This is a genomic window from Rhizohabitans arisaemae (genome assembly GCF_025996515.1).
Lineage (GTDB): Bacteria > Actinomycetota > Actinomycetes > Streptosporangiales > Streptosporangiaceae > Rhizohabitans > Rhizohabitans arisaemae.
In genome coordinates this window covers 173015-230685 of record NZ_BLRH01000009.1, presented here as the reverse complement: position 1 = coordinate 230685, position 57671 = coordinate 173015, and the positions used below count along the sequence as shown (strand labels likewise).

Here is a 57671-nt window from a genome sequence, read left to right as displayed (position 1 = left end):
CGATCTCCCTGGCCAAGTGCCGGATCACCTGGTCCGAACCCGCCTTGAGCACCTCGGTGGACATCGTCAGCGCGCCCTGATGATGGACGATCATCAACTCCAGGAAGAGCCGATCGAACGACGGCCCCCGGAGCCCGCGTAGCCGTTCCAGCTGCCCCGCCGTGGCCATCCCCGGCATGGGCGCACCGCCGTGGTGCCCCTGGGGGACGGTACGGCCTTGGGCGCGCAGCCACGTCGCCATCGTCGAGATCTCCGGCTTCTGCGCGGTGTCGATCCGTTCGGCGAGCGCCCGTACCTTGCCGTCGCCGACCCGGGTCCGGGCGAGTGCCGTCATGTCCAGCGCCTGCCGGTGGTGCGGAATCATCGCCTCGATGAATCGGACGTCGGCCGCGTTCGCCGTCGAACTCGGCGGGGCGTAGGTCTCGCCCGGCCGGGCGGTTCGAGCCGCTTCCCCGGGTCCGGCGGGCACGATGACCGGGGCATCCGTCCCGATCACCGTGGGCTGGGGCGAAGCGCCCGTGCACGCGGTGAGGCTTCCCGCGAGCAGGCCGCCCGAAAGCAGCGCTGCTATACCGACATAGCGCGATCTCATCCGCGAAAGCCCTGTCCCTCCGACATACTGGACCAAAATCTAGATCTCCAGACTAAGTGAGGACACGTGGCATCAGCGAGGCGTGCGATGGTTCCAGCACTCATCGGCATTCTTGCCATGGTGGTGTCCTCGTGCTCCACAGGAACACCAAGCCCCGCGGCGAGAAGTTCAAGTCCGGCTCCTCCACCGGCGGCCACGAGTGCCGATCCGGGAGCAGTACGGCAGAGTGACAATCTCAAGCTCGTCGCGAACGTGCCGCTGAAGGCCCCCTTCACGGACCCCAACTCGTGGAACTCCGACCTCGCCTTCCAAGGGAACCACGCGTTCGTCGGCAACTTCGGGGGCGTGACGATCTACGACATCGCCGATCCGAAGGCTCCGAAGATCGTCAGTCAGCTCGCCTGCCCCGCCGCGCAGAACGACGTCTCGGTGAGCGGCGACCTGATGTTCCTCTCGGTCGAGAGCCCACGCGAGAGCAGCTCCTGCGAAAGCAAGGAGTCCGGCCCCTCCGGAGGAAAGTCGTTCGCGGGGATCCGGATCTTCAACATCAAGGACAAGGCCAGCCCGCGTTTCGTCGGAGCGGTCTCCACGCCCTGCGGATCACACACGCACACCCTGGTTCCCGGGACCCCGGGAAAGAACGTCTATCTGTACATCTCCCCGATCGCCCTGTTGCCGGAATGCCGGGTGGGCGACGGCAGGTTCTCCGTCGTCGAGGTACCTCTGGACGACCCGGCCAAGGCCAAGGTGATCGGCGGGCCCGCGATCCCCGACAGCGAAAGCGGTGACGGGGGACCGGAAGACCAGAGCGGTTGTCATGACATCACCGTCTACCCGGAGAAGAAACTCGCAGCCGGTGCGTGCCTGGGTGACGGATTTCTGATGGACATCTCCGACCCGGCCCGTCCCAGGGTGCTGCAGCGGGTGACCGATGACGAGAACTTCTCGATCTGGCATTCGGCGACGTTCAACAACAAGGGCACCCGGGTGCTCTTCACCGACGAACTCGGCGGTGGTCTCGGTGCCCACTGCGACGCCGAGACCGGCCCCAAGCGCGGCGCGGACGCGGTGTACGACATCGTCGGCGAGGGAGACGCCCGCAAGCTGGTCCGGCGCGGCTACTTCAAAATCCCGCGCAACCAGGCCGCGGGGGAGAACTGCGTCGCCCACAACGGGTCGCTGATCCCGGTGCCCGGCAAGGACATCATGGTGCAGGGGTGGTACCAGGGCGGGATCTCCGTCGTCGACTTCACCGACCCGGACAAGCCCACCGAGATCGCCTACTTCGACCGTCCCCCGGTCAAGTTCGGCGGTTCATGGTCGGCCTACTATTACAACGGCTACATCTACTCCAGCGACATCACCCTCGGCCTGGACGTGCTCGACCTCACCGATCCCGTGGCGGCCCCCGCCAAGCAGGTGCGGCTCACCGAGCTCAACGCCCAGACCCAGTACTCCTACCCCGAGTAACGAGTAAGCCGTCACGGGTCGACGTCGGCCGTGGATCGCTCGGCGAACACCCGCATCGCCTTCGCGGTGACGGGCCCCGGACACGCCGGCAGTTCACGGCCGTCGACCCGGCGGATCGGCTGGATGTCACGGGTGGTGGAGGTCAGGAAGGCCTCCTCCGCCTCGCGCAGCGCCTCGATCGGCAGGTCGGCCTCCTCCCCGCCGCACCACTCCAGGACGAGATCCCTGGTCACCCCGGCCAGGCAACCGGAGGTGAGCGGCGGGGTGAACAGGCGGCCCTGCCGGACCACGAAGACGTTGCTCCCCGTGCCTTCACAGACCTCCCCCTTGAGGTTCGCCAGCACCGCTTCGCCGGCGCCGTGCTCCTTGGCGTAGGCGAGCGCGATCGCGTTCTCGCCGTACGACGTGCTCTTCACTCCGGCGAGGGCACCGCGTTCGTTACGGGCCCAGGGGGCGATCACCACGTCCCCTACCGGCGGCAGCGGAGGCTGCGGGGCCACGATGACGATCGTGGTGGTGCCCTCGTCGCCTCGGGCGGAGCCGAGTGGGCCGACGCCGCTCGTGTGGGTGATCCGGATTCGCCCGAGTTCCCAGGGCGACGCCGCGTCGAGGCAGGTACGGACTCCGTCCCGGATCTGGGCCAGGTCGGGGTCGGCCAGCCCCATCCGCCGAGCCGAGGTACGGAGGCGCTCCAGGTGACGGGTGAGCGCGAACGGGCGGCCGCCGACCGTTTTCACGGTCTCGAAGACGCCGTCCCCCACCAGCAGCCCGTGGTCGAAGACGGACACCACGGCCTGCCAGGCGTCGACGAGACGTCCGTTCACCCAGACCGGGGCGCCATCCGGATAGATCGACATCGAGAACTCCTCAGGTGGATGCGAGGGCGATGAGACGGGCGGCCTTGAGTTCGGTCTCCTGCCACTCCCGCCGAGGGTCCGAACCCCAGGTTATCCCCGCTCCGGTGCCGAAACACAGTTCCGCGTCCTCCATCCAGAAGGTGCGGATGCCGACGGCGAGGGCCGCACGCCGCCGATCGGCGTCCACCCAGCCCACCGCACCGCAGTACGGACCCCGGGTCCGGGGCTCCAGCGCGTTGATGATCTCCACCGCGGCGGCTTTGGGTGCTCCCGTCACCGAACCGGGCGGGAAGGTCGCGGCGAACAGCTCCGGCCAGGAGGTTCCCTCGGCGAGCCGGGCGCGCACGGTCGACACGAGATGGACCAGGCCCGGATGGCGCTCGACCGCGCAGAGCGCCGGCACGCTCACCCCGCCGACCTCGGCCACCCGGCCCAGATCGTTGCGGACGAGGTCGACGATCATCACGTTCTCGGCGTGGTCCTTGGGCAGGAGATCGGCCTCGGTCTCCCCGGTGCCCTTGATCGGCCCGGACTCGACGACCGATCCGTCCCGGCTGAGAAAGAGCTCCGGCGAGGCCGACACGACGGACAGACCGGGCAGTTGTACGGCTGCCGCGTACGGGGCCGGGTTCCCCCGGGCCAGCCGTACCGCGAGTCCGCGGAGATCCACCGGCCCGGGGAGCGGCGCGGAGAGCACCCGACACAGATTGGCCTGGTACACCTCGCCGCGCTCGATGTGGTCGCGTATACGCCGTACCCCGCGCTCATAGGCGTCCTGATCGAGCGAGGTCGTCCACGCGCCGGCGGCGGGACCCCGCCACGGGGCACCCTGGGGGAGCGGCGCACGCCGTACCTGATCGAAGCGGGCGCAGGTCACCTTTCCCTCGTAGGTCACCACGACCGCCCACCAGCCACGCGAGTCCAACGCGCCGAGATCCGTCGTCATGTCACGGAGCCCGGTGGCCAGCATCCCCGCGACATGGGCGTAGGACGTGTGCACGATCGTGTTCACCTCCTCGTGGCCCGGTCATGCCGATACGGTCGTCAGGTAATGGCATATGGGGCTATTGTCCACACGGCGCGATCGTGCTCGACGGCAGGTGCCCAAGCCCGGCCAACCACCCGGCCCGCATTGAACCGAGTTTGACCATCCGCAAGGATCGGCTAAAGTCTCTTCACGACGCCAAGGTGAAACAGCCGAAGCGGCACGCGGAAGTGGCTCAGTGGTAGAGCATCACCTTGCCAAGGTGAGGGTCGCGGGTTCGAATCCCGTCTTCCGCTCGAACACCCGGGCGATTGGCTCAGCGGGAGAGCGCTTCCCTGACACGGAAGAGGTCACTGGTTCGATCCCAGTATCGCCCACGAGGCGGGTTCGCCTACTCAAAAGCCCCCTTGCGGGGGCTTTTTTCGCGGTGGCCCGCTATTTTTTCCAGGGGGCGACCCCTGGAACCCCGTCTGTGGCGGCTTCGCCGCCACCTTTGGCGGGTTTGCTGGACGCCCTTGTGGGCGTTGACGCCTGCGTGAGGCCTGAAGGGATTTTGGGGGCGCCTCCTTGGGAGCTCCCGGCGGGGGCCTTTCGCGGTGGCCCGCTATTTTTTTCCGGGGAGCGACCCCGGGGCCTCCGGTGTGGTGGCTTCGCCGCCACCTTTGGGTGGTTTGCTGGACGCCCTTGTGGGCGTTGACGCCTGCGTGAGGCCTGAAGGGATTTTGGGGGCGCCTCCTTGGGAGCTTCCGGCGGGGGCTTTTCGCGGTGGCCTGCGATTTTTTCCGGGGGCGACCCCGGGCCCTCGGTGTGGTGGCTTCGCCGCCACCTTTGGGTGGGGCTGGACGCGCTTGCGGGCGTCGATGCTTGCGGTGAGCCTGGAGGTCGGGGTCGCCTAATTGGAAGCCCCCTTGCGGGGGCTTTTTTCGTGGGGGTTCGCTGAGTGATCTTCGGGGTCGGTGTGCCAGACATTCCACATCTGTGTCCGTGCCCTGGCGAGGGAGAGGCGCGGAATGCGGACGACGTGCGGGGCATGACAATGGCCAGGACGAAGCCCGCGACGACGGCGACAACCCGCCAGTCGAGGTTCTTCGTGGTGAAACGGAAGTCGATCATCAGTGCGTCAAGCCCGTTCGTGCGCAGCCAACGCCAACGCGACCGATTGCGGTATGCGGCGCCCGGCCAAGGAAACGCTCACCATCGGCGGTTGGCTGGCCAGGACTTGCGACGACTTGAGGTGGACGCACAGGACGAGATCAGCCGACAAGCAGCGGCTTGGTTTGCTCGCGACCACCCGCGGCCGGCCGCGAGCATCCAACCCAGACGTGCCCGCGGTCAGGCCGATGCCTGCCCGGCCTTCGCCTTCAGCGAGGTGGAGGATCCAGCTCGATGGTCTTGCCCGACAGCGTGATTGCGCCGTCCGGCGCCGACAGCTTGATCCCACCGGAGCCCGCCTTGATGGTGATCTGGTCGCTGGTGCTGTCGATGGTCACCGAGCAGTTCTTGCCCTTGTCAATTACCTCGATCTTTTCCTTGCCCGGGGTGTCGTCGAACCGGATCACGTGGCCGCTACGGGAGGTGATGGACCGCCAGTTGTTCTCGGCCGGCTTACCGTCGCCGGGCGGGGGCGGGTCCTGGTCATTCCATACGGCCCCGAGGACGAAAGGCTCCCGGCTGTCGCTCTGGAGAAAGCCGACCAGCACCTCGTCGCCCTTCTCAGGCCGAAACACCATTCCCCGGTGGTTCCCCGCCATCGGGGTGACCAGCCTGGCCCAGTCGCTGCGGGCGTCGCCCAGTTCCGGATAGCTGACCTTCACCCGGCCGAGGTGTTCCGGATCGTTCAGGTCGATCACGAGACCGACCAGCAGGCCGCGCTCGGCGGGAGATGACATCGGGTGTCTCCTGAATCCTCTCGGCGGCAGTCGAAAGAGGGGCGGTAGCCGGAGTCACGCAGCGAGTGCTGGGTGACCGTGACGAAGTGGGTGCCGTCGAACTGGCACAACAATCGTCTCACCGCAAGGCCGTGCGTGCCGTCAAAACTCAGCGATACCAGCTGCCTACTTAGCGCGGTGCCTCCTGGACTGAACGACAAACACCATCGCTACTCATCGACGTAGCCACTCATTGCGACCCGAGTAGGACGGGGACGTCTACTTAGACGCCCATTCGGGGGCCTTTTTCGTGGGGTTTTGCACCCGCGCGCAGGTCGTCGACAGCGCGTAGACTCCACATCAGAGGCGGTTGAGCGTTTCGCCCGTTCCGAGCCGTGGTGCCTACGCCACCCGGTGAAGAGGACAAGGTCCATCGGATCGGCGTTCCTGTTTTCATGACAAGTCTTCCCTCGGTGGACACGGTTCCCGGTGGGGTGCGTAGGACGCCGCCCGAGAGGATGAAGACCGTGGTCAAGGACTCCGCCCGCAAGAAGGCCATCAGAGAGCACAGGGCGCACACGGGCAAGAGCTACACCGATGCCGCCCGTGACCTGGACCGGCAAATCGACGCCAGGCAAACGCAGGTGGTCACCTTCGACTCATTCAGCGGCCAGGCGCGCCACGTAGTCGATCTGGCGCGCGAACACGTCCGATCTCGAAGGCACAGCGTGCTCGGCACCGAGCATCTGCTGCTGGGGCTCCTCGACGACGGGGCGGGCGGCCTGGCCTTCGAGATCCTGGACGATCTGGCCGGTGGCGTGGAGGCCGTCGAATCGGCCGTCACCACCGCCACGCCCAAGGGTGAGACCCGCGCATCGCAGGCGGTCGCCTTCAGCGATCACGCCGCGTTCGTCCTGGCCAAAGGCGCGCCGCGACAGGCGAACAAGACCGGACACGGTTACGTCGGATCCGAGCACATCCTGCTCGCCCTGCTCGCCGTGCACGACTGCCGCGCCTGCCGGATCCTCACCGGTCTAGGGATCTCCTACCACCCCATCAGAACCGAGATCGTCGATCGACTGAATGCCATGGGGGTGCTCAGCCGCTACCACAACCCTCATTGACATGTCAGACGGCCTTCGGGCAGGCCACCCTGCCCCAAGAAACGCCGTCGATGGCGGCGGCACGGGCCGACGGGCTCCGCTACCAGCGAATCCGGTCCAGGGCGCGGTGGGTAGACCTCCGGCGATTTCCTCTCAGGTGCCTGCGCCGTGTCGTCGGCTCGGCGTAGGCCCGGGCCAGTGGGCTGAGGAGCGTTCTCGCAGGTCGGAGCATGGCTGTTTCGGGAGGAATAGCGGAGAGACGGTCAAGGTTGCAGTCGCAACGAACAGGAGGGCGGGACGAGTTCGCGGCCGGATGTGCAGATGTCGCGGGCGGCTCCGACTCATCTGTGACGATCACCCGCGGACACCCTCGGTGAAGGAGAGCTGCGATGCCAAAGCTGCGAGTGGACAGCTTCACGATCTCCCTGGACGGCTATGCGGTCGGTCCGAACCAGCGCTTGGACGCGCCGTTCGGCGACGGGACCGAGGGGCTGCACGACTGGATGTTCGCCACCCGTACGGCGAGAGCGGGCCAGGGCTTGGACGGAGGCGAGGATGGGCTGGACGACGAACGCGTCGCCCGGCACGGGGAAGGGGCCGGCGCCACCATCATGGGGCGCAACATGTTCGGCCCGTTCCGCGGCCCGTGGGAGGACGAGTCGTGGAAGGGCTGGTGGGGTGACAATCCGCCGTACCACAACGACGTCTTCGTGCTGACCCACCACGAGCGGCCCACGTTTCACCTGGAGGGCGGCAACGTCTTCCATTTCGTCGACGCCACCCCCGGGGCCGTCCTGAAAGAGGCCTTCGCCGCCGCGGGCGGCAAGGACGTCCTGCTGGCCGGTGGGGCGGCGACGATCCGGCAGTTCCTCCGCGCCGGGCTCGTCGACGAGCTGAACCTCGTCATCGCGCCGATCCTGGTCGGGGGCGGGGAGCGGCTCTTCGAGGATCTGGACGACGCTCTGCAACGTTACGAGGTCACCGAGATGATCAGCTCCAAGACGGTCACCCACGTGCGCCTCGCCCGCCGTGCCGACCCCGCCCCGGACGCCTGAGCCGCCGGGGGCGACGTCAGGTGGTTGCAGCCGAACCGGACGGACCGCAACCGGCGAAGGTGAGGGGCGTACGGCCCTGTGTGCCAGGGGATGAGGCCGCAAACCCCGTCCCCTGGCCCTTGTCCGGGGAGGTGTTCCAGCCTGGACCGGTTCGGCGACACTCAGGTGGGCTGGCCTGTGGGCCGTACGACGACGGTGTTCACGTCGACGCCGGGGGGTTGGGCGAGGCCCCAGGCGATGGTGCCGGCGATGTCGTCGCCGCTCAGCGCCGGGCCGGCGGGGGGACCGTCCGGCCAGAACGGGGTGTCCACCCGGCCGGGGGCGATCAGCGTCACGCCGACGCCGTCGCCGGTGACGAGCATGCGGGTGTTCTCGGCGAGCGCGGTCACCGCCCACTTCGTCACCGAGTACATGTTGCCCGGCGAGTGGATGAACCCGGCGACGCTGCCGACCAGCACGATCCGGCCGCGGGTCTCGCGCAGTGCGGGCAGGGCGGCCTTGACCAGCAGGGCGGGGCCGAGCACATTGGTGAGGATCATGTCGCGCAGCCGGTCCGGATCGGTCTCGGTGAGCCGGTCGTGGGTGGCGAAGCCGGCACTGGCGACGACGTGGTCGAGCCTCCCGTACTCCTTGACCGTGGCCGTCACGGCGTCCAGGACGGCGTCGTAGTCGGTGGAGTCCCCGGGGAGGTGCAGCACCCCGGGTATCCGGGCGAGTCTGGCTTTGTCGCGGCCGGTGACGGCGACCGCCTGTCCGTCCGCGACGAGTCGCTTGGCGAGCGCGGCCCCGATACCGCTGGATCCCCCTGTGATCAACGTTGTCTTCACGGGCCACACGGTATGGACGTAGCCGCTCAAGGACCAATAAATCTATTTATGGCAGGTCGGACGAAAATCGATCGGTCATGACGCTACCGGATTTCCCGTTGCGGCGTTCTAGTCCCAGGTCGGTCCCTGCAGCAGCAGATGGTTGCGGACGGACTCCGCTTCCGGGTGCGCCGTGCCCGCTCGGGAGGCGAGGAACAGGGTGTTGAGCGGGGCCGGTTCGGGATCGAGCAACGCCAGCAGCCTGCCGTCGGCCAACTCGTCCGCGCACAGGTAGCGGGGCAGTACGGTGACGCCGGCGCCGGCGACGACGGCGGCCAGCACGCCGCGCAGGTCCGGGACGACCAGGGCCGGCCCGCGGGTCAGCCGGGTTTCGAACACCGTACGCCAGTAGCGGCGCAGAATCGGCAGGTTCTCGGCGTAGCCGACCAGCGGAGCCCGGTCCAGCTGGTCCCGAGTCCAGACCGGCGCGGCGACCAGGACGAACTCCTCATCGCACAGGGGATCCACGCGCAGGCCGCGCCGGCGTGGGCGGAGCGTGGTGACGGCGAGGTCAAGGGCGCCCCCGGCCAGCGCGGTCACCAGGTCGTCGGGTAGCCCCAGGGTGACCCGTAGCTGCAGGCCGTCGGCGACCAGGGCGGCGAGGGAGGGGAGGACCCGGGAGCAGATCAGCTCGGCCGGTCCGCCGAGGTGGACGGCGCGACCGAACGCCTCGGCCGGTCCGCCGAGGTCTCCCTCGACGAGTCCCTGCAGGGCGTCGAGCGGGTCGGCCACCCGCCGGGCCAGCTGGTCGGCCGCCGGGGTCGGAGCCATGCCGCGCGGCAGCCGCTCGAACAGCGGCCGCGCCAGCGCCTGTTCCAGCGCCTTGATCTGGGCGGTGACCGCGGGCTGGGAGAGCCCGAGGATCTCGGCGGCCCTGGTGACGGACCCGGCCCGGTAGACGATGAGGAAGGTGCGAAGCAGGTCGTAGGAGATGCCCATCAGATTTCTGATGATAGAGCGGAATTCGGTTCTCGGCGGCTGTCGGATCCGAGACGAGACGGCGTCACCCGGGGACACGCCGCGGGTGACGCCGTCTTCCGATCCACCGTTCCACAGGCAGCCGTATGGGTCGATTCTAAGATCTACGATGTAAAGGCGCGGTTAAGGGCAGTGCCCCACGGACGACGGGCCACGGCCTCGGCGAGGTGGGTCGCCGGCAGCTGCAAGGTGAGCCGTGCGCCGACCGTGAACCACCCTCGCGCACCCGGACTACGGGGGTCTCGAGCACACGGCAAAAGCAGGCGATCGCGCTCGTCGACCGACAGAACCCGGGAAGTCCGCCGCTTCGTCGACGTCATGGTGCGATCCTTCACCCGGAGCGCCAGCCGTTGCTTATGGCAACGGTCGACCGATACCGGTCAGCTGCTCGGCATGGCTCTCAACGCGCTCAATGGGTGGGGTCGATGACGCAGAAGCGATTGCCGTCGGGGTCGGCGAGCACCGTGAAGTCCGGGTTCTCCGGGTAGAGGTGCCAGTCGACGCGTTCGGCGCCCAGGGAGACGAGCCGTTCGACCTCGGCCGCCTGGTCGGCGGTGTCGCGGGCGTACAGGTCCAGGTGGACCCGTGGGACAGGCTGGACGGGGACCGTGCTGAGGTCGAGTGCCAGCGCGGGACCGGACCCCTCCGTCGGCACCAGAACGGTCCAGTCGTCCTTCGCCTCGCCGTCACGGGGGACGTAACGCAGGGCCCGACCCCAGAAGTCCGCCGCCCGCCGTACGTCGGAGACACCCAGCACGATAGTTCCGATGTGCAACATGCGGTGATTGTAGGGATTCCTGGAGCCGCTGGGCTCGGCATCGCGGGGGCATATCGCCGGACGACGGCACCGGCCGTCTCTCCAAGGGCTCACGGCTTAAGAGCGTCGGCTCCGGGCCGTCGAATGCGCACTCGCCGGAGGGCGCGGGGAAATGGCCTCAACGGTGCGAAGGTTCGGCGAATCCGGTGCTTCGCCCTGATCCTAGTGAGAGCCGGTGACGCTGCCAAGCGAGGCGATCACGGCGGCTCGAACGCCGCGGAGGCGGTGGACCGGGAGTTCCAGGAGGGTGACGTCGTCGGCCCAGGGCGCGACCTCGGTGATGATCGCACGGGCCTGTTTCTTCGTGAGCTCGGCGTTCGCTCGGATCAGCCCTTCGCGCCAGGTATTGGCGAGTTTGCCGTGCGCGTTGTCCAGGATTCCGCGCAGAAGGCGTCCCGCCCGGTCTTCGGGGGGCGCCAGCCGTACCGCATCGAGGACCGTGCCGCGGGCGGTGATCCGGTAGACGGGGGAGAGCAGCTCGGACAGCGCGGCCAGGTCGTCCGGGGACTCGGCCAGCGATACCCGGACGTGGCGGGCGCGGGCGGCCAGCAGGAGGCGGGGGATCGCGGCCTCAAGGCCGGCGGGTACGGCTATCGCGACGTGTTGGGGTGCGCTGGCGTACGGCTTGGCGAGCCAGGTGGACAGACGGGCCCTGGGAGTCTTGGGCGAAACGTCCTTCGGCCAGTCTCCGACCAGAACGCCAGGCTCGAAGCCGGGGCCGGCGGCCGCCGTGTCCGCCGCGCCGGAAGGCCGGTGGGACTCGACGGACTGGGGGCCCTGCGTGTAAATGGCCGTGCCGTAGTGGTCGACTCTGGCGGAGACGGCGGGGCGGGTCTTGGTGGTGGGACGCAAGAAGTAGAGGTCGGCGGCCGAGCCGATGGCCTCTGCTCCGAAATAGCGGTTGAAGTCGGGATAAATCGCTTCATAGGTGAGATTGAGGTCGTGCAGGGAATTCTGCACCTTCAGCGCCAGCATCGGGGTTCGCTCGCTCGCTCCGTAGGCCAGGATCACCCTGCCCTTCTCGGGGTCGCGTAGCCCTTCAACCGCCCGGGAAACGAACAGCCCGACCCCCTCGGGGGTGTAGGGAGGGTCGGTGAGGGCCAGGTCCGCCTGGTCGCGGGTGGACGGTGGGAGACCCAGCCGCAGGTCCGCCCAGCGGGTCCGCACGGTACAGCCCATCCGCTCCGCCTGCTCGTCGATGTAGGCCAGAATCCGCTCGTCGATGTCGACCACGGTGACGTCGGCCTCGGGGTGGATCAGCTTGACCGCCAGCGAGGTCAGGTCGTGGTCGCCCACGCACAGGAGCCGCGCGCCCCTCAGCCAGAACCTGGCGCCGAGCAGGAGCGCCCGGCGCACGACCGTCTCCGGAGTCGCGGCCACGTGGTCCAGGACGTGACGGCCACGCGGCGCCTGGGCGATCAGATTCGCCAGCTGTTCCACCACCTGGCGGTGGTGGGGGAGGAGATGTGAGACAGGGTCGGCCGGCCCGTGGGACCGCGGGCCCGGTACGGGCCCCCGGCCGAGAGGTACGGCGAGGTCGGGGTCGTCCGCGAGCAGGTCACGGCAGGAACGGATCTGGTCTGGAGTGAGCCGGAACCGCTCACCGGACCGCTCCGGCGCCACCTCCCGAAGCAGAGCCTCGATGCTCCGTCTGGAGGTGGCGGTCTCCCGGACCAGGTCGGCGAGGGTCCACCAGCCGCCGTCGCACAGCAAGGCCAGCGCCGTGCGGAACCGCCTGGTGTCCATCCCCGCGTCGGCCAGCAGCTGCCCCACGCCGTCTCGGTCCATGGGGGGAACCCTATCGCCAGGCCGCAGCCGCAGGGCACGTGTCACGGGATCGGGAAGAGGTCGCCAACCTTGATCGAGGGGTTGTCGACGGCACGCTGGAGGCCGGTGCGGAAATGCCGCAGCCATCCGCTGATCGTGGATCCGTCGAAGAGGTCCGCGTTGTAGAGCGCGCGGATGTAGAGCCCGTTGCCGGTCTCCCGCAACGTCACGTCGATGTCGGCACCGAAGGAGTAGACCTTCTCCTCGTCCTCGCCGTCCCCGCCGAAGTCCGTCGGCGCGTCACCCGGGACCTGGGTGCCCAGGGCCTCCGGGCGGAGCCGATGGGGGTCCACCTCCAGGTGGAAGAGGGTCCAGACATTGACCGGGTTACCCAGCAGGAACAGCAGCCGGGGCTGATGCTCGATCACCCGGAGCAGTGGTACCTCGTGGTGCTCGTACGCGGTCACCACGTTCTCCCGGACCCGGCGCAGCATGGCCGACACCGTCTCCGTCTCGTCGCAGCGGAGTCTCAGGAAGAGCAGGCGGTCGAAGTAGCCCATCAGGTTCCACGTCTCCGGGTGCGTTCTGCCGGAGAAGAGGGTCGGGATGCCGACGTCCGCCTGTCCGGTGAGCCTGGACAGCAGGCACAGGAACACCCCCGCCTGCACCATGAAGGGAGAAGCCCGGTGCCGCTCGGCCAGGATCTTGATGTCGCCGGCGAGCCGGGCCGGGACGAGCACCGTCGCACGGCGGGCTTCGCCGGTGGGGAGCCAGGGCCGGTGGCGGTCGGTGGGCAGGGCGAGCGTGGGCAGGTCGGCCAGTGTGGCGCTCCAATGCTCGACGCCGTCGCGCATCGCCGGGGTGCGAACCATCTCGCGCTCCCAGACGGCGAAGTCGACGTACTGGATCTCGGAGGCGGCGTGCGGCGACTTCTCCCCCGCGAGGAAGGCGGCGTACACCTCGCGCAGCTCCCGCCTGAGCAGCCGGGCCGACCAGTAGTCGAAGAACAGGTGGTGGGCGGTGACGGCGAGGTGGTGCAGGTCGTCGGCGACCGACACCAGCGTGAACCTGATCGCCGGCGCTTCGAATGCCGAAACGGAAGCGTGGAACGCGTCGCTCAGCAGCCCTTCGGCGGCTGTCGGCCGCTCCGCCGGGGGACGGCCGCGCAGGTCGTGGCAGGCGATCGGCACCTCGACTTCGGGGAGCACCACGAGACAAGGGTCATCCTCGTCGACCACCACGGCCGATCGCAACACCTCGTGCCGGGAAATCAGGTCCGCAAGTGCCAGCCGCAATGCGCCGACGTTGACGGGCTCAGTAAAAGTCTCGACCATGGACACGGTGAGTCGATTGGGCATTTCGGAGTGGCGCCATCGCTTACCGAGGAACCACAGCATCTGCTGTGCATAGGACATCGGCCATCGTTTGAGCTCCGGATATGCCTCCGAATAAGAAGAAGGCTCTGGTGTCGTCATTCCGTCGCCACGGGAGTTCGGTTCCGACATCTGGCCGAATGTAATTCAGCTTTGCTGTGATTTCCATCGTTTGTCAACGCCTACCGGTTGCGAGAAGTGCGTTTATAAGATGCCGGGCAACCAATGTCTAAGGAGACCTCAGTGGTGGTCCGACTTGCGGGTGACGTGCGATGACGGCCGTGCGAGATCAGGCTCTGGCCGCGCGGGGAGCCGGGGGATGGCTGGATCGTCTGGGCCGGCTGACGGTCAGACGGTCCAAACTGGTGCTGGCCCTGGCCGGCCTGGTGCTCGCCGTGTCGGGCGTCTTCGGCGTCACGGTCGGGGAGGAACTGGTCGGCGGAGGGATGGTCGATCCCGGGGCCGAGTCGACGCAGGCCAACTATCTGCTGGAGACCCGGTTCCCCGCGGGCAGGCCCAATCTCGTGCTGCTTGTCGACACCCCCGGCGGCGTGGACACCCCGGAGGCCGCGGAGGTCGGGAAGGCGGTGGTCGACGACCTGTCCGGCATCGAAGGCATGGCCGGGGCGATGTCGTATTGGTCCACCCAGGACCCCCGGCTGCGGAGCACCGACGGGAGGTCGGCACTCGTGCTCGGCGTCAGCGCGGTGGACCCTGCGGTCGTCGCCGACCGGGTGTCCGCGCTGAGCGGCAGGCTGGCCGCCTCGGATCCCGGCTTCGCCGTACGGGTGGGCGGAAAGGCCGAGGTGGACCGGGCGATCGACGAGCAGACCGGTGAGGATCTGACCCGTACCGAGCTCATCGTCCTGCCGATCACCTTTCTGCTCCTGCTACTGATCTTCGGCAGTGTCGTGTCGGCACTGCTGCCGGTGGTGGTGGGCGTGTTCTCCATCGTCACCACGCTGCTGGTGCTGCGTGTGATCACGATGTTCACGCCGGTGTCGGTGTTCTCGCTCAACCTGCTCACCGTGCTGGGGTTCGGCCTGGCCATCGACTACAGCCTGTTCGTCCTGCGCCGATACCGTGAAGAGCTGAGGGCCGGGCGCGAGGCGCCGGACGCGGTGCGGGTCGCGGTGCGTACGGCCGGCCGTACCGTCCTGTTCTCATCGGTCACGGTGGCGCTGGCGCTGTCGGCACTGCTGGTGTTCCCCCAGTACTTCCTGCGTTCGTTCGCCTACGCGGGCATCGCGGTCGTCGCGCTCACCGCCGTCGTCACGCTTGTCGTGCTCCCGGCGATCCTGGCCCTGCTCGGCCGCCGGATCGAGCTGCTGGACGTGCGGAACGGCTGGCGCCGCCTGCGCGGGCTGCCGCCGAGGACCGGCCAGGCCGCCACCGCCGCCTCTCCGGGCTGGCGCAGGCTGGCCACGTCCATCATGGCCAGGCCGGTCGTCACATTGATCGCGTCCGCGACGCTGCTGATCGCTCTCGGCCTGCCGTTCCTCAACATCACCTTCGGGCAGGCGGACCACCGGCAGTTGCCCGCGAGCGCGCAGTCGAGCCAGGTCCACGAGGCGATGCGGACCCGGTTCCCCGGCACCAGCGGGCTGTACGAGGTTGTGCTGACCGGCCTCGGGTCGCCCGGGGCACACGCTCAGGAGCTGGCGGGATATGCCGCGCGGCTGTCCCAGGTGCCGGGGGTGACCGGCGTCGACGGTGTGGCGGGGCGGTTCGCGGGCGGCGTGTCCGCCAGGGAGCCGGACGAGGCCGCCGCCCGGTACGCGGCCGACAAGACCGTGTGGTTCTCGGTGAGCACCTCGCTGGACCCCAACTCCGATCGTGGGCGCGAGGCCGTACGCGCGCTGCGTGCCGTTGCCCCTCCGCCGACGGCGAAGGCCTGGGTCGGTGGCGAGTCCGCGCAGCTCCACGACACCGAGCGGGCCATCGCACGCGGACTGCCCTGGGCACTGGGGATCCTGGTCGTGACCACGCTGGTCCTGCTCTTTCTCTTCACCGGCGGCTTGCTCATCCCGATCAAGGCTCTGATACTGAACCTGCTCAGCCTGATGGCGACCTTCGGTGCCGCGGTGTGGGTGTTCCAGGAAGGCCATCTGCGCGAGCTGCTGGGCGGCTTCCAGGTGACCGGGTATCTGGACATGAACGTGCTGGTGCTGATCTTCTGCATGGCGTTCGGCCTGTCCATGGACTACGAGGTGTTCATGCTGTCGCGGATGCGTGAGCGCTACACGCAGACCGGTCGCAACACCGAGAGCGTGGCCTTCGGGCTGGAGCGCACGGGAGGAATCGTCACCGCCGCCGCGGCTCTCATCTGCGTGGTCCTGGTTGGGCTGGCCACCTCTGAGATCGTCGATCTGAAGCTCATCGGAGTCGGGCTCACCCTCGCGATCGTCGTTGACGCGACGGTGGTCAGGTGCCTGCTCGTGCCCGCGGTGATGCGGCTGGCCGGGGACGCCAACTGGTGGGCTCCCCGGCCGCTGCGCCGCGTGTACGAGCGGTTCGCGATGACGGAATGAGGACGTTCAGGCCAGGTACGACGAGACCGGCGTGGCCAGGGTCTCGTGCCAGGTCTCCAGCTCCGACGGCATGGTGTACGGCACCAGCCGGGGGACCAGCGGCGGCGTGATCCACTTTCGGGACGACCATCCCCTGGTGATCTGGGGCCAATCGGGAAGCCGGGGGTAGTGCTCCGGCTTCAAGGAGGCCTTGACCACGGGGAGACGGCGTGACTGGAAGCGGTACTGGGCGGCGAGCTGGATCGCGGGCCCGGTGTTCTCGGCCAGCCCGCGGGTGACGAGTGAGTGCATGACGACCACGTCGCCGGGCACCAGTGCGAACTCCGCCCAGGTGCCCTCGGTCTCGTCGACGCGAGCCTCCACACCACGGGTCGGGAGGATCCGCAGCGGCCTGATCCGGCGCAGGTCGTCCTCCTGGAGGATCCGCAGGGCGCCCGCGCCGGGGGTGAGCGTGGTGAAGGGCACGAACGCGGTGAAGAAGTCCACGGTGCCTTGGATGTAGGTGTACTCCTGATGCGGCGGCACCCAGAACTCGGGATTGACGATCGTGAGGTGGCGCCGGGGATGGTTGAGCACGTTGCCGCCGATGATCGTGGCCATCAGTGAACCGAGCGCCCGGTGGTGCGCCAGGCGATGGAAGGACTCCAGACGCTGAATGTCCTCGGCGAATCGCCACCATCCCGGTGCGCCGTCCCGGCGGCGCGCGTCCGGCAAAAGATCACTGGGATCGGCGTCCGGAGACAGCCACCCGTGGGCGCCGTAGACCGCGGATATGTCCCGGCGTACGGCGTGCACGGCGTCGGCGGGCAGCAGCCCGCGTACGACGAAGTAGCCGTGGTCTCTGAGTCGTGCCCTGACGGTCTCCCCGCCGGCGCCGAGTTCAACCTCGTCGTCCACCCGTTCGTCCTCCCTCAGTCGTACAACCTGTAGACCACCGCGTCCTGCTCCCACCGCTGGGCGTCCCAGAACCGCCTTCCGTGCTGCCAGGTCTTGTTCACCTCGACCTTGAAGACCCAGGCGTCCCTGTTCCGCAGCTCGGACAGGGCGGCGCGCACCAGGCGGGTGGCGATGCCGCGGCGTCGGCGGTCCTCCCGGACGTAGAGCTCGTCGATCCGGCCGGATCGGAAATCGTTGACGCCTTGGTCGTGGATGCCGGCCACGACGTATCCGTGCACGTCATCGCCCTCCGCGGACACCAGGCAGAACGCGTCTTCCGCGGTGAGCAGGTGTTCGAGCAGGCGGGTCATGCCCTCCTTGGGGTCCAGGGTCTGGACTTTGACCTCGGCGACGTCCGTCCGCGCGGGTACCGCGACACCGGGCCCCCAGCGGTCGTAGGAGAGGATCTCCAGATCGTCGAGCACGTTGGTTCCCCACAGGAGCCTGACTTGCTCTATATCACCCGAGGCCAGCGGTCTGATCTCTGTGTTGGTGATCGGTGTGGTCACCGACTCTTCCCGGCTTCGATGCACGGTACGGAGCTATCACGAGTGAAAGCACTCAGTCCACTCTCGAATGAATCGGGAGGGCATGTCCGTAATCCAGGGACATCTTCGGGTGCGGGGCAATGTTCTTATATGTCTATCTCGATCACATCACTACGCCCCATGATGTGACGAGCAGCTGTGGCCGCCGCGCATGTTGAACCGTCTCCAGCGGTGTGCGGGTGGATCCTCGCGCAGCGCCGAGTTCTACGCGCGGTGTTTCGAGTCTGCCGAGGCCACGGTGGGGGGCTTGGCCATTTCACTGTTCCTGACTGCTACGGGGGAGGAAAGGTGAGTGTTCAACCAGAACTAAAATCGCTGCCAACCGTCAAAGGCTCGTCGGACGACGATCCGTGCGTACTCCATGACACTTCGGGGCCAAACCGCTATCGGCACCCGAGGCCGTATCCACAGAAGACGCGCAGGGTCGAGATCGGTTTGCTGCACCCCGGCGACTCACCTCGCCTGTCGGGAGAGGACGAGGCGCACATCCGGCGGCTCGCCGAGACCGACGCCACGTTGCCGCCGATTCTCGTCCACAAGCCCACCTTGAAGGTCATCGACGGTATGCATCGCCTGCGGGCGGCCATCCTGAGGGGCCATCGTTCGATCGAGGTCGAGTTCTTCGACGGTTGCGAGGAGGACGCCTTCATCCTCGCGGTGAAGGCCAACATCGCACACGGGATGCCACTCTCGCTGGCGGATCGGCGGGCGGCCGCCCTGCGCATCCTGTGCTCGCAGCCGCACATGTCCGATCGCGCGATCGCGGAGGCCGCAGGGTTGTCCGCCAAGACGGTTGCGGGGTTACGCCGGCATTCAACCGAGGAGGATCCTCAGTCGAACAGCAGGCTCGGCAAGGACGGGAGACGCCGGCCGCTCAGCGCCGTGGACGGCCGGCGCCGCGCCGCCGATGTGATAGCCGCCCGTCCGGGTGCGACGCTCAGGGAGATCGCCAAGGACGCCGAGGTGTCCCTGGGAACCGCGCACGACGTCAGAGAGCGGATGCGCCGGGGAGAGGATCCGGTCGCGCTCAAGGGCCGGGGCGGAGCCCATGTCGGCGACGGAGTCAACCGGCCGGTCAACGGCCTGGGAACGGACGGCTGCGGAGAGGACGGGTCCGATCCCGCGGTGCTCGGGCTTGAGGCGGCGGCTCTCGCGGAAGCGCGGCGGAACGAGGACCGGAAGGCGCTGGCGCGGCTGCGGTCGTTGCAGAAGGATCCGTCACTGCGGTTCACGGACGCGGGCAGGGAGTTGCTTCGCTGGCTGCACGTGCAAGGGCATGCCGAGGACCGCCGCTCGGACATGATCGAGGCCGTGCCGCCGCATCTCACGCTCATCGTCGCGGATCTGGCCATGTACTGCGCCGAGACCTGGCGCGACTTCGCGAAGGAGCTTCAGGAACGTGGACGCGACCTAGCCCGGTGATCAACCGGGGATTTCCGATGCCGGGCTGGGAGGTCGCGGTGTGTCCGGTGTTCTCGTACGGCGTGAATTCGGTCCGGGGTTACCCACCGTCCATCGGCGCCGGGCCGCGACACGCGGAATTAGCTATTGATATCGATGAAATTCATGAATGAGGGCGATGGGCGCAATATTTGACCCATTATCGCCTGCCTTCTAATCTGCGGAATGGTTGCAACCGCTCACCTTCTATAGGGAAAGGAAATGGTATGAGCCATTCCGATGACCCCCGCGACAGTTGTGGCGGGGCACGGCGCTGCGGAGGAAACCTGCTGGTTTCCACTGCGGCTCCGGCGAAGAAGGAGTCCTCGATTACGCGTAATCTGCGTGCGGTAACGGAGATCGTGGCGAGTGTTCGCTCGTCGATCGCCCTCCGTAGAGGCCGGTAACCGGGAATAATGCCTATTCCCAACGAGGGGGGCCACCGCGGTGGCTCCCCTCGCCCCATACAGGCGCGCGCGGTACGGACGGACACGGCGCAGCGGGATATGGCGCAAGCGCGAACTCCACTGGCGCAGAGGCCGGTTTTCATCGCCGACCGTACCGGCGAGACCGCGAACGACCCGCTGTCGCTGATCGACGGCACTCCGCGGTTTTCCCTGGAGAAGATCGCGATCAATCTGGAGAACCCGTTTCTGGAAGCGGAGTTTCCACCGGCCTGCCCGTGGGAGGGGGTTTCCCGGCTGGAGGAGCCGGTCTCCGGTCACCGGCCCGGCTCTTCCTCGGTGTCCGACCTGCGGGACGCTTTCCGGGACGCGGTGAAGGCGTGCATCGGAGAGGCCGACGTGGTCGCCGTGATGTACTCCGGGGGCCTGGACTCCACCAGCGTCCTGGTCACCGCCGCCGAGATCTGCAGGGCGGAGGGCCGCCGGCTACTGGCGATCGTGTGGAATCTGGACGATCAGTACGGCGTGCCGACGGGACAGCTGGCACACCGGCAGCTCAAAGCCATGGAAGTGCCCTGCGAGCTGAAGGTCATGCCGGTGGACTGGCGTTCGTTGCCGGAACCCGGCTGGAGTCCGGCGGGTATCCGGATCGACTACTACACCCGGCTGCACCGGGCCATGGTCGACCTCGTCGCCGCCGAGGGCGCCGAGGTGCTGTTGACCGGCGTGGGCGGAGACGAGGTGCTCGCCGCCTGGCAGTTCATGACTCCCGACCTCGTCGCGGCTCGCCGGTGGCGCGACCTGCGCGGTTACCAGCTGGGCTTCGTCAAGGGCGACACCGTCGTCGAGCTCATGGCCGAGGTGGTCAGCGGTGGAGCCCGGGCGCTTCCCCCGGAGCGGTCCTTCGACCTCTACGCGGCGTTCGCCTTCGGTCGTCAGCTCCGTCCTCTGCCGAGTCCCGTGGTCACCGATCGGTTCCGGCCCGTGGTGGAGGCGGCCGCGCGCCGGTGGCGGCGGGCCCGGTTCGAGCGGTTCGCCGCGGACCGGCAGACCTGGTCCCAGGCCTCGCTGTGGGACTCGATCTACCCGCTGGCCTACGCGGCGCACCCGGCCGGTGTGCCGATCTACGAGGCGTCACCCTTTCTGGAGCCGTCGTTCATCCGGTACGCCCTCGGCCTGCCGATCGCCGATCGCTTCCGTTACTCGAAGGCTCCGCCGTACCACTGGTACAAGCCACTGCACTTCCGGCTCCTTCCGGAGTCCTACCTGGCCGTCGCGCCCACGTACAAGCAGAGCTACTCGCACATCTTCCGCGAGTACGAGCTCGACATGCTGCCCGACGACGGCCTGGTCAGCGTCGACCTCGGCCTGGTCCGGCCACTGGACAAGCGCGATCTGGACCGGATCCACCCCAGGCTGCCGGCCGCCCTGCGCAATGTGGAGCAGTGGATCCGCGGCGCGCTGGCCTTCGGCGCGGAACCATGCTGAGCGGGCCCTCGGCGGCGGAACTCTACGCCGACTGCGACGTGGCGGGCATCGGGCTCGCCCCGGACGGCAGCAGGGTCGGCGTGGTGACCAACCACGCGTACGGGGGGCGGCTCACGGTACTCGACTGGCGGCGCCGCGTCCGGACCACCGTCGCGACCCTCTCCGGGGGAATCAGCGCCCACGCGTGGTGCCCGGACAACAGCACGATCTTCCTCACCGGCAGCCCCGACCCCGGCGGAGCGGAACGGCTCCTGATGGCCGAGCTCGGAGCCGGGCCTCTCACGCCGGTGGCACTCGACGGCGAGCCCACCCTGATGGACCCGGATCTGCACCGGGCGCGGGGAGTGGTGGTCCGCACCGGCGGCGGACTGCACCGGGTCGTCCCCGGCGACGGCCGGGGGCCGGTCGTCATCCCGATCGACGTGCCACCGGAGGTGGACCGCTGCCTGTTCGACCGCCGGGACGAGCCTCGCTGCGGGATCCGCTGGGATCCGGACGGGACCCTCGTGGTGTTCAGCCGCGATCACGCGACCGGCCGGTGGCCGGAGGTGCGCAGGTTCGCTCCGCCCGACTCGCTGCTCACCCATCCCGGTGACGTCACGGCGGACGGCGCCGGGCTCTTCCTGCACGGTCCGCTCGGGGCCAAGCACCTGCGCCTCGCCATACTGGATCTCGGCACCGGCACGCTCCGCATCGTGGCCGAGCAGCCGGGCAGAGACGCCGACGCGGTCCTGCTGCACCCCGTCGATCAGCACCCGATGGCCATCCGGACGGTCGGCGTGCGCCGCGGGCATCTGCCGCTCACCGCGAGCGCCGCCGCGGACCTGCACCGGCTCGGCACCCTGTACCCGGCCGACTACCGGGTCATCGCGACTTCCGCCGACGGCGAGACATGGCTCGTCCGGTACGACGCCGACCGGATGCCGCCCCGCTATGTCGTGTGGGATCGGCGGAACCGGAGCGCGCATCCCGTCCCACGGCACCGGCGGACCGTCGCCGCCCGGCGGCTCGCCCGCACCCGGCCGTACCGGATCGAGGCCTCCGACGGGCTGCCGCTGGAGGGATACCTGACCCTGCCGAAGCGTGGGCCGGGACCGGCTGTGGTCCTGCCCCACGGCGGGCCGTGGGCCAGGGACGACTGGGAGTACAACCCCGATGTGCAGTGGCTGGCGAGCCGCGGGTACGCGTGCCTCCAGCTCAACTTCCGCGGCTCGGAAGGGTACGGCGTCGATCACATGAACGCCGCGGACCGGGATTGGGGCGGGCGCATGCAGTCCGACCTGACCGACGCCGTGCGCTGGGCGGTGGCCGCCGGGTATGCCGATCCGGCACGACTGGCGATCATGGGGACCTCCTACGGCGGCTACGCGGCCCTGGCGGCGGCCACCATGGGACCGAAGGTGTTCGCGGCGTCGGTGGCGGTCTGCGCCGCGAGCGACCTCGTCGCGCTGACCGAGCCGTTCACCCGCGAACGGTCGTACCTGCACGCGCTCTTCCTGCACCGGCTGGGCCATCCGGACCGGGACCGGGACCTGCTGGCCGCGCGATCGCCGCTCACCCACGCCGCCGCCTGCCACACTCCCGTGCTGCTCGTGCACGGCGCGCGGGACCGCCTGATGCCCGTGACCCAGGCCGAGCGGATGGCGGCCGCACTGCGCGAGTCCGGCAGCCCGTGCCGCCTCGCCGTCTTCCCCGACGAGGGACACGGCATCCGCAGGCCCGCGAACCGGGTGATCCTCGCGCGGCTGGTGGACCGCTTTCTGCGCAGTCGATTCCGAAGGCAGTGAGGTGTGACCATGTTCCGCTACAGCCGGCCGGGGCCCGGCCAGGACCCGTTCGACGCCCGACTCCGTTCCCGGGACGCGGCGAACGAACTCGGTGGGGAGTTCTCGGTGAACAACCTGGCGGTCTACTTCGGACTGCCCGGCCTCACCCGCGACCTGTACCCGATCCCGCCGTGGGCCGGCGCCGAGCGGGTACGGCCGGCGCCGCCCCGACCTGACGGCACCTCCGATCCGGAGGAGTTCACCGACCGGTTCCGCGCGGCGGTGGCCGACGCGATGGGCGACCACGACCACGTGGCGATCGCCGGGTCGGGCGGCATGGACTCGGCCGCTTTGATCGACACGGCGGCGCGGCTGTGCCGGCGGGACGGCCGGCGGCTGATCGTCGTCGTGCTCGACATCGCCGACGACACGGGACGGCGCACTCGAAGCCTGGTGGCCAGGCAGCTTGAGTTCCTGCGGGCCGACGCCGAGCTGGTGGCGGTATCCGCGCAGGCCTCGATGTGGCCGGAACCGCCCTGGGGTCCCGCCGGGCCGCGCTTCGACGCGTGGCCGCGACTGCACGCCGGCCTGGTCCAGGCCGCCGCCGACCGGGGCGCGACCGTGCTCCTGCAGGGGAACGGGGCCGATCAGCTCCTGCAGGTACCGCTCTACCTGGCTGCCGAGTTCGCCCGGCGGCGCGAGTGGCGGGCGGGCGCGAGCTACCGCGCGGACACGGCGGACGGCGGCGGGATCAACCGGCTGCTGGCAGCCACCGGGCGGATCGGTGGCGCGGCCCGCGCCCAGCTCTACTGGGCCACGGCGTGGCCGGGGTTCACCACCGACCGCGGCGCCCCGGTGCTGACCGACCAGGCGGCGATCCCCGTACGCGAATGGATGTCCGCTTTTCAGGAGGAGTCCCTGCGGGTGACCGTCGCCGCCCGCGCCACCTGGGCCGAGGCGACCCTGATGCACCGGCTGTTCCCTTACGACCTGCTCGCCGACGCGGGGGACATCCCCGAGATCATGCCGTTCCTGGATCCGACGTTCGCGCGGTACTCCTACCATCTCCCGCTCACCGCCCGGTTCGCCCCGGAGCAGCCGAACGCGTACATGCGGGGGAAGGGGCTGGTCGCCCGGCTGCTCCCCGCCGGGTTCGAGACCGTGCTGGCCGGGCGGCGGCAGCGCTGCTACAAGGCCTACCGGCGTTACTGGCAGGCTGTGGTCCGGGAACCGGACCACAGCCTCGAGCTGGGACTCATCCGGCCGGACTGGCGTCGGCACTGCCGGGACGCCTTCGACATCGCGATGACCATGAGTTGCGAGACCTGGATCAGGGGCGCGCTGGACCGGGGAGCCGTCCCGGCGGGCCGATCCGCCGTGCTCCAGGCGGGATCGACGCCATGACCGGCGTCGGTCATTGGATCCATGTGCCGCCACCGGGAGACCTCTACTCGTCGGCCGGGGGGAGTTCGATGCCGACCGTCGTGGCCGAGCTGGCGCGTCAGCACGCGGCGCGGGGCGGGCATACCTCGGTCGTCGTGGAGGACGGGCTCCCGCACCAGCCGCGCGGGGCCACGCTGCTGCGTTATCCGAGCGGTCCGGTGGCGGTGACCCGGCTTCAGCTCTACCGCGACGCCGCGTCCGCCCTGGCGGGCCGAGGGCGCGCACACGCCGAGGCCGCGCTGGAGCCTGTGATCCGCGCCGTTCCGCCTGACTTCGACGGGCCCGTGCTGCTGCACAACGCCCTGGCGGCGGTCGCCGGATTCGTACGGCTGCGCCCCCGGGCCAGGCTCTGCCTCTATCTGCACAACGACCTGTTCAGGACGTTTGGCCGCCGGGAGCGCGCCCGGGTGATCGAGCGGTGCGCGTTGGTGGTCTGCGTGAGCACGTTCGTCGCCGACAGACTTACCCGAGGTATCCGGGTGCCCGATGGGAAGGTTCTCGTCCTGCCCAACGGGGCCGATCCGGGGCAGTTCTTCCCCGGCGAGCGGAGCCACGACGGCCCGCCGGTGATTCTCTTCGTCGGCCGTACGGTCCGGGACAAGGGGGCACATCTGCTGGTGCGTGCCTGCCGCCGGCTGGTCGCCGACGGATACGACCTGCGACTGCGGATCGTGGGCAGTGCCGGTCTATCCGGTGAGGGCGGGCTCAGCGGCTACGAGCGGCGGTTGCGCCGGTCGGCGGCGCCCCTCGCGGACCGGGTGGAGTTCGTCCCGTTCGCCGACCGGCTGGCCATCGGCGCGGCCTATCGGTCGGCCGACGTGTTCTGTGCCCCCTCGACCTGCCAGGACGCCTGCCCTCTGGTGCTGTCCGAGGCGCTGGCCTCCGGGCTGGCCTGCGTGGTGTCCCGGCGCGGCGGGATGCCGGAACAGGCCGGTGACGGCGTCGCCCGGCTGTTCCGGCCACGCAGGCCGGGTGACCTGCGGCGGGCACTGGAGCCGTTGGTACGCGACGCAGGGACGCGCGCCCGTTACCGGCGGCAGGCCGCCGCACGCGGGGCGGAGCTGAGCTGGTCCAGCCGGTACGACCTGCTGTGTGCTCGGTTGACGGATCGCTTCGCGCTCTCCCATCCATGATCAGAAGGAGGCAGGATGCCGGTAAGGATCAGAGCCGCCGCACGCCGATCCGCGCTGCACCGGGTCGATGTACGCGGAGACCGGCTGACGGAAGCCGTCACCGCGCTCGACAGGGACGGCGCCGTGGTGCTCACCGGCACCGGCTTGGCCGAATCGGCCGGCGTGACCGCGGCGCAGATGCTCGGCGAGCTCGATCTGCTGTTGCCGCACCTCGATGAGCTCACCGTCTACGCGCACGGCCATCTCCGGCAGTATCCGCACACCGGGACGGACAGCCGGGTGCTCGACGTGCTGGGTAACCGCGCCCTGCTCGATCTGTCCCGGGAGGTGCTCGGGCCGGACCGCTACATGGCCAACTACATGGGGCACACCGTCCTGCCCGGCTCCGGCACGCAGCCGGCGCACGCGGATTGGGGGCCGCTGTGGCCCGGGCACCCCGGCTACCATCCGCCGTTTCTGCTCGCCTACAACCTGGCTCTGGTGCCGACCGACGAGACCAACGGCAGCATCCGGCTCTGGCCCGGCTCACACCGCGTCGTCGACGAATTCACTCCGGGCGCGCTGACCGTCCGGGCCGAGGCGCTGGCCCGCGTCGCGCCACCGCTCCAGGTCCCCATGGACGCGGGTGACCTGCTCGTCCGGGATGTGCGGACCTGGCACTGCGGGACGCACAACGCCTCCGCCGTACCGCGGCCGATCGTCTTCGGCCTGATCGCGGCGGGCTGGTACCGATACCAGTCGACCCGGCCGCTGACGATCTCCGCGGAACTGGCCGACCGGGTCGGCGCGCTCGGCGTCGAGGTGATGTGCGACTTCACGGACGACGAATTCGACCCGGTGCGCTGGTCGGTCGGCTGATCGGTCCCGCCGCTACCCCGGGCGGCGGCCGTTGGTGCGGTAAAGATCCGCGTAGACGCCGCCGCCCGCGATCAGGTCGTCGTGCCGGCCCGATTCCACCACCCTGCCGTGCTCCATCACATACGCCCGGTCGCACATGCTCACGGCGGACAGCCGGTGCGAGATGAGCAGCACCGCCTTGTCGCGGCAGCGCCGCCGGATCGTGTCGATGACCTCTCGCTCGGAAAGCGGGTCGAGTGCGGAGGTCGGTTCGTCCAGGATCAGCAACGGCGAGTCCCGATACAGTGCGCGGGCCAGCGCCACCCGCTGCCACTGCCCGCCGGACAGATCCACCCCGTTCGAGTACTCCTTGGACAGCATCGTGTCATAGCCGTCGGGGAGAGCGTGCAGGAAACCGTCGGCCCCGGCTGCCGCCGCGGCCTCCCGGACGGTCATGGCGGGGGTCGGCCGGTCCGGGGCGCCCAGCTCGATGTTGTGCCTGGCCGAGAACGCGTACTGCACATAGTCCTGGAAGATCACCGCGATTCTGTCCCGCAGCGCTTCGGAGCCCTCGGCGGAGAAGTCCCGGCTGTCCCAGAGGATCTGACCGGAAGAGGGCGGATAGAACCCGCACAGCAGCTTGACCAGGGTCGTCTTGCCTGCCCCGCTCAGCCCGACCAGGGCGACCACGCTGCCGCGTGTCAGACGGAGATCGACGCCGTGCAGCGTGTCCCGCGTGGCGCCGGGGTAGCGGAAGTACACGCCGCGCATCTCGACGGTCTCGACCCGGAGGGAGGCCGGGCCGGCCGGCTCACCCCGGGCGGGCGCGTCCGGATCGAATCGGAGGAACGCCTCGTAGTCGCTGACGAACAGGCCGACCTCGCGAAGCTGCCCGGCGCTCCAGCTCAGCACTTGGAGGTTGGTTCCCGCCTCCCACAGCACGAGGACCGCCGCCGCCGCGCTGGCGACGGTCAACCGGCCGCTGACGACCCCGAAGACGATCAGCAAGGCGGCGGCGAAGGTGATCGACCCGGCACTGAACGCCGCCAGGAAAGCGGCCAGGATCCTGGTCCTGACCAGCCGGGACAGCTCGGTGATGCGCTCGTCCCAGAGTCCTCTGAGCAGCCCGCGCAGATGTCCCCCCGACCCGTTGACCCGGATCTCCTTGGCCGCCGCGCGGTCGGCGAGCAGGGTGGTGAGGTACTTCCGGCGGCGGTCGCCCTCGGTGAGCGACTGCTGCAACTCGTAGTAGCCCTTGCCGCTGCGCAGGCTGGTGATCAGCGCGGGGATGTAGGCGATCACGACGATGACCGCGAGCAGCGGGTCGATCACGATCAGGACGGCGAGGAGCGAGATCAGCCCGACCAGACCGTCCAGCAGGGCCTCGACGCCCTGCACCACGGCTTGGGTCTTGGTCTGCGTACCCTGCTGGGCGCGCTCCAAGAGCTGGTAGAAGCCGGGCCGATCAAACCATCCGTACCGGACGTTGGCGCTGACGTCGAAGATCTTCTCCTGGGTGTGCCGGGTCAGTGCCCCCTCGATCAGCCGCATCACATGCGGCCGGATCCCGATCGCGAACTCGATCAGCACGATGAGCAGGCCCAGGCCGGCCAGCAGGGGCAGCAGGTCGCCGAAGGTGCGGGTGGCCGGATCGATCAGACGGTCGATCATCCACTTGGCCAGCAGCACCCGCAGCCCGGCCCCCACCCCGGTGATCAGCAGCAGTACCCCGGTGATCAGTACGTAGGGGCGGGCGCAGGTCCAGAGCAGGGCCATCGACCGGGTGTAGACCCGGATCGAGCCGATCCGCGGTCCGTTCTCCCCTGTCGGAGGGTCTTGAGCCGGATCCCGTCCGCCGGGTACCGGCGAGCCGGGACGGCGTGTCGTCCGGTGGCGTCCACGGCCGCGTCGCTGCCGAAACGCCCGGCCGCCTATCTGCCCACCGCCCGCAGCCAACGCTCCACCCCCCGAAGCGCCGAGGCCAGCCTGGTTCCGCCGGGCACCGGCAACAGCGAGGGGTCCACCAGACCGGACGCCTCCACCAGCACCAGCTCTCCGGCGCGTACCGGCTCGGGCGGATCCGGCGGAGGAGCCGCGGGGAGCCGGTCACGCAGCTCAGGGGGCATGAGCAGGGCGACGGCCGCGTGGGTCCGCCGGTACGGCGTGGCCGCCCGGCGGTCGTACAGCCCGGCCGAGCCGAGCAGAGCGCCCGCCAGGTCCGGATCCAGCAGCGGCACCGCGACAGGTGGCAGCTCAGCGCCGTCCCCGTCGTACCAGGGCTGACGGCCGATGAGGCGGAGGTCCGCCGCCGTCACCTCCAGGTTCCGGTTCCAGCCGCGCCGGTTCAGTCGGGCGAGGCCGGCGAACCAGGCCGCGGAGCACGCGGAGACCGCCTGCCGGTAGGGCGCACCCACCGGTCCTGTGTCCGTTCGCCGGGCGCGCAGGATCGACCTCCTGGCGAAGGGGAGCATGCGGAACGCCAGCCCGCCGGGCGTCGGGCGCAGGTAGGGCGGGCAGGCGTAGGCGTCGTCCGCGCCGCCCGAGGTCAGGAGCACCCCGGCGGCCCAGTCACGCGCGGCCGTCAGCGCGGCCCCCAGTGCCCCTTCCCAGGGGGCGATGGCCGGCAGCGCCGGACGCCATGCGGTGTCGGCGGTCTGGACGTGGGGCTCGAGTATCCGGATGTCGGCGCGCGGGGCGAGCGCGGCCAGCAACGGCGTCGCCGCGATGGCCAGGCTGGTGCCCTCCGGAGGTCCCAGCCCTTCGGGCACCAGCACGAGCAGTTCACGGGCGTCGTCGCGGCAGGCCGAGGCGGTGTGATGCAGCAGGACCACGTCGGCAGGGGTCCCGGTGTACAGGACGGAGGCCCGTTCGTGGTTCCCGAGCGCGTGGCGGATCCGCGCGGCGGCCTCGGCCGGTTCGGGGCGGACGGCGGCCCGTGTCCGCTCGGTCGAGGGCCGCCGTATCCGCACCCCCGACCACGGGGATTCCACCGCCGTGCCCGTGGTCAGGGCGGGCGCGGACAGCAGCAGCGCCAGCCGGGCGAGGGAGTAATCGGCCCCGAAGGTCTCGGAGAGGCCGACCACGTGCCGGACCCGGTCACCCGTCTCGTGGTCGAATGCGAACGCCGACTCGAATGCAGTGGCGCCCTGCTTATGCATGTGTTTATGCATGGCACTCCCCGTGGCGACCGAAATCGAACGTATCGCAATTATGCCTGATCAGTGGAAAATGGACCCCGGCGAATTGTCTCGACCGTTGATGTCGTTCCGTGATCTGATACGGCGAAGGTCGGATACTTCGATGATCGACGTTGGGAGATGCGTATGCGAATGAAGACCTTTCACGGTGTGCCGGAATCCGATGACGGACGGATCCAAGGACGTTCGACCGATATCGCGATCCTGGGTGCGCCGATAGATCTGGGCGCCGCCGACCGTCCTGGCGCGCGTTTCGGTCCGGATGCCATTAGGAACGCACCGTATCTGTCCGGCGAGATATTTCACATTCCGCTGGAGACCCAGGTCTTCGCACACACGGCGGTGGTCGACGTCGGCGACTGCGACGTTTCGATCGCATCGCACGTCCAATCGATCGACAACCTGCGGAAGAAGGCGCGGGAGGTCGTCTCCAACACCGGCTGCCTGGTCACGCTGGGCGGGGACAACTCGGTCGTGCTGCCGGTGATGGAGGCGGTGGCCGAGCGCCACGGACCGGTCGCGTTCGTGCACTTCGACGCGCACACCGACACGTGGGGTGAGCGGACTCCCAAACTGACTCATGCGACCGTGGTGCGCCGGGCCGTCGAGCAGGGCCTGATCCGGCGCGGGCACCAGATCGGCATTCGGGGCTACGGCCCGTTCGGCGAGGTGCTGCGGTGGGGCGAGGAGAACGGGCTGACCGTCTGGTCGATGGATACCATCGAGGAACTCGGCTTCAACGAGGTGATCCAGAGCGTCCTGATGCAGGTCACAGGACCGGTTTACCTCTCGATCGACATCGACGCGCTCGACCCGGCCTACGCGCCGGGAACCGGCACCCCCGAACCCGGCGGGCTGACCAGCCGCGAACTGCTCAGCGCGGTACGGATCCTGGCCCGCAATCTCGACGTGGTGGGGTTCGACGTGGTCGAGGTCTCCCCGCCGTACGACCAATCGGAGATCACCGCGATAGTGGCCAACCGCTGCGTCATGGAACTGCTCTCCGCCAAAACACATCGGGCACGTAACGAGAGGTAGGCCTTTCGACAATGCCAGTCGTGAGTTTCGAAGTCCCCGTCATCGACAATCCGGGCCGCGAGGATTTCATGCGGATCGTCCGTGCGGGACAGCCGGTCATCGTTCGCGGGGCCACGGAGAAGTGGCCGGCGCTCGGCGAATGGTCGCCGGCGTATATCAGGGAGAAGTCCGGCCACCGGGTCGTGCCGATCGAGTTCTACCCCGGCGGCAGCTGGTACGGGCAGTGGACGACGGTGTCCATGCGGCTCGACCGGTATATCGACATCCTGGAATCCGAGGGGGCACCGGAGATGTGCTACCTCGCGCAGGCGAAGGTGGACGAGTACCTGCCGGAATTGGTGGACGACGTGCCGGTTCCCGCTGTTCTCGACGGTCAGGACGGGATCGGTGCCGGTGCTTTCCTGGGCAGGGACAGTATCACCGCGTTGCACTACCACAGCCGGGACGAGGCTCTGCTCTGCCAGATCAGCGGGCGAAAGAAGGTGGTGCTCTACGCCCCGGAGGACTATCGGAACCTGCGTTACGCGCACCCGTTCTCCTACCGGTTCAACTTCAGTGACATGGATCTCTCCGGTGAGCCGGAGACGCGGTACGCCCGGCTTCGCCGCGCCCGGCCGTACGAGTGCGTCCTGGAGCAGGGCGACGCCCTGTTCATCCCGCTGTTCTGGAGTCACGTCACGGAGAATCAGGGACTCAGCGCGTCGGTGACCTTTTTCTGGCGTTCGGTGGACAACACCTGGACACCGCTCTCACTGGCCCTGCGATCCCGGCTCGGCTTCTGGTTCCGCTCGCAGGTCAGCGGCAGGGTGGTCGGCGGGATTCAGAAGCTCTTCGGCTATCCCGCCGTGTAGCCGTCTCAGCGCCAGCCGTCGACGCAGGCGATCCAGCCGCCTCGGCCGTCCGGATGAGAGTCCGTGTGGTGCATGCCGCGCCGGTTCCAGCCGAGGTCGTCGCCGTCCCGGCCACGCTCGAGAACCACCCCCAGGGGGCGCTCCCGGTAGGACTCGCCGGTCAGCTCCTCGATCAAGAACGCGCGGAGCCGCAGGCCGTACCCGCCCTCGCAGTCCTGGGCGAACCGCACCGGGCGGCCGTTCCACAGCACCACCCGGCCGCCGGGCCGCGCCGCGCGCCGGTCGCCGGCCACCACCGGGCTGGCCGGATGCTCGCGCCAGCCGTGCTCCAGGGACTCGCTGAAGAAGAGGCGGAGCGTGTCGTAGCCCTGTTCGGGATCGGTCTCGACGAGCAGCCACCAGAGCCCGTCGTACCGGAACAGGGACGGATCCAGCAGGACGCCGCCGGTGAGCAGGGTCGCCACGCACTCCCAGAGCCACGGGAAACCGGTCGCGCGGTAGAGGCGAACCGAGCGGGTCGCATAGCTCTCCGGGATCATGTAGTACATGCCCTCCCACGCGAAGACCTGGGGATAGGACAGGTGGAACGGCTCCTCCAGCACGATCCGCCGGTATGACCAGTTTCGTGCGTCAGGGCTCGACGCCACACCGATCTCGCCCCGGCCCCGGCTGCGCACGTAGACCTCGAAGAACATCCACCATTCGCCGTCCGCCCGGATCATGAACGGGTCGGCGACGAAGTCGGCGTCTCGATCGGTGACGTCGCGGCGCGTCAGCACCGGTCCGGCCTCCACCGGTCTCAGCTCATGCGGCGCGGGACCCGCGTACATGCCGATCGACCACTTCTGATCGATGGGGGAGATCAGCTCGATCAGTTCACGGCCGAGTCCGCGGGCGAACCGGCGCAGTCGGCCCGGCGGCACGTCAGCCCCTCCCTCGGCCGGCGTCCCGGGCTTCCTGGGCGAGCACAAGGTCCTGCCAGATCCAGGTCGGCTCGAACCCGGGCGGTTGCGGGCGCCCACCGGGTTCGGCACGGACGAGCTCCCGGAGCAGGGTGACCGCGTCCCGGCGCTTCTGGTCGACGCGCCCACCCGGCAGCCACGCCTCCAGCGCCGCCAGCTCGTACGGCGGCAGGCCGATCTCCCGTGCCGTGCCGATGATCGGCGGGTATGTCCTGTCCGGATAGTGCATCGCCTTGGCCAGGCCGATCAGATCGGCGGCGGTCGTCCGGCCGATCACCTCCGCGGCGACGGCGGCGCGCAATGTCGCCCGGATGTTGACCAGGGGCTCCGACGCCGCGGCGTACCCGCTCTCCGCCGGGGCGTGGAAGAGCGCCACCTCGTCGTCGTCCTCGATCTCCCCGTCCCGGTACCACCGGTAGATCTCACCCACACCGACCATGCCGTGCACGTCGAGCTCGGCGGCGCGCAAGGCCCCCATGCTGGAGGATCCGTACACCGCCACCCCGCAGGACATGGCCCACAGGATCTCCTTGTGCCACACCGCGGGCACTCGTTCGTAGTATCCGTCGATGATCCCGATCTTTCGCGTGCCGTCGCGAACCGCGCGGAAGACGCTCCCCATCCTGGCCGGCGGCCGGTAATCGGCGACGAGCAGTTCGCGCGCCTCCTCCAGTGGCAACGTGGGGCCGACGAAGACCACGACGTCGCCGTTCACTCCTCCCATGGGCGCCACTCCAGACCGGGTACCACGACCTTGACCACCGGCAGGCCGTACGCGGGGTCGGTCAGATCCACGACGGCGGCCTGGCGGTGTCCGTGGCCGGCCAGCACGCCGAGCAGCCATGCCAGGTCCTCGTTCGCGGTGCCGTGGTCGGCGTCCCGCAGGTCGTGGAAGCTCCGGGTCGCGGACACCGTGACCTCGGCGGCGACGCGATCCCGTGCGGAACCGTCGAAGTACAGCTCGTAGCGCTCGTCGAAGATGTCGTCGCGGGATCCGGCGATGACGGCCGCCCGCGCTTGCGCGGTCTCCGTGATCGCACGCAGCAACGCGATCCGCCTGAGCGGGTGCGTACCGGACCCCTGGGTCTGCGGCAGAGGCCGGTACCACGGCGAATCCACCTCCACCGCGACGCAGGAGTAGGTCGGCACACCGAGCTCGGAGGTCATGTCCCAGATGATCAGTTCGATGCCGGCCTGTTCGAAGAGGCCGATCAGCCGGTGGCACTCCGGGTCGTCGACGGTCGCCGGATCGACCCTCCTGGCGGCGGACGCCTCCGGGGCGAGCCGGTCGAAACGGACGATCGAATCGCGTTCGATCACCTCGCACAGGGCGTGCACCACCGCCTCCGCCATCGTGTTCCCCGACGCCAGGCCGTTGGATCCGTTCTGGAAGGAGTGCTCGCCGTACGCCGTCGGCAACCTCCAGTCACAGTGCACAGACTCGTACGGCACCCAGACGGGCTCCTCCTCCAGCATCTCCAGTCCGCGGACCCATCGCAGCAGCCGGTCCGGTGCGAACTCGTGGCACGGGCACTTCACCATCCCGGCGACGTCCGCCGGTCGCTCACCGGAGCCCGCCAGCCGCTCCGCGGTGTCGTACCGTACCGGCAGCCGGTGCCGCTCCGCGTGCCACAGCTCGATCGCCTCCATCACGGCGGAGGCGCGGGCCGCGGGCCGGGTGGTGCCCTTGCCCTGGGAGACGGCGAGATTGCGTGAGTCCGGGCGGAAGGCGCAGTAGACCGGTATTCCGATGCGGTCCAGCCCGCCGACACCCCCGACCCGGGTCACCCCCGCGGCGCGGGCGATCGGCGCCACCCGGGCCAGTGTCTCCTCCGGGGACACGCTCCTGTCGGTCCCGTCGCGAAAGGCCTTGGGTGAAGGACGGTGCAAGGACGTGCGAATGCCGTTCAGGTTCATGTGACCCCCGGGCAGTGGCTTGAATGTCCGGGGACAATAATGCAGGATTGCGTTCCGTCGCGAAACTCCGAATTGATCGCATAATCGGGGAGGGCGGTTTGACCTCAGTCACCGGAGGGCTCACCCTTGAACAGCGCTCAGCCTTGGAGGATCTGGGCTTTGTTAAATTAACGAATATCGCCGATCACTCAATGCTGGACGCTATGCGAGACACCTATGACCGGGCCTGGGATGAAGGTGAGAGCGGAATTACCGAGCGGCTGCATCTGCTGAGGTATGCCGCGTTCCGGGAATTCATCGACAGTGCGTCGGCGCTGGCGGCCCCCCGTTCGGTGTACGGTGCGCACCTGCAGCTGCTGGATTACTGGCTCACCTATCAGCCGGGGGCGTCGCGCTGGCGGACCCCGAAGTACACCGTACCGACAGAGCGCGACTGGCATCGGGACGTGAGCTTCGTGGGTGCCGATCCGGCCCGCCCGCTCACCCTGAACATGCTGCTCTTCCTGGATGACACCAAGGATCGGTCCGGCCCGACCGTCGTCCTGCCGGGCAGCCACCGCAGCAGATACGCAGCGGTGTCCGAGCATTCCACCGAGCCGCATCCGGACGAGGTCGCCATCCCCCTCGAGTACGGCGAGGCATTGCTGTTCAACAGCCATCTGGTGCATTCCCGGGGCCGTAACCGGTCCAACCGGCCGCGCAGGGGAGTCGCGCTGCTGTGGGGATTCTGGTTCATCAAGCCGACGGGTGCCGAACTGCCGATCTGTCCCGAGGCCGTGACCGACGCCTCGGAGGATCGACTCCGGCTACTCGGGCTCAGCCAGCCCACGGTCGATCTTTATCTGTTCGAGGGGTTCTAAGGAATAACTTTCACAAGGGGGCACGCGTGCAATTCGGGTTGTTCTTCTTTGCCGCGACCGGTTCCACCTCGGCGGCTGCGGGCTACGATCTGCTTCTTTCGTGTGCCCGGTTCGCCGATGAGAATGACTTCACCGCCGTATGGACGCCGGAACGGCATTTCCACGGGTTCGGCGGGCTCTATCCGAACCCCTCGGTACTCGGTGCGGCGCTCGCCGTGCGCACCCGGAGGGTGGCCATCCGCGCGGGCAGCGTGGTGATGCCGCTGCACCACCCCATCCGGGTGGCCGAGGAATGGTCGGTCGTGGACAATCTGTCCGGGGGCCGGGTGGGAGTCTCGTTCGCCTCCGGCTGGCAGCGTGGGGATTTCACGCTTGCCAGGCAGCCCTACTCGGAGCGGCATCAGGTGTTCTGGGAGGGGGTCGAAGCCGTCCGGGCCCTGTGGCGTGGGGAGCCCGTCGCGTTCGTGGACGCGGAGGGCGAGGAGTCGCTGCCGAAGGTCTTCCCGCCGCCGATCCAACGGGAGCTGCCCACCTGGATCACCACGGCGGGTTCGGCCGAGACGGCGGTCTCCGCGGGCAAGGCCGGTGCCAACCTGCTTACCCATCTGCTCGGCCAGAGCATCGACGAGCTGCGGGACACCGTCGCCGCCTACCGTGGCGCGCGCTCCTCCGGCGTGGGACCCGGTCACGTGACGCTGATGCTGCACACGTTCGTGCACGAGGGGGAAGGCGAGGCCGAGCGGCTTGCGACCGAGCCGCTCAAGGGGTATCTCCGCAGCTCGTTCGGGCTCTCCGCGGCCTCGCTCGCGCGGCTCGGGGTGGACGTGCCCACCGGCGAGCTGTCCCCGGACGACTGGGACGTGCTGCTGGGTTTCGCCGCCCGGCGATACATGGCGTCGGACTCGCTGATCGGCACCCCCGCACGCTGCCGGGAGCTGGTGGAGCGACTCGCCGCCGTCGGCGTGGATGAGATCGCCTGCCTGGTCGACTTCGGTCTCGAAGACGCGGACGTCCTGGCCGGGCTGGGCACGCTGGCGCGGTGCCTGACATGACCGTGCCCCGATCGTTCGAGGTCACCGTCCTGCGGCAGCTGCGCCGGGCGGCCCGCCACCGGCCTGACGCGATCGCCACCGTCGTCGACCGTGGCGGCACCCTCACCTTCGGCGACCTCGACCGGAGGTCGGGACTGGCCGCCTCCGCGCTGCGCGCCCGCGGCCTGGGCCGGGGCAGCCGGGTGGCGCTGGTCGCGGCCGACGCGGAGTGGGACGGCTTCGTGGTCGCGCACTACGCCGTCTACAAGGCGGGGGCCGCCGCGGTGCCCCTCTCCGCCGACCTGCCGGATCACGAGCTCGCCGCCGCCTTCGACGAGACCGCGGCCGATCTGGTGGTCGACGTCGGCGGGCGGCTCACGGGTCACGCGGTGACGCTGGCCGGGCTGGAACGGGCCGGGGAAGGGGGCGACGGGGACGCCGGCGCCGTTGACCCCGACGACCTCGCGTACCTGGTGCGGACCTCCGGCACAACCGGACGGCCCAAGATCGTCGCAGTGTCGCACGCCGGCCTGGCCGCGCTGTACCCCGTGGAGGACATGCTCTCCGGCCTGGCGGAGCAACCCGCCGTGCTGATGACCGTGAGCATCGGAGGCGAGGCCACCCAGGGCCTGGTCCACGACTGTGTCCGAGGGCCCAAACTGGTGGTCCCGTCCCGGTTCGATCCGGCCAGGCACTGCGAGTTGATCGAGGAGCACCGGGTGCGTGTGGTCGGGCTGGTGCCGTCCTCGGCCGCGGCGCTGCTGGCCGCCGCCGATGCCGTGCCGTACGACTTCTCCTCGGTCCGGTGCGTGGTGAGTTCCTCGGCGCCGTTGCCGCCCGTCTTGTTCGACCGGCTCGCCGTCACGTTTCCGGGGGCCAAGGTCTTCAACGCGTACACGCTGACGGAGGGCGTCTCCCTGGTCCACGATCACGAGTCGGGAAGGTCCGGGTCGATCGGCCGGCCGGGGGAGGACACCGAACTGAGGATCGTGGACGGCCTGGGCGACGCGGTGCCGGTGGGGGAGACCGGTGAGATCTGGTTGCGGCCGGTCGGGATACCGCCCCGGCACCACCTGTCGCCGCCCGGTGGGGAGGGCGCGACCAGGATCCTGGACGACGGCTGGGTCGCCACCGGTGACCTGGGTTATGCCGACGCCGATGGATTCGTCTACTTTGTGGACCGGCGCGACGACACGGTCGTGATCGCCGGGCACAACGTGTCCACCACCCGAGTCGAGGCCGTGCTCTCGGAGAGCCCAGCGGTGCTGGCGGCCGCGGCGATCGGTGTTCCGCACCCCATGCTCGGCAGAACGATCGCCGCGGTGGTCACCCTCAAGGCCCCGGCGAGCACCGCCGAGCTGTACCGTCACTGTGCCGAGCGGCTTCCGGCGCACGCCCGGCCCTCCCGCATCACGATCGTCGACGCGCTTCCCCTCACCCCCACAGGCAAGATCCGCAAGACGGCGCTTCAGGACCTGATCGCCCTCAGGCCGTCACCGCGCAGGACCCCGAAACCGGAGCCTCGCACCGCCGATGTGATGGAGACGGTCCTGTCCGCCTGGGCGGAGACCCTCGGCCGGGAGACGGTGGACCCGGACGAGAATCTGCTGGAGGTCGGTTCCTACTCCCTGCTCGCCGCGCAGGTCGCGGTACGCCTCTCCGACGCGCTGGACCGCCACGTCCCGATCGCGACGGTCCTGGAACACGCCCGCCCCGGCAGGCTCGCCAAGGCCCTGATTTTCACCCCGTCAACCGCTCGTCGCCGGATCCGCCCGATCCGGTGAGGAAGGAGGCCGGCTTCGGGGTTGGCGGACGAGCTTGGGCGCCTCGGAAGCACGTGCCATGGTGAGGTGCGCTTCGATCGTCTGGGCGATCTCGCGTACCGTGGGCCGATCGAACAGCGCCCGGAGGGGGACGGCGACCCCGAAGTGGGCACGCAGCCGGGCGAGCAGATGCACGATCAGCAATGAGTGCCCGCCGACCGCGAACACGTCCTCGTCGGCGCCGAGAGCGTCGAGCCGGAGCAACTCCGCCCCGATCCTGGCGACTTCCCGTTCCACCTCCGACATCGTCGCCGGTCGCGTGGACGGCGGGCCGAGCCGCCGGCTCGCCGTACCCGGCGCGCCGCGATCGACCTTGCCGTTGGGCGTCAGCGGGACCGCGTCGATGACGAACCACGACGACGGCACCATGTACGGCGGAAGCCGCTCGGCGAGGAAACGGCGGAACTCATCCGGCGCGGGGGTCTCGGTCACGGCCGTCACCAGGTGGGCCACGAGCCGGTGTTCGCCGCTGTCGTCGCGGACGACCGTACACATCGCGTCGTCGACCAGGGGATGAGCCCGCAGAGTGGTCTCCACCTCGGGTAGCTCGATCCGGAATCCGCGTACCTTGACCTGTGCGTCGTTCCGGCCGACGAACTCATACATGCCGTCCGGCAGCCGCCGCACCAGGTCTCCGGTGCGGTAGTGGCGGCCGGTGCCGAGCCACACGAAACGCTCGCCGGTGGTGGCCGGATCGTCCAGGTAGCCTCTGGCCACGCAGGGCCCGCCGATGTACAGCTCGCCGAGGGAGCCGGTGGGCACGGGGGTGCGGTCCGAGTCAAGGATCAGGAACTCCGCACCGGCCAGCGGCCTGCCGATCGACACCCGCCGCCCGTCGGCCTCGTGCAGCCGCCACGCGGAGGCCCAGATGGTCGTCTCGGTCGGGCCGTAGAGATTCCATTGCCCCCGCCCGAACCCGCGCAAGCGGGCCGCGAGGTCCGGGGCGAGCGCCTCCCCGCCGCACAGCACGCTGACCTTGAGGCCGTCCGAATCGTCGGCGGCCAGGATCATGCGCCAGGTGGCGGGGGTGGCCTGGATCACCGTCGTGCCGCTGCGCCGGGCGAGCGCGCAGAGCTGCTCGCCGTCGCGGGTCGCCTCGCGGGGCGCGACCACCACGGTGCCGCCGACGGTCAGCGGGAGCAGCAGCTCCAGCACCGAGATGTCGAACGAGATCGGGGTGACGGCCAGCCACACGTCGTCCGCGCCCAGCCCGATCTCCTCGGTCATCGCGCGCATGGTCGCGACCGCCGAGCGGTGCTCGACGACCACGCCCTTCGGCACGCCGGTGGATCCGGAGGTGAACATGACGTACGCCGCGTCGTGTTCGTCGTGGCCGTCCACCTGAGGCCCGAGGCCGGTGAGCCCGTTCGCCTTCAGGAGGTGGACCCCGATCCGCCCGGCCACCGTGGCCGTGGTCCGGTCACCGAGTACGACCTTCAACCCCGCGCGTTCCACCGCCTGACGCAGACGCGGCGCGGGGTAGCCGGGGTCGAGCGGGATGTAGACCCCACCGGCCGCGAGGGCCCCGAGGACGGCCGGGACGAGGTCGATCGAGCGCTCCATGAGAACGCCGACGGGGGTCCCGGCGGTGACTCCGCCGTCCCGCAGCCCGGCGGCGATCGCGTATGCCCGTGTCATGAGCTCGGCATAGCTCAGGCGCAGGTCGTCGTAGAGCACCGCCGTCGCGTCCGGGGTACGTGCGGCCTGTGCCGCGATGAGTCCGTCCACCGTCGAGGGCTCGCCGCCGGCGGGCCGGTACGGCGCTGCGGCTCTTGCGGGGATGAGTGGCCTGTCCGGATGCCCGGCCGCCTGGTCGAGCAGGCCGAGGGCCTGTGCTCCCAGCTCCTCGATCAGGTCACGGGAGTAGAGGTCGGCCCGGTAGAGCACGGTCGCGATCGCGTTCCCGTCATCGGCGCGGAGCTGAAACTCCAGGTCGAAGGGACCGGCGGCGGTTCCGGCCGCGACCCCCGCGACCTCCTCGCCGCGGACTCCGGGCAGGGGGTACGACCGCTCCGTGACCTGCACGCCGACCTGCGCGATAGGTCCGCGCACGCCGCCTCTGGGTGGGTTGACCAGCTCGACGACCCGGCTGAACGGCACGTCCTCGTGCTGCAGGGCGCTGAGCAGCGCCCGCCTTCCCGCGGCCAGGCCGTCGAGGAAGTTCGGGTCCCCGCCCAGATCGATCGGCAGGACGACGATGTTGCTGAAACACCCGATCAGAGACTGGAGCTCCGGAAGCGTGCGGCCGGTCGTGACGCAGCCGAGCAGCACCCGGTCGCCACCGGTATGGCGGGCGACGGCCGCCCCGACCACGGTCGCCCAGGCCGCCAGCAGCGTGGTGCCCGCCTCGTGCGCGCGTGCGCGCACCCGTTCGACGGTCTCGACGTCGGCGGGGAAGCTCCGCGCGACCCTGCTCGGCTCGGCGCCCTTCGGCAGGTCGGGGCACGGCCCGGACCACGACGGATAACCGGAAAGCGCGTGCCTCCAATACCGGAAAAGCTCGGCTTGTTCAGGCTCGTCGAGCCACTCCCGTTGCCAGGACACGAAGTCATCGTATTTAATGTTCAACTCCGGCAGTGATTCCGGCGTTCTTCCCGAAATCAGGGAATCGAGCTCGTCCGCCCATATCTCCATTGATCTGTCGTCGGCGATCAAATGATGCGCGACAATCGCGATGACATGCTCTCCTTTGTTGAGATGGAGGAGATGCGCGCGCCACGGCGGAGCCGCACTTACGTCGAAGGGCGTCGCCACACTGGCCTTCACGATCTCCGCCGCCGCGTCCCTGGGTGAACCGGCGGTGGACAGATCCGCCTCGACGAGATCCACATCGAAGCGCTCGTACGGATGAATCCGCTGATGAGGAGGGTCCCACGGGCTGCCGAACACGGTCCTCAGGATCGAGTGCCGGTCGGCGACGGCGCGGAGTGCCTGCTCCACGGCCGCGCGTCCGGGATCGGCCCGCAGCCCCAGACCCGTGACGATATTGAACTGCGGACTGTTCGGATTCATGAGCTGCGTGAACCAGATTCCCTCCTGTGCATATGAGAGGGGGGCCATCGGATCGGAATTCATCGACCGCTCCAGATTTGCTGTTCAACGTTGCGGTGTTCAATTGCGTCACGGCGGTTCTAGCATGTCAAGAAACGCGTATGTACAAAACATTGAAACTCCGGGAGGCGAAATGGTTCGGGGTGGCGACTCCGGAAGCATGCTGGTCACCGGGGCCACCGGCGTGGTGGGCGCCGAGATCGTCCGTGGGGCGGGTGCGGCGGGCTGGGACGTGGTCGGTTGTTCACGCAGGGGTGGCGCCGGATCGGTGTCGTGGGACATGATGAACGAGTCTGCCCCGGCGGTGCTCCGGCGCCACTGGGATGTGGTTGTGCACGCAGCCGCCAGCACGCGATGGACGCTGCCCGCGGTCGAGGCGTGGCGGGCCAACGTAACCCCGCTCGATCCGCTCGCGGAGCTCCTCGGGCCGGGAACCCACCTGGTCTTCGTGTCCACCGCTTGGGCCATCGGCCTCAACGGCGACGTGGAGAGCCCGGAGGTCGGCGATTACCGGAACACCTACGAATGGTCCAAGGCCGGCGCCGAACGCACCGTCCGCGGGAGGTTCGGCCCCGCGACGATCATTCGGCCGCCGCTCGTGGTCGGCCGTAGGTCCGATGGTGCCGTCGCCCGGTTCTCCGGGCTGTACAGCAGGCTCACCGCCATCACCTCGGGTACGCTTCCCGCGCTGGTCTGCGAGAAGGAGTCGCCGCTGGAGATGGTGTCCAGCACGGATGTGGTGTCCTGCTGCCTGGAGGTCGCCGCGGCGGGACGGCCCGCGACGACCACCGTGCACGTCCAGGGTCGCGGCCTCGGTGCGATGACCGTGGGGGAACTGATCGAGCGCACACTCCGGCGGCTCGACCGTTGGAGGGCCCGCCGGGGAGCGGAGCCGTTGGAGCGGCCCCGGTTGCTCACTCCCGAACAGTGGTACCGGTTCTTCCGCCCGCTGGCGGGTCGTGTCCTGACCCGCCACCAGCAGCGGGTCCTGGACACGCTTGAGCCGTTCGTTCCGTACATGTCCATTCCCCACTCACTCGCGGTGACCTGGCCGGTCGAGCCGCTGGAGGACTGCTTGGACCGCTGCGTGGACTACTGGGCGGATCGCCACCCCGACCGGGCGTGCCGGGAGCTCACACCATGGAAAGCCGCCGCGAGGTGAGCGTCGTGACAACGGGGAACCGGGGGAGAACATGCCGCTGATCGTGGTCACAGAACGCCTGAAGTCACCGCCCCTGGCCGTCTGGGATCTCATCCTGGATGTGAAGCGGTATCCCGAGCTGATGGAATGCGTGCTGCTCATCGAGCTCCTCGACCACGTCGGCCACGCGGACGGCAGCACGGAGTCCGTGGTCGGCTGGGAGGTCGAGCTGGAGGGTTCCGTGCTGCGTTGGGTGGAACGCGAGCGTCACGAGCCCGACCGGTTGCGCGTGACATTCGAGCAGGTCGCTGGTGATATGGACCGGTTCTCGGGTCATTGGCAGGTCCTCGACGAAGGGGAGGGCATCACCTCGGTCACCCTCGAAGTCGACTTCGAGATCGGTATCCCGGTCCTGCGTGACGTGCTCGATCCGTTCGCCGCCGCGGCCATCCGGCGGAACTCCTCCGACATGCTCCTCTCCCTCGGTCCCAAGGCCTGAACCGCTCCACGCCGTTCACACCGCGACGTCCGGCCCCGGAAGTGCGAGACGCCATCACGATCGTTCCCGATGCCCGGCATCCGCTGACGCCGGGCATTTCAGGGGACCGTGTGTCACCCCGGGGGCGTGCCTTTCCCCGCGGCGGCGAGGCGCACCGCGGAGGTCCCCAGGCCGGTGGGAGGGAAGGTGAAGTCCACCGGCGGCGTGGGGCGGTGCAGGCGATGGAGCTCCGCCTCGGTGTAGCGGGCGCACTTGCGGTGCCACTCCAGGATGCCCGACATCCACTCCTTGTGCTTCTCCGCGTGCCGGAGGAGAGCCTGACGGGCCGGCTCCTCCAAGGCGTAGTCCTCGAAGAGGACCGGCAGGTCGTTGGCGAGGATGTGCTCGAACTGCCGCATCCGCGCGGCCATCAGGTCGGCGACCGTGTCCCGTGCCCGGATGCGGTCGACCCCGAGGAAGTTCTCGACCACCAGGACCATGTTGTGCACCTCACCCTCGAACTCGATCTCCTTCTGGTAGGAGTGCAGGTCGTTGGTGAAGGTCGCGTAGTCCTGGGCGGCGGTGTCCAGTTCACGGATGGTTCGGGTCTGGAAGATCCCCGGGGGGACCGCTTCGGCGGCGGTGAGCCGGGCCAGGCTCATCGTCATGTCGGAGCCGAAGGTCGCGCGCCGCATCTCGACGTAGTCGATCGGGTCGGGCACCCGGTTCTGTGCTTGGTTGGTCAGTTCCCAGAGCCAGCTCGCCAGCATGTCCTCGATCGACGCGCGGAACTGCGCCCGGGCGTGCGTGCCCATCTTCCCGGTGCTGCGTTCCCACAGGTCTTTCAGCCCGCGTTCGAGGGGGTTCGCCGGCTCCGGGGTCTCGCCCGCGTCGAGCGGCATGAAGGCGGCGAGCCGTTCGTTGCAGAGGGCGGCCCCCACGAGGTCGCGGGCCTGGCCGAACACGACGGGGTAGTAGTCGTCCCCGTAGGTGCCCCAGGTCAGCCAGTCGGTCGAGAGGTTGAGCTCCTCGGGGTCCGCGTCAGCGTGGATCATCGCGGCGCAGTGGGCGAGGTCGATGAGGCGGAAGCGCCGCTCGTCCCAGATCCCGCCGTGCTCGACACCGGGGACCGAGTCGAAGATGCCCATCCGCCGGGCCCAGTCGACCGAGTCGCGCCGCGCGGCGTCGATGTGGGGACTGGTCCGGATCGGGAAGGGCATGTAAAGGTCCGGCGGGGGCAGGTGGCCGACGGGCCGGTACGGCACGTGCGCGTGCTGCCGGGCCCGGCGCGTGAGCCCGAGCCTGCCGGGGGAGAGCAGCGCGGTGATGGAGCCGGTGCCGAGTCCGGTGGGGCCGCCAAGGCCCGCGGTGGGGGCGGTGGCCAGGCCCTGGTTCATGTAGCGGCTGGATCTGGCGTGCCATTCGTGTCCGCCGGACTGCCAGTCCTGCAGGCCTTTGACGTAGCCGGCCACGCCGAGCTGCCGGTCCGGGGGGACGGCGTGTTCGGCGAGGAGGCGGGGCACCTCGATCAACGCGGTGTTCTCGAACTGCTGCAGCCGGGAGGTGAGCAGCTCGTTGACGAGGTCGGCCGCCTCCTGGGTGGGGCAGTCGAAGAAACGCTCGAACACCAGGACGGCGTTGGAGTTCTCCCCCTCCTCCTGGACTTCCCGCTGGTAGGAGAAGAGGTCGTTGCGCAGGTGCACGGCGTCCGCGAAGGTGTCGGTCAGGACCTTGATCGGTCTGGTCCCGGCGATCGCGTCGGGGATCTCGGCGCGGGCGGCGCACTCGACGAGGTTCGCCGACCACGGCGCCCCGCCGACCCGTCTGCGCATCTGGATGTACTCGATGGGGTTGGCGATCCGGCCCCGGTCGATGTTCTCCAGCTCCCACATGGACTCCACCATCAGGTTGTGGGTGCTGGTGGTGAAGCGTTCCCGCCAAGCGTCCGACATCAGGGGGATCGTCCGCTCCCACAGGTCCTTCAGGCCGGCCTCGGCCGCGTTCTCCGGTTCCGGCGGCGTCTGGCCGGGGGCGGTCATGAACAGTTCGAGCCGGTCCAGATGGGCTTTGGCCCCGTGCATGTCCCGGGAGTACTTGAAGTGCTCCAGGAAGTTGTCGTCGAAGAAGAACACCCAGACGTACCAGTCGGTGATCAGGTCGAGCATGGGGCCGTCGCAGTCGGGGTGGGTGTAGGCGCACATCAGCGCGTAGTCCATCGCCGCCAGCGCGGCCTCGTCCCAGACGACGCCACCGCCCGGTTTGGGGGCGTCCAGCATCCCCATGTCGGCGGCCCACCGATTGCTGTGCTCCCGTGCGCGTTCGAGGTGGGGGTTGATCCTGGCCGGATAAGGCATGTAAAAGTCGGGCAGGGTGAATGCCTGCATGCACGTGCCTACTCTCTCGGAGCCGACTGGTCGATTCACTCACGGTGACGACACTGACGCTCACGGTACTGTAGGCCAACGTCCGCCTAAATGAAATCCCCAAATGTCACCTGATGCAGACTCGCTCTACCGCGGTGGCCCGCACCGGACGTCCGGTACGGCGTAGCGCCGGGCAGGCCTGCTCCGGCGCCGTTCCGCTTCCGGGCCGGTCACTTGTGGCCGACGACCAGCGCGTGGCTGAACCCCAGGTTCTGGTACCGGTCCACGCGGGAGAAGCCCGCGTCGCGGATGGCCCGCTCCATGTCGTCCGGCGAGTAGACCATGCCCTCCCCGGAGGCCAGGGTGAGGAAGTACGGCGACAGCAGTCCGGCGCTCATCGATCCGGTGCCCTCGTCGTTGGAGGTGAAGTTGTAGATCAGGCACACGCCCCCGGCGGGCAGCGCCGCGTGGCATCTGCGGAGCAGTTCGACGTTGCGCTCCAGCGACCAGATCTCGAAGATGTGGAAGAACAGGATCGTGTCCGCGCCTTCGGGCAGGGCGTCGGTCAGCAGGTCGCCGGCGTGGAAGTGCACCCGCTTGCGCAGGTCCGGGTCGGCGATCCGCTGGGCGGCGAGTTCGGTCACGCTCTCCTGGTCGAACACCGTGACTTCCAGCTTCGGATACCGTTTGGCGAGCTCGACGCTGTTGGTGCCGTCGCCGCCGCCGATGTCGATGACGTGGCGGGCGGCGGAGAAGTCGTAGAGGTCGAGGATCTGGATGAACGCCTTGCGCGACGCGTTCCCCATGTTGGCGTAGAAGACCTCTTGCAGGTGCGGGTGGGCGGTGATCCGCTCGTACAGCGTCGTGCCCGGGCCGTCGATGTGGCGAAGCCCCACGTTGGTGTCCCGCCGGACGGATTCCGCGAAGTCCGCCATGCCGGCGTTGATGATTTTGGCTTGGATGTCGACGAGCTCGCCCAGGAATCGGGGGCCGGCGCGGAGCAGCTTGCGCCGGGTCATCGGGGCGTTGACGTACTTCTCACCCTGCTTCTCCAGCAGGAACAGGGAGGTCAGCCCGAGCAGCAGGACGCGGGCCGGCTGCTCCCGGACGCCGAGCGCCGCCGCGACCTGCGGCAGGTCCATCCCTCCCGACTCCTCCAGACGCTCGAAGAGGCCGAACTCCAGCCCGGTGCGCAGCAACTCGAATGCGGTGGTGCCGTGAATGAGGATCCGCAGGTAGTCGGCGTCCGTGACGGTAACGCTGCCGCTGGTGGCCATGGATCTCCTCCGTAGGTGGGCGCTCTGGGTGTTCGCCGGTCTCGACGTCACGTCTCCACCGAGCTTGATCGCGTCCGATGGGGTTCGCACCTTTTCGAATGCGAAGCCGTCGCTTGCCCGAGGATGGAGCAGGCTCGCGGATGTCCTGGTCAGAGGTGCTTTTCAGTGCTTGGAGGCGGAGTCGTCTTGACGTTGTCCGGTCAATGGGCCGCTTCGACCTGTGTAAATGTCGCCCCAGAAAGGAAGGAATAACGCGGAAATATTGCCTTCTGTCATGGTGTGGCTAGCGTCGTTCGACGCTACCGAGCAGTGCCTCCACTCGAGCACGAGGTAGGGAATCGATGATCCGCAATATGAGGGGCCGGGTCACTCACTTCACCCTTGTCCTGGCCGTGTCCGCCGCCGCCTTCGCAGGTATTGCCCTGAGCAAGATCGTTCCATCGGCAACCGTCGCTCAGACAGCGGATCCCGCCCAGGCACCGCTACTCCTGGCGTTCGCCGAGCCGTGGAACTGAACAACCCCGAGACGGCCCAGGCGAGGGCGTGACACGGTTCGACGGTTCGAGTACGGCGTGCCGAGGGGGTGTCGCCGGCACGCCCGTGCTCGCCAAGCCGGGATCCGGGTCCTAGCGGATCGGCGAGGGTTCCCGGTGGCTCCACAAGATCGCCGAATGCCGGGGGTTTCTCCCCCGGCGAGGGGGGAGGCGGGCGTCGTCGCTGGTGCGAAGGGTTCCGAGGGGTCGTCGCGCCCACCTCGGGACGGCGTGACGGCCGCCTCCACACCTGCGGGAACGAGGGGTCTCCGGGTGGCCTCCTCGATCTTGTCGCACGATGATTGCTTACTTATAGTTCGACTTGTTTGACAAAGAAAAACCAGAAGAGGTCTGGCTGGCACACATCCCGCACTGAGGCTGACCACGCCCGCCGGCTCTCGAACATGCCATCGGTGTGGCTTCACCTCCTCGCGGGGTGACCTGCGTCCCCGGGCCACCGGTAGCCGTCAGGAGTAATGCATGGATTTCTGCATTCTTGGGGTGCTCGAGGCTGCCGCAGGCGGACGCAGGCTCGACCTGGGGGGTACCCGGCAACAGGCGGTTCTGGCCACCTTGCTGCTCCACGCCAACCGGCCGGTCTCCATCGGCCGGCTGACCGAGGTCATCTACGGGGACAACCCGCCCGCCACCTCCCGGGTCCAGGTGCAGATCTGCATCTCGGCGCTTCGCCGGATGTTCACCGCCCACGGGTACTGCGACGCGATCGTCACCCATTCCCAGGGCTACCTGCTCCAGGTGGACGAGGAACGCGTCGACGCGTTCCGCTTCGAGGACTTCATCCTCCGGGCCCGCTGCGCCCGCGACAAGCGAGACCCGGGCGAAGCGGTCACGCTGTTCCGCCAGGCGCTCGGACTGTGGCGCGGACCCGCGCTGGACGGCATCGAGAGCAGGTTGCTGCAGGTGGAGGCGAACCGTCTCAACGAGCTCAGGATCGCCGCCAACGAGGCGTGCATCCAGCTCGAACTCGACCTCGGCAAGCATCACGAGCTTGTCGGCGAGCTCACCAAGCTGGTCCAGGAGCACCCGCTGCGCGAGCGGCTGGTGGGGCAGCTGATGATCGCGCTCTATCGATCCGGCCGGCAGGCGGAGGCGCTGCAGGTCTACCGGAACGCGCACCGCGTGATGATCGATGAGCTGGGGATCGAACCCAACGAACGCCTGCAGCAGCTCGAATACGCCATCCTCACCGCCAGCGAGAGTCTCAACCTGCCCGACCCTCCGGCCAAGGTCGCCGTCGAGCCCGCCGTCGGCGTGCCGTGCATGCTGCCCACCGGCATCGCCGATTTCACCGGCCGGGACCGGCAGATCACCGCCATACGCCGGCATCTGACCACGGCCCCGAGCGGCTCGGCGCGCTTCGCGGTCCCCATCATCGCGATCGTGGGACGGGCCGGGATCGGGAAGACCACCCTCGCGGTCCACATCGCGCACGACGTCGCCCAGCACTTTCCCGACGGTCAGCTCTTCGCCGACCTGCACGGGGTCGCCCCCCGGGCGGTCAGCCCCATGCAGGTGCTGGAGCGGTTCCTCCGGGTGCTCGGGGTGCCGGGGAACGCGATCCCGGACGGCCTGGAGGAGCGGGCCGAGACCTACCGGAACCTGATCGCCGACAGCCGGGTGCTGATCGTGCTGGACGACGTGAGCGGGGAGAGCCAGGTCCTCCCGCTGCTCCCGGGCAACCCCCAGGCCGCCATCATCATCACCAGCCGGAGCCGGCTCGGCGGGCTCGCCGGGGTGACCCACGTGGACCTGGACGTGTTCGACGCCGCCCATTCGATGGAGCTGCTCTCCCGGATCGCCGGTGTCGAGCGGGTGCACGCGGACACGCACTCGGCCTCCATGCTCGTGGACCTGTGCGGACGGCTGCCCCTGGCGCTGCGCATCGCCGGCTCACGGCTGGCGGCGCGTCCGCACTGGAACATCGGGCAGCTGGCGGAACGGCTTCGGGACGAGACCCGCCGGCTGGACGAGCTCATCCACGGCGAGATGGGGATCCGGGCCAGCATCTCCCTGACCTACGAGGGCCTTGGGGACGAGGCCCGGCGGCTCTTCCGGCGGCTGGCGATCCTCGACTCGCACGTCCTTCCGGCCTGGATCGCGGCGCCGCTGCTGGACCAGCCGTTCCCCGTCGCCCAGGATCTGCTGGACGACCTGGTGGACGCGCAGTTGATCGAGGTCGTGCACGCCGGGCGCGGCGCGTACACCCAGTACCAGTTCCACGACCTCATCCGGGTGTTCGCCCGCGAGCGGCTCGCCGCCGAGGAGCCGGCCCCCGAGCGCACCGCGACGCTGAGCCGGGCGCTGAGCGCGCTGCTCGTCCTGGCCGACGCCGCCCAGTGCCGGGAATTCGGCACCACGGTCCCGATCCCCGGGGAGGTCATCCACTGGTCACCCTCGAAGGAGCTGATCGACCGGCTGATCGCGACACCGTTTGAATGGTTCGAGCGGGAACGCCTCGTTCTGGTGTCCGGCATCCGCCAGGCCGCGCAGGCGGGGCTGGTGGAGATCTGCTGGAGCCTCGCGGTGGCCGCGACGAGGTTCTTCGAATCCCGGGTCTACCTCGACGACTGGCGGGAGACCCACGAGATCGCGCGGGAGGCGACCGCGCAGGCGGGGGACCGGCACGGCCACGCCATGGTGCTGTACCGGATGGGGATGCTGTCCTTCACCGAGCAGCACTTCGACGACGCGCGCCGCGAACTCGAGACCGCCATGGGGCTCTTCACCGACATCCGCGACAGCCAGGGGTTCGCGCTCGCCACCAGTGCCCTGGCCCTGATGGATCGGCTCAACGGGCGGCTCAAGGAGGCCGTCGACCGCTCGGAGCAGGCCATCGCGATCTTCCGCGCCACCGGCGACCACGTCTCGGCGGCCTTCGCCCTGCACTCCCTCGCCCAGCTCCACCTGGACTGCGGGAACGTGGAGGACGCCAAGCGGCTGCTCCGGGAGGCGCTGATCCACAGCCGGTCCGGCGGAAACCGGAGGGTGAACGCCCAGGTGCTGCACCGGATGGGCCGCGCCCACCTGCAGGCCGGGGAGTTCGCCCTCTCCGTGGACGCGTTCACCGCGGCACTGGCCATCGTGCGCGACATCTGCGACACCACGGGCGAGGCGTACGTCCAGCACGGTCTCGGCATGGCGCGGCTCCGCCAGGGTGAGCGCGTCGCGGCGTCCCGGGCCCTCCACCTGGCGTTGGAGCTGGCCACCAGCGCCCAGCAGCGGCTGGCCGAGGCGGACGCGCTGGAGGGGCTCGGCGAGCTGGCCCTGGCGAGCGGCGACCCGATGCTGGCGGCGTCCTACTTCCGGCAGACCACCGACCTGTTCCAGGTGATGAACATGCCCCTGCAGGAGGCGCAGACCCTCACCTTGCTCTGCGAGGCGTGTCAGGCGGTCGGCGACGACGCCGCGGCGGAGGCGGCGATGGCTCGGGCGCTCCAGCTGAGCGAGGGGATGGATCCCCGCTTCTCCAGGTGAGCGGAGGCGGTCAGCCGAACGACCCCAGATAGGTCGAGTAGGAGTAGGGGGAGAACTGCACCTGGATCTGGGCGGAGTCGGCCTCGTCCTGCATGCGGAACATGACCACGATTTCGGTGTAGGCCGCCCGGTAGCCGAGGCTGACGAAGTATCGGTCGCTCTCGAAGACGATCCGGTACAGCCCGCGTTCGAACTTCTGGCCGCTCCACTCTCCGACATGGCCCCGTTGATCCGTTTCGGCGTCGGAGCAGGCGCTCCAACGACCGTTGATCGAACGTTCGATGCGCGTCCGCACGCCGGCCGCCGGCCGGCCGTACACAGCGTCCAGAGCCTGTACAGAGATCCCCATGCGCGGTCACCCCATCTATCGGTGGCGTCCCGGCGGGTTACCCGACAGGGCACGGCCGGCGTCGCCGCATACGGTGGGCGGCCAAGCCCTTTCCCAGATGTAATGGAAGGCGTTATCGGTTTCGCTTCGAGAGGTTATCGTCTCTCACAGGCCGATGTTTCACAAACCCGCCAAACGTGCTGTTGTGTCAAATGTCAGGATGGTGCCCGGTCTGTAGTCGCCGGGTATCGCATACCCGGTTTCCGGGAAATCCAGCCTCCCGTTTCCGGTGCGAAACCGGCGGCCCGGGCCGGGACGGGGGAGCGCATGCTCAAAGATGCATGGCGGCGGACGCCCGGCGGACACTGACGGTGCCACAGAGAAAATTCCCCATTGACTCGGCGAAGTGCGCATGCTCGGAGATGCCAGGGAGCGCGCACCGGCGGACACTGCTGAACCAGCGCACAGACGTGTCTTGACTCGATTGAGAAAGGGGCTGCAGCGTGTCCCTCCAAGAAACACCTTCCCGCGCTGGGCGGAAAGAGTGGATCGGACTGGCAGTACTGTCCTTGCCCACCATGCTCGCGATGCTGGACCTCAGCGTCGTGATCTTGGCGCTGCCCCAGCTCGTCGCCGACCTGGGGGCGAACCCGGTCCAGGCTCTGTGGATCACCGACATCTACGGATTCCTCATCGCCGGCTTCCTGGTGACCATGGGCCGGCTGGGTGACCGGATCGGTCACCGCAACCTGCTGCTGATCGGCGCCGCCGTCTTCGGCGTGCTCTCGGTGGTCGCGGCCTACTCCACCGGCCCGGAGATGCTGATCGCGGTCCGCGCCCTGCTCGGCATCGCGGGCGCGACGATCATGCCGTCGGTGCTGGGGCTGATCAGGGCCATGTTCACCGACCCCAAGCAGATGGGTACGGCCATGGGCGTCTGGTCCGGCGCCGCCGTACTGGGCATCTCCCTCGGTCCGACCGTCGGCGGGCTGCTCCTCAACTCGTTCTGGTGGGGCTCGATCTTCCTGATCGGCGCGCCGATCATGCTGCTGCTCATGGTGACCGGCCCCTTCCTCCTGCCCGGCCGTCGCCCCGGCACCGAGTCCGGACCGCTGGACCTGTTCAGCGTGGCGCTGTCGCTGGCCGCGATCCTTCCGGTGATCTACGGCCTGAAGGAGCTGGCCCGGGTGGGCTGGTCGTGGCAGTCGGGCGCGGCCATCGTGGTCGGCCTCGCGATCGGCGCGGTGTTCGCGCGCAGGCAGCGCCGGCTCCCCGACCCGCTGCTGGACTTCGGGCTCTTCGGCATCGCCGCCGTTGCCGGTGGACTCACGCTGTACCTGCTCGCCGGGGTGATCCAGGGTGGCAACGGCCTGCTGATGACCCAGCATCTCCTCCTCGTCGAGGGTCTCTCGCCGCTGGCGACGGCGCTGTGGCTGCTGATCCCCTCGGTTGTCGTGATCTTCGGTATCCAGTTCTCGATGGGCTTGGCCAAGAAGTACCGCCCCGGGTTCGTCATGGCCGGGGGCGCGCTCGTCGGCATCGTCGGCATGGGCATCCTCACCCAGGTGAGCGCCTCCAACGGGCTCCCGATCCTGGTCGTCGGCGTCTCCGTGGTGTTCCTCGGCGTCAGCCCGATCCCCGCGCTGGTGAACCAGCTGGTCCTGATGTCGGCCCCGCCGGAGAAGGCCGGATCGGCGGCGTCCCTGTCCACCACGGCCGGTGAACTGGGCAGCGCCCTCGGCATCGCCGGACTCGGCAGCCTGGCCACCCTCCTCTACCAGGGGACGGTGCAGCTCCCCTCGGGGGCTCCGCCCGCGGTCGGCGAGAGCATGGCCGACGCGGCCGCGGCCGCCGGTCAGCTGCCGCCCGAGGCCGCCGCGCAGGTGCTGGCGGTGGGGCGCGAGGCGTTCAACTCGGCCTACGCCTCCGTCGCGGTCATCTGCATCGTCCTGTTCCTCGGCTTCGCCGTGCTCGCCTACTTCACTCTCCGGCACATCCCGCCGATCGGCGCCCCGCCGGGGCCTTCGGCGGAGGAGGGAACGGCGCAGAGCGAAGCCGCGGCACCCGCTCCAAGCTGACCTGATCCGTTCGAGTCAAGGAGTCCCCATGCGTGTCGCCATCGCGATGTGGCCGGCCCCGGCCCACCTCTACCCCTTCACCCCGCTGGCGTGGGCGCTGCGGGCCGCCGGACACGAGGTGTTCGTCGTCTCCCACCCCTGTTTCGGCGACGCGGTCTCCGAGGAAGGCCTGTCCTTCGCGGCGATCTGCGACCCCGACGTGCCGCCACCCTTCGGCCCGGGTGGGGTGTACCCCGAGGAGCGCGCCGAGATCGCACGCATCACGGAGGCGATGAACCTCCCCGTGGACCAGCTGGTGAACTGGAACACCTTCAGCCAGTTCTTCCTGCCGTCCATGTGGGACTTCACCCGCTACCGGGGCTCCGCGACCGACTCGATGCCGGTCATGGACGGCATGGTGCGCTTCTTCCGGGAATGGCGCCCGGACCTGGTCATCTGGGACCCGTGCTTCCCGGGTGCGGGCGTCGCCGCCCGCGCCTGCGGAGCACGGCACGCCCGCTTCTCCGGCCCCGACATCGTCGGCTGGTCCATCGAGACGTTCCAGCGCATCGCGGCCGAGGCGGACGTGCCGCCGATCGCCGACCCGATGGTGGAGACGCTGCGCGCGATGGGGGAGAAGTACGACGTCCCCATCGACCGGGAGACCCTGCTCGGCAACTTCACGATCAACCCGATGCCGCCGTCGGTGCAGGCGCACCTGCCGGTCGACACCAGGATGGTGCCGGTGCGCTGGCTGGCCCACTCCAAGCAGTCGGCTTCCCCCGCGTGGCTGTACCCGGTGCCGGACCGGCCGCGGGTCGCGCTCTCGCTCGGGGTGTCGATGCGGGCCTTCCTCGCCGCGGACTGGAACTACGTCCCCATGCTCCTGGACGCGCTCGGCGGACTCGACGTGGAGGTCGTGGCCACGCTCAACGACAACCAGCTGGCCAACGTGACCAAGATCCCGGACAACGTCCGGGTGGTGGAGTACGTGCCGCTGAACCAGCTCGCCCCCACCTGCTCGGCCGTGATCCACCACGGTGGCCTCGCCACCATGGCGGGCGCCGCGTCGGCGCGGGTGCCCCAGCTCGTGGTGGACTTCCTGGACCTGCCGGTCATCGCCGAGACCTCCGAGGACGGCGTCGTCGGCGCCACCCGGTACGCGCTGGCGCCGACCACCGGGAAGTACGTGACCGACCACGGCGCGGGCGGGGTGCTGGACATGAGCAAGGCCTCGGTCGAGGGCATCCGCGACCAGGTCATGCGGGTGCTCACCGAGCCGTCGTACAAGGCCGGGGCGAACCGCCTCCACGAGGACCAGATCGCCGCCCCCAGCCCGCGCGACCTCGTCCCCGTCCTCGAAACCCTGACGCTCTCCGTCTGACGGCGCGAGCCGTATCCCGGGATCCGATGGCGATGTGTGCGGCATCGCCATCGGGTCTTCCGCTTGCACAGAGCACGCTATGGAGGTGCCATGACCGATTCCGTCAACGGCGGGCCGCAGCGGGTGACGATGGCCGTGCACGGTCCGCCCGAGGTGCTCCGGGTCGTCGACGCCGAGGTGGCCGAGCCGGGCGCCGGCGAGGTGCTGGTCCGGGTGACCGCGGCCGGCGTCAACTACGTCGACCTGTTCCAGCGGTCCGGGACCTACACGGTGAAGTTCCCGTTCACCCCGGGCTTCGAGGGCGCCGGCGTCGTCGAGCGGGTTGGGCCGGCGGTGACCGGGATCGTCGAGGGCGACCGGATCGCGTGGGCGGGTTCCCCGGGTGGGTACGCCACCCACTGCGTGGTCAAGGCCGACAAGACGGTGCCGCTGCCGGACGGGATGGACCCCGTCGTCGCGGTCGCCGCGCTGATCCACGGGATGACCGCGCACGTCCTCGCCACCGACGTGGTGCCGCTCGCCGCCGGCGACGTGTGCCTGGTGCACGCCGCCGCGGGCGGTGTCGGCGGGCTGCTCACCCAGTACGCGACGGCGCGCGGCGCGACGGTGATCGCGACGGTGTCGAACGAGGAGAAGGCCGAGGCGGCGCGTACGGCCGGAGCGGCCCACGTGGTCGACTACACGCGGGAGGATTTCGCCGCCCGGGTCAAGGAGATCACCGACGGCGCCGGAGTGGCCGTGGTGTACGACGCCGTGGGCGAGGCCACCTTCACGGCCGGGCTCGGCTGCCTGCGCCCCCGCGGGACGTTCGTGCTGTACGGGCAGACGAGCGGTGCCGTACGGTCGGCCGACCCGCAGGAGCTGGGCGCCCGCGGTTCGCTGTTCCTCACCAAGGCCTCCCTGGGCCACTACGACCGGACCAGGGAGCAGATGCTGCGCCGGGCGGGCACGGTGTTCGGGGACGTCCTCGCCGGTCGGCTCCGGCCGCGGATCCACGCCGAGTACCCGCTCGCCGAGGCGGCCCTCGCCCACGCCGACCTGGAGTCGCGCCGGTCCATCGGCAAGGCCGTGCTCCGGCCGGGTCGGTGAACGAGGGAGCGAAAAGCCCGGCGGGGGTCACCCCGCCGGGCTTCTCACTAGGCCCAGGGCGCGACCGGATACCAGGGGATGATCTCCCTGCGCGCCAGCAGCCGTACGTCCCAGTAGAAGAACGTGAACACACCCGCGACGATCAGCGATGCGGCGGTGAGGACCGCGAGCCTGCTCGGCTTGGCGGTCAGCCACCGCTGCAGGCGGGTGCCGGCCACGGCGATCAGGACCAGGAAGAGCACCGCCATGATCACGATGTTGCCGGCCGACTGCAGGACGAAGGCCGCCGCGCCGTACAGCGGGTTGCCGCTCTCGGCCGCGTCGCGGAACATCTGCCGGAACAGCGGGAACGGTCTGCCGATCAGGAAGCCCGCGATGAGCGCGCCCATGACCACCATCGGCGCGTTCGGGAAACGCCGGGAGATCCGGGCGAACGGGTCCGGGACGTAGCCGAGCGCCGCCAGCCCCAGATAGAACATGATCAGTCCGATCAGGCCGAAGATGACCAGCGACTGAACGCTGCGTGCGGAGAGCGTGCCGGGCACGTTCGGCGCGGTCGAGAACTGCGGCATCGCCGTGCCCACCAGGCCCACGATCGCGCCGTAGACCGCGGACACGGTGACCATGCCGGCCGACAGCCAGCCCAGGGGTTTGAGGGCGTACAGCAGTCTGCGGGAGCGGCCGGTTCCGCCCATCATCGGGGCCATCGCGCCGAAGGCGGCGATGTTGCACGCCGTGAAGGTGCCGGCGACGCCGCTCACGAAGGCGAAGGCGATGCCGGCGGCCACGCCGGTGATCGGGGTGGCTTTGGCGTCGTGGCCGAGCAGCGTGTTCGCGACGTTGTCGCCGATCGTCCGGTCGACGAACTCGGCCGACCAGACCACCGTGAGCAGGAGGCCGACCAGGCCGCTGATCGCCAGGACCAGCCCTCGGCGGCGGGGGAAGTGTCCGTTGACCAGCGTGGAGGTGGCCGGGGACGAGGGTATGGGGGGAATGGGGACGCTTTCGGCCGCTCGCTTGATGGCCATGGTGTGTCTCCTCACCGGGATGGGGAAGCGCCTCAGCGGGACCAGACGACGGTCCGCCAGGAGCCGGGCGCGGTGAAGAACGGGCGGCGCAGGAGACCGGAGCGGTCGGCCCGACGCGGCGGCTCGGCCGTCGCGCGGGCGGCGAGCAGGGTCAGGGCCGCGATCACCGCCTCCACGTCGTCCGGTCCCGGATTGCCCCGCACCACCTTCGGAGTACCGTGCCCTGGCATACTTCGAAGATCGCTTTTACCCGTGGCTTCCCGCAACTTCTTGCATGCGCTCGTGTGCGGAGCCGTCGGCCGGCCACGCCGCCTGCTGCGCGGGGAGGCCGAGGTTGGCCGGGAGGCCTTCGCGGCCGGAGACCGAGAGTTTCTTGTACGTCCTGGTGAGGTGCTGCTCGACCGTGCTGATCGAGATGAACAGCTTCGCCGCGATCTCGCTGTTGGTGTAGCCGGCCGCGGCCAGGGCGGCCACCCGGCGCTCGGCGCCGCTGAGCCTCCTGATCCACTTGTCGGACGCGGGGAGCCCCGGCTCGGCTCCTTCGGGCATCGTCCGGTGCAGGTGCACGGTGCCGCACTCGTCGGCGGCCGCCCGGGCCCGGTTGACGATGATCCCGGCGCGGCGGTGCTCGCCCAGCTCCTCGTAGACCACGGCGAGGTCGTTGAGGCTGCGGGCCAGCTCGTACCGGTCTCCGGCGACCTGCAGGAACTCGGCCGACTGCCGCAGCAGGGCCGGGCGGAGCTCCGCGGCGGAGACGGCGGCCAGCAACCGGAGCGCGACGCCCTGGCCCTGGGGGTTGCGCGGGGCGCACCGGTCGAGGTGGGCCTGGGCGAGCTGCCTGGCCTCCTCCGGCCGGTTCATCCGCAGGCACGCCTCAGCCGCGTCGGTGCGCCAGGGGATGAACCAAGGGGTGTCGACGTCCCAGCCCGACATCATCTCGCCGCACAGGTGGAAGTCGCGCAGGGCCAGCGCGGGATAGCCGGTGGCCAGGCTGTGCCGGCCTCTGGCGTGCAGGTAGTGCAGGCCGTACCGGGATTGGAGCATGGCCTCCGGGACGGGCCGGTCCAGTTGCTCGCGCGCCTCGTCGTACCGGCCCATCGCGGTCAGGGCCCGGACGAGGGCGGACAGGGGACCGCCCACGGCCACCCCCCAGCCGCTCAGCGGGATGATCTCCAGCGCCTTGCGCGCGTACCGTTCGGCGGCGGGCATGTCCCCCTGGCGGAAGGCGACCTCGGCGCGTACGGCCAGCAGGCGGGCGCTCCGGCTCGGGGTCTGCCGCGAGGCGGCCTCGCCGACGAACCTGCCGCACCACGACGCCGCCCGGTCGGGATGCCCGCCGTAGGCGAGGGCGAGCAGCCCGTTCTCCACGGTCTCCAGCGACATCTCGTCCAGATGGGAGCCGTCCAGGATCCGCTCGACGGTGTCCAGCTCCTTCGGCCCGAGCCCCTGGGTGACGCTCTCGGCCAGGGCCAGGGCCGACTCCAGCCGCCTGCTGAGCGCCACGGAGGTGA

At 69.4% G+C, this 57671-nt stretch carries 44 protein-coding genes and 2 tRNA genes (2 of these 46 running past the window's edge); 23 read left to right on the top strand and 23 right to left on the bottom strand.

Translation table 11 applies throughout. The features are described from left to right. A protein-coding gene (locus tag RUR_RS02035) for a DUF305 domain-containing protein (protein ID WP_283133106.1) crosses the window boundary here: on the bottom strand, window positions 1-592 show its 5' portion. It extends 56 nt beyond the left edge of the window; the window shows 592 of its 648 coding nt (coding positions 1-592); the start codon lies at window positions 590-592; the stop codon falls past the left edge of the window. A gap of 252 nt (window positions 593-844) precedes the next feature. Between RUR_RS02035 and RUR_RS02030 the strand changes: the two genes are divergently transcribed. Continuing rightward, entirely contained in the window at window positions 845-2062 is a 1218-nt protein-coding gene (locus tag RUR_RS02030) for an LVIVD repeat-containing protein (protein WP_283133105.1), read from the top strand. A gap of 11 nt (window positions 2063-2073) precedes the next feature. Here RUR_RS02030 and RUR_RS02025 read toward each other — a convergent pair whose 3' ends face one another. Together RUR_RS02025 and RUR_RS02020 are read right to left on the bottom strand one after the other, a co-directional pair. Beyond that, window positions 2074-2919 carry an aminotransferase class IV gene (locus tag RUR_RS02025; RefSeq protein ID WP_283133104.1) on the bottom strand — a complete coding sequence of 282 codons (846 nt, stop codon included), beginning with the start codon at window positions 2917-2919 and terminating at the stop codon, window positions 2074-2076. Window positions 2920-2929: 10 nt separating this feature from the next. Next, window positions 2930-3931 carry a chorismate-binding protein gene (locus tag RUR_RS02020; protein ID WP_346349006.1) on the bottom strand — a complete coding sequence of 334 codons (1002 nt, stop codon included), beginning with the start codon at window positions 3929-3931 and terminating at the stop codon, window positions 2930-2932. 197 nt (window positions 3932-4128) lie between these two features. On the opposite strand from RUR_RS02020, the gene RUR_RS02015 reads away from it, so the two are divergent. Continuing rightward, a tRNA-Gly gene (locus tag RUR_RS02015) sits at window positions 4129-4200 on the top strand. A 9-nt stretch (window positions 4201-4209) separates the two neighbouring features. Beyond that, a tRNA-Val gene (locus RUR_RS02010) sits at window positions 4210-4281 on the top strand. Between the two features lie 984 nt (window positions 4282-5265). Here RUR_RS02010 and RUR_RS02005 read toward each other — a convergent pair. Then, window positions 5266-5754: a phage baseplate assembly protein V gene (locus RUR_RS02005; RefSeq protein ID WP_283133103.1), complete on the bottom strand. Its 489-nt coding sequence runs from the start codon at window positions 5752-5754 to the stop codon at window positions 5266-5268. 536 nt (window positions 5755-6290) lie between these two features. Here RUR_RS02005 and RUR_RS02000 point away from each other — a divergent pair. After that, window positions 6291-6896 carry a Clp protease N-terminal domain-containing protein gene (locus RUR_RS02000; protein ID WP_283133102.1) on the top strand — a complete coding sequence of 202 codons (606 nt, stop codon included), beginning with the start codon at window positions 6291-6293 and terminating at the stop codon, window positions 6894-6896. A 368-nt stretch (window positions 6897-7264) separates the two neighbouring features. After that, window positions 7265-7930 carry a dihydrofolate reductase family protein gene (locus tag RUR_RS01995; protein ID WP_283133101.1) on the top strand — a complete coding sequence of 222 codons (666 nt, stop codon included), beginning with the start codon at window positions 7265-7267 and terminating at the stop codon, window positions 7928-7930. A gap of 161 nt (window positions 7931-8091) precedes the next feature. On the opposite strand, the gene RUR_RS01990 is transcribed toward RUR_RS01995, so the two are convergent. The 5 genes from RUR_RS01990 to RUR_RS01970 all read right to left on the bottom strand — a co-directional run bounded on the left by RUR_RS01990 (window position 8092) and on the right by RUR_RS01970 (window position 13773). Next, window positions 8092-8757 carry an SDR family oxidoreductase gene (locus tag RUR_RS01990; protein ID WP_283133100.1) on the bottom strand — a complete coding sequence of 222 codons (666 nt, stop codon included), beginning with the start codon at window positions 8755-8757 and terminating at the stop codon, window positions 8092-8094. A 108-nt stretch (window positions 8758-8865) separates the two neighbouring features. Beyond that, window positions 8866-9735 carry a LysR family transcriptional regulator gene (locus RUR_RS01985; RefSeq protein ID WP_283133099.1) on the bottom strand — a complete coding sequence of 290 codons (870 nt, stop codon included), beginning with the start codon at window positions 9733-9735 and terminating at the stop codon, window positions 8866-8868. A gap of 448 nt (window positions 9736-10183) precedes the next feature. Beyond that, entirely contained in the window at window positions 10184-10552 is a 369-nt protein-coding gene (locus RUR_RS01980; protein ID WP_283133098.1) for a VOC family protein, read from the bottom strand. A gap of 201 nt (window positions 10553-10753) precedes the next feature. Continuing rightward, window positions 10754-12379, bottom strand: coding sequence for a bis-aminopropyl spermidine synthase family protein (locus RUR_RS01975; protein ID WP_283133097.1), 1626 nt, complete (start codon window positions 12377-12379; stop codon window positions 10754-10756). A gap of 41 nt (window positions 12380-12420) precedes the next feature. Continuing rightward, complete coding sequence (locus tag RUR_RS01970; protein ID WP_283133096.1) at window positions 12421-13773, bottom strand: condensation domain-containing protein; 1353 nt, start codon at window positions 13771-13773, stop codon at window positions 12421-12423. A gap of 230 nt (window positions 13774-14003) precedes the next feature. Here RUR_RS01970 and RUR_RS01965 point away from each other — a divergent pair, with 230 nt between their 5' ends. After that, a complete protein-coding gene (locus tag RUR_RS01965) occupies window positions 14004-16262 on the top strand; it encodes an MMPL family transporter (protein WP_283133095.1) in 2259 nt (752 codons plus the stop codon). Window positions 16263-16268: 6 nt separating this feature from the next. Here the strand turns inward: RUR_RS01965 and RUR_RS01960 are convergent, their stop codons facing one another. Both RUR_RS01960 and RUR_RS01955 read right to left on the bottom strand, forming a co-directional pair. Beyond that, entirely contained in the window at window positions 16269-17159 is an 891-nt protein-coding gene (locus RUR_RS01960; protein WP_283133094.1) for a phytanoyl-CoA dioxygenase family protein, read from the bottom strand. Between the two features lie 14 nt (window positions 17160-17173). Continuing rightward, window positions 17174-17707, bottom strand: coding sequence for a GNAT family N-acetyltransferase (locus RUR_RS01955; protein WP_283133093.1), 534 nt, complete (start codon window positions 17705-17707; stop codon window positions 17174-17176). A 474-nt stretch (window positions 17708-18181) separates the two neighbouring features. On the opposite strand from RUR_RS01955, the gene RUR_RS01950 reads away from it, so the two are divergent. The 6 genes from RUR_RS01950 (at window position 18182) to RUR_RS01925 (ending at window position 26278) form a co-directional block, all read left to right on the top strand. Further along, window positions 18182-19168, top strand: coding sequence for a ParB/RepB/Spo0J family partition protein (locus RUR_RS01950; protein WP_283133092.1), 987 nt, complete (start codon window positions 18182-18184; stop codon window positions 19166-19168). A gap of 524 nt (window positions 19169-19692) precedes the next feature. Further along, window positions 19693-21078 carry an asparagine synthase-related protein gene (locus tag RUR_RS01945; RefSeq protein WP_283133091.1) on the top strand — a complete coding sequence of 462 codons (1386 nt, stop codon included), beginning with the start codon at window positions 19693-19695 and terminating at the stop codon, window positions 21076-21078. Continuing rightward, window positions 21072-22865, top strand: a complete 1794-nt coding sequence (locus RUR_RS01940) for an alpha/beta hydrolase family protein (RefSeq protein ID WP_283133090.1) — start codon at window positions 21072-21074, stop codon at window positions 22863-22865. The genes RUR_RS01945 and RUR_RS01940 overlap by 7 nt, the downstream gene beginning before the upstream one ends. A 9-nt stretch (window positions 22866-22874) precedes the next feature. Then, a complete protein-coding gene (locus RUR_RS01935) occupies window positions 22875-24248 on the top strand; it encodes an asparagine synthase-related protein (RefSeq protein WP_283133089.1) in 1374 nt (457 codons plus the stop codon). Window positions 24249-24316: 68 nt separating this feature from the next. Continuing rightward, window positions 24317-25420 carry a glycosyltransferase family 4 protein gene (locus RUR_RS01930; protein ID WP_283133088.1) on the top strand — a complete coding sequence of 368 codons (1104 nt, stop codon included), beginning with the start codon at window positions 24317-24319 and terminating at the stop codon, window positions 25418-25420. A gap of 15 nt (window positions 25421-25435) precedes the next feature. Then, complete coding sequence (locus RUR_RS01925) at window positions 25436-26278, top strand: phytanoyl-CoA dioxygenase family protein (RefSeq protein WP_283133087.1); 843 nt, start codon at window positions 25436-25438, stop codon at window positions 26276-26278. Window positions 26279-26290: 12 nt separating this feature from the next. Here RUR_RS01925 and RUR_RS01920 read toward each other — a convergent pair whose 3' ends face one another. After that, window positions 26291-28033 carry an ABC transporter ATP-binding protein gene (locus tag RUR_RS01920; protein WP_283133086.1) on the bottom strand — a complete coding sequence of 581 codons (1743 nt, stop codon included), beginning with the start codon at window positions 28031-28033 and terminating at the stop codon, window positions 26291-26293. Between the two features lie 155 nt (window positions 28034-28188). Further along, window positions 28189-29415: a hypothetical protein gene (locus RUR_RS01915; RefSeq protein ID WP_283133085.1), complete on the bottom strand. Its 1227-nt coding sequence runs from the start codon at window positions 29413-29415 to the stop codon at window positions 28189-28191. 165 nt (window positions 29416-29580) lie between these two features. Here RUR_RS01915 and speB point away from each other — a divergent pair, with 165 nt between their 5' ends. Together speB and RUR_RS01905 are read left to right on the top strand one after the other, a co-directional pair. Continuing rightward, window positions 29581-30492, top strand: coding sequence for an agmatinase (gene speB / locus RUR_RS01910; RefSeq protein WP_283133084.1), 912 nt, complete (start codon window positions 29581-29583; stop codon window positions 30490-30492). 20 nt (window positions 30493-30512) lie between these two features. Beyond that, complete coding sequence (locus tag RUR_RS01905) at window positions 30513-31343, top strand: cupin-like domain-containing protein (RefSeq protein ID WP_283133083.1); 831 nt, start codon at window positions 30513-30515, stop codon at window positions 31341-31343. Window positions 31344-31348: 5 nt separating this feature from the next. Here the strand turns inward: RUR_RS01905 and RUR_RS01900 are convergent, their stop codons facing one another. The 3 genes from RUR_RS01900 to RUR_RS01890 are packed head-to-tail and all read right to left on the bottom strand — an operon-like array spanning window position 31349 to window position 34147. Then, complete coding sequence (locus RUR_RS01900; RefSeq protein WP_283133082.1) at window positions 31349-32266, bottom strand: glucosamine inositolphosphorylceramide transferase family protein; 918 nt, start codon at window positions 32264-32266, stop codon at window positions 31349-31351. 1 nt (window position 32267) lies between these two features. After that, window positions 32268-33029, bottom strand: coding sequence for a TfuA-like protein (locus tag RUR_RS01895; protein ID WP_283133081.1), 762 nt, complete (start codon window positions 33027-33029; stop codon window positions 32268-32270). Further along, window positions 33017-34147, bottom strand: coding sequence for a YcaO-like family protein (locus RUR_RS01890; protein WP_283133080.1), 1131 nt, complete (start codon window positions 34145-34147; stop codon window positions 33017-33019). The genes RUR_RS01895 and RUR_RS01890 overlap by 13 nt, the downstream gene beginning before the upstream one ends. 173 nt (window positions 34148-34320) lie before the next feature. Here RUR_RS01890 and RUR_RS01885 point away from each other — a divergent pair, with 173 nt between their 5' ends. The 3 genes from RUR_RS01885 to RUR_RS01875 are packed head-to-tail and all read left to right on the top strand — an operon-like array spanning window position 34321 to window position 37897. Beyond that, on the top strand, window positions 34321-35082 hold the full coding sequence (locus tag RUR_RS01885; protein WP_283133079.1) for a phytanoyl-CoA dioxygenase family protein: 762 nt from the start codon (window positions 34321-34323) through the stop codon (window positions 35080-35082). Between the two features lie 26 nt (window positions 35083-35108). After that, window positions 35109-36134, top strand: a complete 1026-nt coding sequence (locus tag RUR_RS01880; protein WP_283133078.1) for a MupA/Atu3671 family FMN-dependent luciferase-like monooxygenase — start codon at window positions 35109-35111, stop codon at window positions 36132-36134. Then, window positions 36131-37897, top strand: coding sequence for an AMP-binding protein (locus tag RUR_RS01875; protein ID WP_283133077.1), 1767 nt, complete (start codon window positions 36131-36133; stop codon window positions 37895-37897). Before RUR_RS01880 ends, RUR_RS01875 begins: the two co-directional genes overlap by 4 nt. Here the strand turns inward: RUR_RS01875 and RUR_RS01870 are convergent. Further along, on the bottom strand, window positions 37862-40996 hold the full coding sequence (locus RUR_RS01870; protein WP_283133985.1) for a non-ribosomal peptide synthetase: 3135 nt from the start codon (window positions 40994-40996) through the stop codon (window positions 37862-37864). The two genes, RUR_RS01875 and RUR_RS01870, sit on opposite strands and share 36 nt — an antisense overlap. Window positions 40997-41120: 124 nt before the next feature. Here RUR_RS01870 and RUR_RS01865 point away from each other — a divergent pair, with 124 nt between their 5' ends. Both RUR_RS01865 and RUR_RS01860 read left to right on the top strand, forming a co-directional pair. Further along, complete coding sequence (locus RUR_RS01865) at window positions 41121-42149, top strand: NAD-dependent epimerase/dehydratase family protein (protein WP_283133076.1); 1029 nt, start codon at window positions 41121-41123, stop codon at window positions 42147-42149. 31 nt (window positions 42150-42180) lie between these two features. Continuing rightward, a complete protein-coding gene (locus tag RUR_RS01860) occupies window positions 42181-42627 on the top strand; it encodes an aromatase/cyclase (protein WP_283133075.1) in 447 nt (148 codons plus the stop codon). Window positions 42628-42740: 113 nt separating this feature from the next. On the opposite strand, the gene RUR_RS01855 is transcribed toward RUR_RS01860, so the two are convergent. Continuing rightward, window positions 42741-44990: a terpene synthase family protein gene (locus RUR_RS01855; RefSeq protein WP_283133074.1), complete on the bottom strand. Its 2250-nt coding sequence runs from the start codon at window positions 44988-44990 to the stop codon at window positions 42741-42743. Window positions 44991-45199: 209 nt separating this feature from the next. Beyond that, window positions 45200-46246 (bottom strand): methyltransferase, encoded by a 1047-nt coding sequence (locus RUR_RS01850; protein WP_283133073.1) that lies wholly within the window; start codon window positions 46244-46246, stop codon window positions 45200-45202. A gap of 1013 nt (window positions 46247-47259) precedes the next feature. Here RUR_RS01850 and RUR_RS01845 point away from each other — a divergent pair. After that, a complete protein-coding gene (locus tag RUR_RS01845; protein ID WP_283133072.1) occupies window positions 47260-50274 on the top strand; it encodes an AfsR/SARP family transcriptional regulator in 3015 nt (1004 codons plus the stop codon). A 10-nt stretch (window positions 50275-50284) separates the two neighbouring features. Here the strand turns inward: RUR_RS01845 and RUR_RS01840 are convergent, their stop codons facing one another. Then, complete coding sequence (locus tag RUR_RS01840) at window positions 50285-50623, bottom strand: hydroxyisourate hydrolase (RefSeq protein ID WP_283133071.1); 339 nt, start codon at window positions 50621-50623, stop codon at window positions 50285-50287. Between the two features lie 557 nt (window positions 50624-51180). On the opposite strand from RUR_RS01840, the gene RUR_RS01835 reads away from it, so the two are divergent. From RUR_RS01835 to RUR_RS01825, 3 genes are all read left to right on the top strand, one after another. Further along, the gene (locus RUR_RS01835; protein WP_283133070.1) at window positions 51181-52680 is read left to right on the top strand and encodes an MFS transporter; all 1500 of its coding nucleotides are present in this window, start codon (window positions 51181-51183) and stop codon (window positions 52678-52680) included. A 28-nt stretch (window positions 52681-52708) separates the two neighbouring features. Next, window positions 52709-54043 (top strand): nucleotide disphospho-sugar-binding domain-containing protein, encoded by a 1335-nt coding sequence (locus RUR_RS01830; RefSeq protein ID WP_283133069.1) that lies wholly within the window; start codon window positions 52709-52711, stop codon window positions 54041-54043. A gap of 90 nt (window positions 54044-54133) precedes the next feature. Continuing rightward, window positions 54134-55132, top strand: coding sequence for a quinone oxidoreductase family protein (locus RUR_RS01825; RefSeq protein WP_283133068.1), 999 nt, complete (start codon window positions 54134-54136; stop codon window positions 55130-55132). Window positions 55133-55179: 47 nt separating this feature from the next. Here the strand turns inward: RUR_RS01825 and RUR_RS01820 are convergent, their stop codons facing one another. The 3 genes in view from RUR_RS01820 to RUR_RS01810 are tightly spaced (at most 32 nt apart) and all read right to left on the bottom strand, a layout consistent with a single transcriptional unit that may run on beyond the window. Beyond that, entirely contained in the window at window positions 55180-56160 is a 981-nt protein-coding gene (locus RUR_RS01820; protein WP_283133067.1) for a hypothetical protein, read from the bottom strand. Window positions 56161-56192: 32 nt separating this feature from the next. Next, window positions 56193-56390, bottom strand: a complete 198-nt coding sequence (locus RUR_RS01815; protein WP_283133066.1) for an acyl-CoA carboxylase epsilon subunit — start codon at window positions 56388-56390, stop codon at window positions 56193-56195. 16 nt (window positions 56391-56406) lie between these two features. Next, window positions 56407-57671, bottom strand: partial view of a helix-turn-helix transcriptional regulator gene (locus tag RUR_RS01810; RefSeq protein ID WP_283133065.1) — the 3' portion only. 1603 nt of this gene lie beyond the right edge of the window; 1265 of the gene's 2868 nt are visible here — the last part of the coding sequence; its start codon lies off the right edge, out of view; it ends in the stop codon at window positions 56407-56409.

Excerpts from the sequence above, each read along its gene's own strand:
- RUR_RS02025 (WP_283133104.1), bottom strand. The coding sequence starts at position 2,919 with ATGTCGATCTATCCGGATGGCGCCCCGGTCTGGGTGAACGGACGTCTC.
- RUR_RS02000 (WP_283133102.1), top strand. The coding sequence starts at position 6,291 with ATGAAGACCGTGGTCAAGGACTCCGCCCGCAAGAAGGCCATCAGAGAG.
- RUR_RS01995 (WP_283133101.1), top strand. The coding sequence starts at position 7,265 with ATGCCAAAGCTGCGAGTGGACAGCTTCACGATCTCCCTGGACGGCTAT.
- RUR_RS01985 (WP_283133099.1), bottom strand. The coding sequence starts at position 9,735 with ATGGGCATCTCCTACGACCTGCTTCGCACCTTCCTCATCGTCTACCGG.
- RUR_RS01980 (WP_283133098.1), bottom strand. The coding sequence starts at position 10,552 with ATGTTGCACATCGGAACTATCGTGCTGGGTGTCTCCGACGTACGGCGG.
- RUR_RS01975 (WP_283133097.1), bottom strand. The coding sequence starts at position 12,379 with ATGGACCGAGACGGCGTGGGGCAGCTGCTGGCCGACGCGGGGATGGAC.
- RUR_RS01970 (WP_283133096.1), bottom strand. The coding sequence starts at position 13,773 with ATGTCCTATGCACAGCAGATGCTGTGGTTCCTCGGTAAGCGATGGCGC.
- RUR_RS01965 (WP_283133095.1), top strand. The coding sequence starts at position 14,004 with ATGACGGCCGTGCGAGATCAGGCTCTGGCCGCGCGGGGAGCCGGGGGA.
- RUR_RS01945 (WP_283133091.1), top strand. The coding sequence starts at position 19,693 with ATGGCGCAAGCGCGAACTCCACTGGCGCAGAGGCCGGTTTTCATCGCC.
- RUR_RS01940 (WP_283133090.1), top strand. The coding sequence starts at position 21,072 with ATGCTGAGCGGGCCCTCGGCGGCGGAACTCTACGCCGACTGCGACGTG.
- RUR_RS01935 (WP_283133089.1), top strand. The coding sequence starts at position 22,875 with ATGTTCCGCTACAGCCGGCCGGGGCCCGGCCAGGACCCGTTCGACGCC.
- RUR_RS01930 (WP_283133088.1), top strand. The coding sequence starts at position 24,317 with ATGCCGACCGTCGTGGCCGAGCTGGCGCGTCAGCACGCGGCGCGGGGC.
- RUR_RS01925 (WP_283133087.1), top strand. The coding sequence starts at position 25,436 with ATGCCGGTAAGGATCAGAGCCGCCGCACGCCGATCCGCGCTGCACCGG.
- RUR_RS01920 (WP_283133086.1), bottom strand. The coding sequence starts at position 28,033 with ATGGCCCTGCTCTGGACCTGCGCCCGCCCCTACGTACTGATCACCGGG.
- RUR_RS01915 (WP_283133085.1), bottom strand. The coding sequence starts at position 29,415 with ATGCATAAGCAGGGCGCCACTGCATTCGAGTCGGCGTTCGCATTCGAC.
- speB (WP_283133084.1), top strand. The coding sequence starts at position 29,581 with ATGCGAATGAAGACCTTTCACGGTGTGCCGGAATCCGATGACGGACGG.
- RUR_RS01895 (WP_283133081.1), bottom strand. The coding sequence starts at position 33,029 with ATGGGAGGAGTGAACGGCGACGTCGTGGTCTTCGTCGGCCCCACGTTG.
- RUR_RS01875 (WP_283133077.1), top strand. The coding sequence starts at position 36,131 with ATGACCGTGCCCCGATCGTTCGAGGTCACCGTCCTGCGGCAGCTGCGC.
- RUR_RS01870 (WP_283133985.1), bottom strand. The coding sequence starts at position 40,996 with ATGGCCCCCCTCTCATATGCACAGGAGGGAATCTGGTTCACGCAGCTC.
- RUR_RS01865 (WP_283133076.1), top strand. The coding sequence starts at position 41,121 with ATGGTTCGGGGTGGCGACTCCGGAAGCATGCTGGTCACCGGGGCCACC.
- RUR_RS01860 (WP_283133075.1), top strand. The coding sequence starts at position 42,181 with ATGCCGCTGATCGTGGTCACAGAACGCCTGAAGTCACCGCCCCTGGCC.
- RUR_RS01855 (WP_283133074.1), bottom strand. The coding sequence starts at position 44,990 with ATGCAGGCATTCACCCTGCCCGACTTTTACATGCCTTATCCGGCCAGG.
- RUR_RS01850 (WP_283133073.1), bottom strand. The coding sequence starts at position 46,246 with ATGGCCACCAGCGGCAGCGTTACCGTCACGGACGCCGACTACCTGCGG.
- RUR_RS01845 (WP_283133072.1), top strand. The coding sequence starts at position 47,260 with ATGGATTTCTGCATTCTTGGGGTGCTCGAGGCTGCCGCAGGCGGACGC.
- RUR_RS01840 (WP_283133071.1), bottom strand. The coding sequence starts at position 50,623 with ATGGGGATCTCTGTACAGGCTCTGGACGCTGTGTACGGCCGGCCGGCG.
- RUR_RS01835 (WP_283133070.1), top strand. The coding sequence starts at position 51,181 with ATGCTCGCGATGCTGGACCTCAGCGTCGTGATCTTGGCGCTGCCCCAG.
- RUR_RS01830 (WP_283133069.1), top strand. The coding sequence starts at position 52,709 with ATGCGTGTCGCCATCGCGATGTGGCCGGCCCCGGCCCACCTCTACCCC.
- RUR_RS01825 (WP_283133068.1), top strand. The coding sequence starts at position 54,134 with ATGACCGATTCCGTCAACGGCGGGCCGCAGCGGGTGACGATGGCCGTG.
- RUR_RS01820 (WP_283133067.1), bottom strand. The coding sequence starts at position 56,160 with ATGGCCATCAAGCGAGCGGCCGAAAGCGTCCCCATTCCCCCCATACCC.
- RUR_RS01815 (WP_283133066.1), bottom strand. The coding sequence starts at position 56,390 with ATGCCAGGGCACGGTACTCCGAAGGTGGTGCGGGGCAATCCGGGACCG.